Origin of the sequence: Domibacillus enclensis (assembly GCF_900156125.1) — a bacterium.
Classification (GTDB): Bacteria; Bacillota; Bacilli; order Bacillales; family Domibacillaceae; genus Domibacillus; species Domibacillus enclensis.
Map to the genome: position 1 here is coordinate 114205 of NZ_FTLX01000003.1, position 57671 is coordinate 171875.

A 57671-nucleotide genomic window follows, 5' to 3' on the forward strand; every position below is an offset into this window, starting at 1 on the left:
CATAAGTGGCGTCCCGTCGTTTTTTATACTCCTCACGCATGACAAGGGCATCATCTATTCCATCGGTCAGCGCCGCAATCGCTGCTTTTTGTGAAATAGAGGTAGCGCAGGATACGTTGTACTGATGAACCTTTAGCATATGCTGGGCAATGGCTTTTGGCGCGAACAGGAGCCCAATTCGCCATCCCGTCATGGCATGTGACTTGGACAAGCCATTGATGACAATCGTTTGCTCCTGCAAGAATGATGCGATCGAAGTGTGAGCACGTTCAAAAACGATTTCGCTGTATATTTCATCAGCTAAAATAAACAAGCTGTGCTTTTTCGCAAGATCCGCTATGTCCTTCAGCTCCTGCTCTGACAGGCTTACACCGGTTGGATTGGACGGATAAGGTAGAATGATGACTTTTGTTTTGGCTGTCAGCTGCTCCTCAATAAGCGCTGCGGTCATCCGAAAGGCATTGGCCGTTGTATCGACCATGACGGGCTTCGCTTCGCATAAATGAATGATTGGCTCGTAGCCCGGGTAAACAGGGCCCGGCAGGATCACTTCATCACCCGGCTCTAAAATGGTTCTAAGCGCAATATCAATTGCCTGGCTTGCTCCGACCGTCACAATCACTTCACTTGCTTCATCGTACTGTACGGCATATTTTTTTTCATAAAAAGCCGCCGCGGCTTTCTTCAGCTCGGGAAGACCGGCATTAGGGGTATAAACCGTTTCATTTTGTTCAATAGCTTGAATACCTGCTTGTTTAATATGTGACGGTGTGTGGAAGTCAGGCTGTCCGATTGTCAGGGAGATCATGTCTTTTTGCGCCCCAACCAGGTTGAAAAATTTTCGAATGCCAGAAATTTCAATGTCTTTTACACGACTATTTAAACGATGTTCCATTTGTAAACCACCTTTATGTATTCTAATGTTATTATAATGTAAATTTTTCGGTTATATATTAAAGAATTTTAAACTTTTCCATTATCGACAATTTTTTAATTCATGATATAGTAAAATAAAAAACGTAAGGGGACTAATGGCTTATGACAAATGATTACGGTGTGTTGCTTGAAACGGGAACGAATGAGCTTGAAATCGTAGAATTTGAAGTGCAGGGAAACAAATACGGCATTAACGTCATGAAAGTGAAAGAGATTATTCAGCCGATGGAGATTACCTTTGTGCCGCATGCTCATTCACATATCGAAGGGATCATTCAGCTCCGCGGTGAAGTGCTTCCGGTCATTGACATGGCAAAAGTACTGGGAATGGCACCTTCTGAAAATCAATCCGTTGATAAGTATATCGTAACGGAATTTAATCAGCAAAAAGTGGTTTTTCACGTTCAAAATGTGACAAGAATTCACCGGATCTCCTGGAATGATATTGAAAAGCCATCTGAAATGTACCAGGGCGGAAACAATCAAATTATTGGTGTCATTAAAATGGGCGAAAATATGATTCTTTTGATTGATTTTGAAAAAATTGTCGTGGATATAAACCCGCATTCCGGCATTCACATTGATCAAATTAAAAGCCTTGGCGAACGGGAACGCTCAGAGAAAAAGATCATCGTAGCAGAAGATTCACCGCTCCTTCGCAAACTGATTCATGATACGCTTCAGGAAGCGGGATATGACCGTGTCGAGTTTTTCGAAAACGGTCAGCTGGCCTATGACTATTTAGAAGCAGAGCTTGAGCGGGAAAACCCGTTTGAGAATGTCCAGCTGCTCGTGACAGATATCGAAATGCCAAAGATGGATGGCCATCATTTAACAAAGCGGATTAAAGAACATCCGGTGCTGAAACAGCTTCCCGTCATTATCTTTTCATCACTCATTACAGACGAGCTCCGTCATAAAGGAACAGGCGTCGGCGCAGATGCGCAAGTAAGCAAGCCTGAAATTGCCCGGCTCGTCCAGCATATCGACAAGCTTGCTTTGTAAAAAAAGAAAGGACGCTGGCTTGACGGCAGCGTCCTTTCTTTTTGAACTAATAGGATTGTCCGAGCGGTTTGAAAACAGGCTTTGTGTACTTTTTAGGTCCTGGAGGCTTTTTTTGTTTGGGCCGTTCCTCTTTCATGCCGGTATACGCTTCAAGAATCCCTTTTGCTTTGGATAAGCTCATGGAGCAGCGGGGGTTTCGAATGTGATCGTTTAACTGTCCCAGATGCGGCAGCTTCGCAAAGTCTTCTTTGCATGGGGGCATATGAAATGTGTATTCTCCGCATAAGACGAGAACATCAGACTGCTGTCGGCTGTTTTTTGGGTTTCGGGAAAAGTGGAGGCCTTTTTTGACGGCTTTGCCTTCTTTGATCATTTTCAAGAGAGCATTCTTTTTTAACGAGTATAGATATTTTGGATTCACCGCCGTTTTTGCGTGACGGTTCACGGTAAAAATCGCTTTGGCGAGGGTATCGTCTGGTGAAGGTCTGGTGAAGGGTTCTGATTGTGTGCTCAAAGTAGTGACTCCTTTCATCTTCATTTTTTCTTATTATATACTGTTTATACCCAATTTGGAAGCATCCATGCGGGTTTGCGTGGTATATTGAAAGGGGAAAATGAATAAAAAATGAAAGCGGGAACTACAATGAATCAAAGCAAAACAGCGATTATTGACATCGGATCCAATACGGTTCGGCTCGTTTTATATAAAGAACACGGCTCGGCCATTGAAGAATTTCGAAATGTAAAAGCGCCGCTCAGACTGCGCCGCTTTTTGGACGAAAGCAGTGAAATGAGTGAGGAAGGGGTAAGTCTCCTTCTCGAAGCCTTGAAAAACTTCCGCGAGGTGCTCGATTTCTACGAAGTGACAGAAGTGGAATGTACCGCGACTGCAGCTGTACGACAGGCAGCGAACCGGGAAGCCATTATTGAACGGGTGAAGAAGGAAACCGGGTTTCAAGTTCGGCTGCTGTCAGGCGAGGAAGAAGCCTATTACGGCCTTTCGGCGGTGTTGAAGACGATGCCGGCAGACAGTGGCCTGACGATTGATATCGGCGGCGGGAGTACAGAGATTACCTTATTTGAAAACAGAGTATTAAAACATTCCTTCAGCTTTCCATTTGGCGTTGTTTCATTGAAGGAGCAGTTTATCGCGGAAGACCGGATGAAGCCAAAAGAGCAAAAGAAAATGGCCGAATATATTCAAGCAGAGCTGCAGAAATTCGATTGGCTGGACCAGGCACCGGATGGCATCATCGCCGCGATCGGCGGAAGTGCCCGTAACCTGGCCAATGTGCAGCAGCTGAAAGAAAATTACCCACCACTTGGTGTCCACGGCTATGAGCTGACAGTGGACGCATTGGACCAGCTTCGATCAGAGCTGTCGCCGCTTTCTTATTCGGAATTTGAGAAAGTGGACGGACTTTCAAATGAGCGGGCTGATTTGATTTTGCCGGCTATTGAGGTTTTTTACCAGCTGGCTGTACATACAAAAGCAAAAGGGCTGCTCGTCAGCTCGCGGGGACTCCGGGACGGTATTGTGCTTGAACGGACCAAGTCCGGGTCATGGGACACGGCGGAGGATGTGAAACGAAACGGGGTCCAGCGGCTTTTAACTGTTTATGGGCATGATCGAGAGCATCATTACCAGATGATGAACTTGACGAAAAATATGCTGGCTGGATTCGAGGAAGAAGGTATTTTGTCGATCACTGATAAAGAGCGGTTTTTGATTGAACAAGCGGCAGCGCTCTTTTATTTAGGTGAATATATTTCGTCAAGCTCGAAAAGCCGCCATACGTTTTATTTATTAATTAATTCGCTGTTTGATGGCTTTACACACTGGGAAAAAGCGTATATCTCGCTAACAGCATCTTTTACAAATAATTCAACGCTAAAACAATATTTGGAAGAATTTGACGGCTGGTTTAAAAAAGAAGATGTGCAAAAGATGCGTGAGTACGGAGCACTGTTAAAGCTTTGCTTTAGCTTAAACAGCTCCAAGCGAAGTATTGTAAAGGATTTGAAAATCAATCAAAAAAATGACCGGACGCTTATTACTGTTTTTTGTGAAGGCAGCGAGCTGGCGGAACGGTACCAGAGTGACAAACAAAAGCGTCATTTGGAAAAAGCACTTCAAACGACCATAGGCTTTACGTTTAAACAAATAGAATAAATTGAATTGGGGGATTCCGATGAGTGGACAAGCGGCAGTTGATTTGGCAAATCCAATGTACTACAACAACCGGGAATTAAGCTGGCTTAATTTTAATAAACGTGTACTGGAAGAGTCGTCGGATTTGAATAATCCTCTTTTAGAGCGAATGAAGTTTCTGGCTATTTTCAGCTCGAATATGGATGAGTTTTTTATGGTGCGGGTTGCCGGCTTAAAGGACCAGGTGAAAGCCGGGTTTAACAAGCCGGAAAACAAGGCGGGACTAACGCCCAAGCAGCAGCTGAACCGAATCAGCATAAAAGCGCATGAACTGGTAAGCGTGCAGAACCGGGTGCTCATTGAAGAAATTCTTCCTTCGCTCGAGCAGGAAGGCTTTTATTTGAAAAAGCCGGAGGACATGACAAAGGATCAATTATTGTTCCTGAAGGACTATTTCGACAATGAAGTATTCCCTGTTTTAACGCCGATGGCCATCGATGCCTATCGTCCATTTCCAATGCTGTTAAACAAATCGCTGAACTTAGTGGTCATGCTTGAAAACGATGAACCGGATGCAGAAATGGATCGGGTCGCCATTGTTCAGGTGCCCGGTGTGCTGGACCGGGCAATTGAAGTTCCCTCTGAAAAAAACAACACGTTTGTCCTGCTTGAGGATGTGCTGGAATATTTTATCGACCGGGTGTTCCAAGGCTATACAGTCAAAAACGTTAATACATTCCGCATTACACGGAACGCGGATATGGAAATTCATGAGGAAGGCGCCCGTGACTTGCTGCTTGAGATTGAAAAGGAATTAAAAAAGCGCAAATGGGGAGCGGCTGTCCGTCTTGAAATTAAGTCACAGGATATGGACCAGCACGTGCTCGATTATTTGCTGGAAGAGCTGGAAATTCACTATAAAGATGTGTACGAAATTGATGGTCCGATTGATTTAACCTTTTTGTTTCCATTCACGAAAAAATTAAGCACGCTCCGTGAAGGCTTAACCTATGAAACGTTTATTCCTCAGCTGCCGGAGGATCTTGCTTCACGTGAAGATATTTTTGAAAAAACGCTGCAGCAGGATGTTCTTTTTTACCATCCGTATGAATCCTTCATGCCGGTCGTTGATTTTATCTCACAGGCGGCAGATGATCCTTCTGTTTTGGCCATTAAAATGACACTGTACCGGGTAAGCGGCGATTCGCCGATCATTGAATCGCTGACAAGGGCCGCTGAGAAAGGCAAGCAGGTCACGGTTCTAGTGGAACTGAAAGCGCGTTTTGATGAAGAAAACAACGTCCAGTGGGCAAAGGAGCTTGAAAAAGCGGGCTGCCACGTAATTTACGGCATGCATAATTTAAAAACACACAGTAAGATTACGCTCGTTGTCCGTAAAAGAGCCGGCCAGATTGAACGTTTTGTTCATCTCGGCACGGGCAACTATAATGATGCGACAGCCAAGCTTTACACGGACCACGGCTTGATCACATCCAAAAAAGAATTTGGTGTGGATGCTACGAATTTCTTTAATTATTTAAGCGGCTATATGAACAAGCCGAAGTATAACCATCTTGTTGTGGCACCTTTTGACATACAAGATGCCTTTATTAAACTAATTGATGAAGAAATCGACATTCATAAAAAGCACGGAAATGGCCGGATTATCGCCAAAATGAACTCGTTGACGGACAAGCGGTTGATTATGAAACTGTATGAGGCATCGAATGCAGGCGTTCAAATTGACTGCATTATCCGGGGGATTTGCTGCATGAGGCCGGGTATTCCGGGTGTAAGTGAAAACATTCGCGTCATCAGCATTGTCGGACGCTTCCTGGAACATAGCCGTATTTATTATTTCCATCATAATGGCGAGCGGAAAATCTATTTGTCCTCTGCCGACATGATGACTCGAAATATGATTAAGCGGGTAGAGATTTTATTCCCGATTGTTGATGATTCTTTAAAAGACCGTCTTATTGACTTTCTCCATTTACAAATGTCGGATAACGCAAAAGCGCGCTATCAGGATAACGAGGGGAACTATCATTATGTTGCACATGAGCAGGAGGACCTGTACATCGACAGCCAGCTCGAGTCATTAAACGCGGCATACCGCATACGTGAAGATGAAGAGTAACTAAAAGAAAACCCGCAAAAATCTTTGCGGGTTTTCTTTCGCTTTAATGTCTTTTATCGTGTTACAATAATGAGTGAATAATCATTCATTTATTAAGGAGGGAAAAGGATGAAAGGAAAAACAGTGATTGTTACAGGCGGATCAAGCGGCATGGGGAAATATATGACGAAGCGATTTTTCGATGAAGGAGCAAACGTGCTGATTTGTGGCAGAAACGAAGAAAAGCTGGCTGCAGCAAAAATAGAAATCGCACAGGACTCCGAGCGGTTTCTTACGCACGTGATGGATGTCCGGAAGCCAGAAGAAGCGGTCGGGCTCATTAATAAAGCGGCTGAGGTTTTTGGCGGAATAGACGTATTGATCAACAATGCAGCTGGGAATTTTATTTGTCCGGCTGAAAAGCTGACCCCCAATGGATGGAATGCTGTTATCGATATTGTACTGAATGGCACGTTTTACTGCTCCCAGGCAGCCGGCCATTACTGGATTGAGCATGAGAAAAAGGGCTCTATCATTAACATGGTGGCAACGTATGCCTGGAATGCGGGTGCCGGGGTAGCACATTCGGCTGCAGCAAAAGCAGGTGTGCTTTCCCTGACTCGTACACTAGCGGTAGAGTGGGGGCATCAATATGGAATTCGTGTGAACGCGATCGCACCAGGTCCAATTGAACGGACCGGGGGAGCGGACAAGCTGTGGGAATCAGATGAAGCAGCTCAAAGGACCATCAACAGCGTGCCGCTGCACCGGCTCGGTACACCAGAAGAAATTGCAGGCCTTGCTTTTTATTTGTCCTCAGATGAAGCGGCGTACATTAACGGAGAATGCATTACGATGGACGGAGGCCAGTGGCTGAACCGCTTTCCATTTTAATAGACTGTCAAAAAAAACAGTGGATTCCCGCTGTTTTTTTTGTTATCGCTTTCTTTTTCGTTGACACCCTGTATATACAAGTGATAAAGTGACATTAAGATGTATATACAAGTTTGGAGGGATCTTAAATGGGAGCGTATTCAAAGCAGGCTTCACAAATTGTTGAAGCGGTTGGAGGAAAAGAGAATATTGAAGCGGCTACACATTGTGTCACACGGCTCCGGTTTGCATTAAAGGATGAAAGCAAAGTAGATGAGAAAAAGCTGGAAGAAATTGATGTTGTCAAAGGGTCGTTTTCGGCCAACGGACAATATCAGGTTGTCATCGGACAGGGAACGGTTAACAAGGTGTATCAAGATCTTGTCGACGAAACTGGAATTGGAGAAGCGTCAAAAGATGATGTGAAAAAAGCGTCTGAATCCAATTTAAATCCACTGCAGCGTGCCATAAAAACGCTGGCTGATATTTTTATACCCATTTTGCCAGCCATTGTAACCGCGGGTTTGCTTTTAGGGCTCAATAATATTTTAACCGGACAAGGCATTTTCTTTGAGGAATCGTTAGTTGAACGGTATCCGCAATGGGCGGATATTGCGAGCATTATTAACTTGATCGCGAATACAGCCTTTACCTTCTTGCCGGCACTGATTGGCTGGTCAGCTGTAAAGCGCTTTGGAGGAAGCCCGCTGCTCGGCATCGTGCTCGGTTTGATTCTCGTTCACCCAGACTTATTAAATGCATGGTCGTATGGAGCTGCGGAGGAAGCAGGAGAAATTCCAACCTGGAATATTCTTGGCATCACCGTTGAAAAAATCGGCTATCAGGGACAGGTGCTGCCGGTCTTGTTTGCTTCTTACTTACTGGCCAAGATTGAAGTGTTTTTGACAAAGCGTGTTCCGGAAGGCATTCAGCTTTTGGTTGTTGCGCCTGTTGCTTTGCTGATCACAGGATTCGCTGCTTTTATTTTGATCGGCCCGGTTATGTTTATCGTCGGCAATGCCATCACAGACAGCGTTATTTACATTTTTGATACGGTGCCGGTTCTCGGCGGGCTCCTTTATGGCGGGCTGTACAGCCTGCTCGTTATTACAGGGATGCACCACACGTTCCTGGCTGTTGATTTACAGCTGGTCGGTTCACAGCTTGGCGGAACCTTTTTATGGCCGATGCTGGCACTTTCCAATATTGCACAGGGTGCGGCTGCGTTGACGATTGGCTTTTTGTCTAAGGAAGAGCGGCTGAAGGGCTTGTCCTACACATCTGCGCTTTCCGCCTTTCTCGGGGTGACGGAGCCGGCTATGTTCGGGGTTAACCTTCGCTTCCGGTACGCCTTTGCGGCTGCCATGATCAGTTCGGCCATTGCCGGTATGTTTATCTCCGTGAACGGTGTACTGGCAAGCACAATTGGAGTTGGCGGAATTCCTGGCTTCCTGGTCATTAGCGAGGGGATGACGTCATTCCTGATTGGCATGGTCATCGTTCTTGTACTGCCCGTTATACTGACATTTGTCTTTTCAAAATTTGCAAAACAAAAATAAAGGGCGCACTTTGCCCTTTTTTTCTTTTAGGAGGCGTAAACAATGAACGAACCATGGTGGAAAAAAAGTGTCGTCTATCAAATTTACCCAAAAAGCTTTAGTGATACGACGGGCAATGGAATGGGGGACATCCCCGGCATCATTGAGAAGCTTGATTACTTGAACGAGCTGGGAGTGGACGTGCTGTGGCTGACGCCTATTTACGCATCGCCTCAGCACGATAACGGCTACGACATAAGCGATTATTATGCGGTAAACCCTGATTACGGAACGATGGAGGATGTGGAGAGGCTTCTATCTGAAGTTCATGCACGTGGCATGAAGCTCGTGATGGATCTCGTTGTTAACCATACGTCAACTGACCACGAATGGTTTCAGCAGGCGAAAAACCCGGATTCCCCTTACCGGAATTATTACATTTGGAAAGATGGTGTCGACGGAGGGCCACCGAACAACTGGAAGTCAAAGTTTGGCGGCTCCGCCTGGGCGTATGACGAAGAAAGCGGTCAATATTATTTGCATTTGTTTGACCGGACGCAGGCAGACTTGAACTGGGAAAACGAGGAGATGCGGAAAGAGCTGTATAACATGATGCATTTCTGGCTGCAAAAAGGCATTGATGGATTTCGACTGGACGTTATCAATTTAATTTCAAAAGACCAGACGTTTCCAGATGATTTTAAAGGAGACGGACGCCGTTTTTACACGGACGGCCCCCGTGTGCACGAGTTTTTAAAGGAAATGAACGATGAAGTGTTTTCCAACTATGAATTATTAACGGTTGGCGAGATGTCTTCGACGAGCATCGAGCACTGCATCCGTTATTCGCATCCCGACTCTCATGAGCTGGCCATGACATTTAATTTTCATCATTTAAAAGCAGATTATCCTAACGGTGAAAAATGGACAGCGGCGCCATTTGATTTTTTATGGCTGAAGGACGTGATGGCCAGATGGCAGCAGGAAATGGATCAAGGCGGAGGCTGGAATGCGCTGTTCTGGTGCAACCACGATCAGCCTCGAATCGTCAGCCGGTACGGTCAGGACGTGGAGTACCGGGTAAAGTCAGCGAAAATGCTCGCCAACGTCATCCACTTTATGAAAGGAACGCCGTATATTTATCAAGGAGAAGAGTTTGGCATGACAAACCCGGATTTTAACCAGATTGATCAGTATCGTGATGTGGAATCACTCAATATGTACAGCGAATTTAAGGAGCGCGGTGTACCGGAGGCCGACATTCTGGCGATCTTAAAGCAGAAGTCACGGGATAACAGCCGGACGCCTGTTCAGTGGAATGCAGAGGAAAACGCCGGATTCACCACTGGAACACCTTGGATTCAACCGGCAGCGAATTACCGTGAAATCAATGCAGAAGCCGCTCGAAAAGAAAAAGAGTCGATTTTTAAGCATTATCAAAAGCTGATTCAGTTAAGAAAAAAGGAAATGGTTATGCGCGAAGGAAGCTTCCGCCTGCTGTTGGAGCAAGATCCTTCCTTGTTCATGTATGTCCGGGAGCTCGGGGAGGAAAAATGGCTCGCGATCCATAACTTTTTCGAGTCTCCTGCGGTTCTCAGCGTGCCAGCCGAATTCAAAGGAATGAATGCAGAGATTGTCCTGTCAAATGATGACAACACGCCGGAGCAGCTTGCTGACCGAATGATGGCGCCTTATGAAAGTGTTGTTTACCGCTTGTTCAATTAATGCATTCTTGCACATTTTAGGAACAGGCATGGCCTAACTTGTGGTATAGTGGAAAGAATGACATTTGCAGGTGAACTAGGATGAAAAAAAACAAGTATAAATACATTTACGAAGAATTGGCTGCTCAAATAAAGGATGGTTCGTTCCAGCCGGGTGAATTAATCCCTTCTGAGCACGATCTTTCAGCTCATTATGAAACGTCGCGTGAAACCATTCGAAAGGCATTGACGCTTCTTTCGCAAAACGGCTACATTCAAAAGCTGCGCGGCAAAGGATCCGTTGTACTGGATACGAACCGGGCAAGCTTTCCGATTTCAGGGCTCGTCAGCTTTAAAGAGTTAGCTGATCAAATGAGCAGCGACATTTGGACGCACGTTGTAGGGTTTGGCTTAATTCAACCGGAGCCATATTTGCAGCACCAGCTGCAGTGCAGTGCAAAGGAAGAGATTTGGAAAGTGATCCGGACGCGTACATTTGACGGTGAACGAGTCATATTAGACAAAGATTATTTATTGAAAAAACACATTCCGAATTTAACGGAAGCGATCTGTGAGCAGTCTATATATGCGTACATTGAGCAGGAGCTTGGGTTAATCATCAGCTTTGCCAAAAAAGAAATTACGGTTGAACCTTGTACAGAAGAAGATAAGAGCTTGCTGGATTTAAACGGATTTTCACATGTTGTTGTCGTTCGGAATTATGTGTATTTAGAGGATGCCAGTCTTTTTCAATATACAGAATCCCGGCATCGTCCTGATAAATTCCGTTTCGTCGATTTTGCCCGCCGTCACATGAAGTAGCCTGCCGCAACCCTGTGGCGGGCTTCTTCTAATTAAAAGCATTATGAGTCAAAGTTATGTATAATAAAGTGAAAGATCATCCGTTGCTGCAGGGGAAATGAGTTGACGGAACAGGAGGTTTATTCATGGATGCTTTAGAAATTATGAGCAATCTCGATCGTATCGTGCCCTATTATCAGCCGATTTTTAGTGCCGATGAACATAAAATTATAGGATATGAAGTACTAGGACGTTACATACAAGAGGAGAAAGCTGAAAGTCTCGGTCATTTTTTTCATGATCAGGATACGCCCGATGATTACCGTCGCGAAGTGGAAGATGTGATCGTCAGAAAAGCTTTAGACGCTTTTACAAAAGAGAAGCGTCCGGAACTGCTGTTTATCAATCGGAAAGCCGCCGGTTTGCTTGAAGATTACGGTGAATCATTTTTGGCGATCTTAGACGAATATGCGGATAAAGGGCTGAAGCTTGAGCAGATTGTACTGGAAATATCAGAAGCAGACTACAGCAAATCGCTTGAAAATGTCCTGCGGTATTACAAAACGCTTGGCATTCGTCTGGCGGTTGATCACATAGGAGAAGTAGATGGAGACATCCGGCATTTCGCCGGCTCGTCACCGGACATTTTAAAGATAAGCCTGCGGGCTCTCCGTAAGGATGCCAGTGACCAGTCTTATAAAAATATTGTCTATTCTCTTTCGATGTTTGCCCGTAAAATCGGTGCTTCCCTGCTGTTCGAAACGGTGGAGGCGGAGTACCAGCTTCAATACGCGTGGAAAAACGGCGGCCGGTATTACCAGGGATTTTATTTAGCCCAGCCGGAGCCGGAATTTGCGGACCCGGATGGCATGAAAGAGATGCTGCGCGAAAAGTGCAGCCGGTTTATTTCATATGAAAAAAAAGCGCTCAGCAGTGTATACGCCCTTGCAGGACAGCTTGAATCCGGTCTGGGAGCGATCATCGCCAAATCGAGATCCATTCCAAAAGAAAAGCTTTTGGAAGAGATTGCTAGGCAGTTTGATGAGATGTGCTTCCGGCTGTATATTTGTGATGAAAACGGCTTTGAATTAACGCCTAACTATTTTAAAAAAGAAGGCCAATGGATTTTTCAGCCGGAGTATTTGGATAAAAACTGGAGCTGGCGCCCATACTTTTTAGAAAACATCGTCCGTATGAATAAAAATGGCGGCGGCCTTATTTCTGATTTGTACAATGACATTGAAACAGGCGAAACCATTCGAACGTTTTCGTATCCGGTGAATGAGCGGGAATATCTGTTTTTTGATATTCCGTACGAGTATTTATATGACCAGGACAACCTGCTTTATTAATGTATGAAAATAGCGCATCCTGGTCATAATGACAGCATCCTGTATGGAAAAAAGGGGATGCTGTTACATGATGATGTGGATCACGGTAGCTGCTGTTATTTTAATTGGTGGAGCTGTATGGACGGCAGCCATTATGAAACGATCAGGTGCATATGGACAAAGGGACGGTGACAATTCCGGTCCTGTTCAGCATCATCCATATGCATTAAATCCGATCATTTGGGTGTACGTGGCGGCTTTTGTCGTTTTTTTAGGAGTGATTGCCGTCGTTTGGATGAGCGGACGCTGAATTCAGCGTCTTTTTTTTATCGTCTCTGAACAGAAAAAACGGGTGAAAATGTTGGATTATACAAGGGATGTGTGGTATATTTCTTGTGCTTACTTAAAGGATAATGAATTGGAAGGGGTCGACAATATATGTCACAGTTAGTTGGAATCGTACAGCGTTTAAAGTCATTGCAGGAGGGCGGAGAGCAGGGGGAAGTACAGCAGCGCCTTTTTGAATTGAATGGCAAAACGCTTTGCCAGGTAAAATATTTTCCGAACAAAGATACATTTGAATTAGAAGTGTACGACAAGGATGGTAAAGGCAGCAAATACCCTTTTGATGATATTGATATGACAGCGATTGAAATTTTTGAACTTCTCCAGGAAGCAAAGCAAGAAGCACTGGGTTAATAAGGCGGTGTGCTTGAGCCAGATCTTTTTTTGAAAGATCGGCTCGTCTTTCTGGCATAGAGAGTGAAGGCTTTGCTATAATGGATATGTGGTAAAGCGCTTACAAAAAGAAAAGGGAGATAATCAATGATTTCCTTTGAAAACAAAGATGTTCTGCAAACGAATATAATGGATTACATTATCCCAGGAGAAAAGGTTGCTTTTGTACAACGGGGAAACAGCCTGGAGCATGCCCTTCTCGTATTGACAAAAAGCGGTTACACAGCTATACCGGTACTTGATACAAAATACCGGCTGGAAGGGCTGATCAGCATACCGATGATTACCGAAGCCTTGCTGGGTCTTGAACGGGTGGAGTTTGAGCGGCTGGAAGAATTGAAAGTGGAAGATGTCATGGCTGTTGATAAACCGAGCCTGACGGTGAAGGATCACTTTCGCAAAGCACTCGGCTTGCTGATCAACCATCCGTTTTTATGTGTAACAGACCAGGAAGGCCACTTTGAAGGAATCCTGACGAGACGGGTTATTTTAAAGCAGCTGAATTATTACGTGGATCAGCTGAATGAGTAAAGATCCGCCAAGCGGCGGGTCTTTTTTTTATGAGAAAGGGGATGAATGAGGTGTCTTTTTCGGAATTTCAGCTGTTAACGGTGCTGGCAGAAGAAATGAATATGCGAAAAGCAGCGGAACGCCTTTTTGTTTCCCAGCCGGCTCTTTCTCAGCGTTTGCAGAGCATTGAAAAAGAGTGGGCAGTCAAGATTTTTAACCGCTCCACAAAAGGGCTTTCGCTGACGCCATCAGGTGAAATGATTGTGAACTATGCAAAGGAAACGCTTGAAAAAAAAGAGCGCCTGCTGGAAGAGCTGCAATTATTGGAGCCTCAAGTGCATGGTACATTAAAAATTGCCTGTGCGGCGATTGTTGGCCAAAACTGGCTGCCAAAGGTGCTGAAGCTGTTTATTGAACGATACCCTCATGCGAAAATTCAGCTGATTACTGGCTGGAGCAGTGAAATTGTCAAGGCTTTATATGAAGGAGAGGTTCATATCGGCATTATTCGGGGCACTCCTGAATGGAAAGGACGAAAAGTTCATTTATTTGAAGATCCTTTGTATTTAGTGGATAAAGACATTCAAAACATTGAAGACGTTCTTTCAACTGAAAAGCCTTTTATTCAATTTAAAAGCGATTCAAACTATGACCAGGAAATTCAGGAATGGTGGCATAACCGCTTTCAAATGGCACCGAAACGGTCGATTGTGGTCGATCAAATCGAAACATGCCGTCAATTGGCTTTGAACGGGCTCGGCTACGCCATCTTGCCGGCTATTACACTGACTGGCGAGGATCAGGAGCTGTTTAAAATTCCGCTGCTCGACCGCGACGGCCAGCCGATGCGGCGGGATACATGGCTCCTTGGCTATGACACGTCGTTTGAGCTGCGTCAGGTCCAGGCGTTTTTGGAAACCGTTCAGCTTTTTATGGACACAGCGAAAGAAAATCGCTTGTGAAAATGACGGCGCTTTGATAAAGTAAAGGCAGAAAATAGAGATTTTCAGGAGGAATACATAGTGACAAAAATGATGGATGCACACGAAATTATTGCTTTTATTAGCAACAGCACAAAATCAACACCTGTGAAAGTATACGTAAACGGAGACGTGAAAGGCATTAACTTTGGCGCTTCCGCAAAAGTATTTGGCGATGGCTCTTCAGTTGTCGTTTTTGGTGAATGGGCAGAAGTATCAGAAGCACTTGAGCAAAATAGCGATAAAATCACAGACTACGTAGTGGAAAACGACCGCCGCAATTCAGCGATTCCGCTGCTTGACTTGAAAAACATTAAAGCGCGCATCGAGCCGGGCGTTGTGATTCGCGACCAGGTTGAAATTGGCGACAACGCAGTGATCATGATGGGTGCCTCAATTAACATCGGCGCTGTAATCGGAGAAGGCACAATGATCGATATGAACGCGGTTCTTGGCGGCCGTGCAACAACAGGGAAGAACTGCCACGTAGGTGCGGGTGCTGTTCTGGCCGGCGTAATCGAGCCGCCATCTGCTTCACCGGTAGTGCTTGAAGATAACGTTCTGATCGGCGCGAATGCAGTGGTACTTGAAGGCTGCCGGATCGGTGAAGGATCTGTTATTGCAGCGGGTGCGATTGTCACAGAAGACATTCCTCCGTTCTCAGTAGCTGTCGGTGCACCGGCACGTGTGATCAAGCAGATTGATGACAAAACAAAATCAAAAACAGAAATCATGCAGGAACTCCGCAAGCTGTAAGAGCGGGAACCGCAGGGACGCGTGGGCAGCTGCTCGCGCGTCTTTTTTCGAAAGAGGAGGAGAATCATGAGCCAATTTACAGCAATCCGACGCGATCTGCATCAAATTCCGGAGCTCGGTTTTCAGGAATTTAAAACACAGGCTTATTTACTCGGGTATTTACAATCACTTCCGCAGGAGCGGATGGAAATCAAAACATGGCGGACCGGCATTCTTGTCAAAATAAACGGTCGGAATCCGTCCAAAACGATTGGATGGCGTACCGATATCGACGGGCTGCCGATCGCAGAACAAACAGGGCTCCCGTTTGCTTCGACTCATGAAGGACGGATGCATGCGTGTGGCCACGATTTGCATATGAGCATTGCGCTTGGCGTCGTGACTCATTTCGCCTCGAATCCAGCTGACGATCACTTCCTGTTTATCTTCCAGCCGGCAGAAGAAGGGCCTGGCGGTGCGGAGCCAATGATGGCATCGCCGGAGTTCCGTGAATGGATGCCGGATGAAATCTATGCGCTGCACATTGCCCCGGAGCACCCGGCGGGAACGATTGCCACAAAGCCGGGACTCTTGTTTGCCAATACGTCAGAGCTGTTTATTGATATTCGCGGCAAAGGCGGACATGCAGCGTATCCGCATGAAACAAAGGATATGGTGGTGGCGGCTTCATACTTTATCACACAGCTTCAGTCGATTGTGTCAAGAAACGTAGACCCGCTCGACAGTGCTGTCGTCACAGTGGGCAAAATGACAGCCGGCACCGTGCAAAACGTGATCGCGGACCATGCAAGGCTTGAAGGCACGATTCGCACTCTTTCTCCAGAGGCAATGGAAAAAGCGAAGGTGCGCGTTCAGGCGCTGCTCAAAGGCATTGAAACAGCGTTTGACTGTGAAACCGAAATTGATTGCGGCAGCGGTTATTATCAGGTTTTTAACGACCCGGAAGTAACCGGGCGCTTTGTTCAATTTGCGACGCAGCAGCCGGATATTCAGTTTGTTCAGTCCAGAGAAGCGATGACCGGAGAAGATTTCGGTTTTATGCTGAAAGAAATTCCAGGTCTCATGTTTTGGCTCGGAGTCGGATCAGACTACGGTCTTCACCACGCGAAATTAACGCCGGATGAGAAAGCAATCGAAACGGCAATTTCCTTTATCAACCGTTATTTCACTCATCTGGGCAGCAGATAGCATTCAAGAAGCGTATCATTTTGCGGGGACCTTGAAACGTGGTAAACTGAAGAGGCAGCTGAACGAGTATTGGTCGTTTTAAATAATGACTTCTTGTTTAAAATTATTATAATAAGAAGTTGACATATTGATGGGGAACGCCTATAATGATCACTGTGATAAGAAAGCAGCTGAGAATTTGAAGTGGCTTTCTCAATTAAAACAAAATTTTGGAGGTTTTTTATTCATGGCAGAACGTATGGTAGGCAAACAAGCACCACGCTTTGAAATGGAAGCAGTACTTGCAAACAAAGAATTCGGTAAAGTAAGTCTTGAAGAAAACATGAAAAACGACAAATGGACTGTTCTTTTCTTCTATCCAATGGACTTCACTTTCGTATGCCCGACAGAGATTACAGCTCTTTCTGACCGCTACGAAGAATTCGAAGATCTTGATGCGGAAGTAATCGGTGTATCAACAGATACAATCCATACTCACCTTGCTTGGATTAAAACAGACCGTAAAGATAACGGCCTTGGCGATTTGAACTACCCAATTGCTGCAGATACGAACCACATCGTATCACGCGACTACGGTGTTCTAATTGAAGAAGAAGGAGTAGCGCTTCGCGGCTTGTTCATTATCAACCCTGAAGGCGAGCTTCAATACCAGGTTGTCAACCATAACAACATCGGCCGTGATGTGGATGAAACACTACGTGTGCTTCAAGCCCTTCAAACAGGCGGACTTTGCCCGGCAAACTGGAAACCAGGCCAAACAACTCTTTAATTTTAATACATGACTTGATCATCGGGGCCTAACATCGCGTTAGGTCCTGATGCGTCTATATATAGAAAAAGGAGCGAATTCATTCATGAAGTTACGAGATCAAATGCCTGAACTTTCTGGCGCAACCGAATGGCTGAACGGAGAATTAGCAAAAAGTGATCTAGTGGGCGAGAAACCGACACTTGTTCATTTTTGGTCGGTGAGCTGCCACCTTTGTAAAGAAGCAATGCCGAGCGTAAATAAATTCCGTGATGAGTACAAAGATAAACTAAATGTTGTAGCTGTGCATATGCCGCGTTCAGAAGATGATTTAAATCTGGATCAAATCAAGTCTGTGGCAGCTGAGCATGAAATTACACAGCCGATTTTTGTCGACAGCGAGCATAAGCTGACAGAAGCGTTTGAAAATCAATATGTTCCTGCTTATTATGTATTTGATAAAGAAGGCCAGCTTCGCCATTTCCAGGCAGGCGGCAGCGGCATGAAAATGCTTGAAAAGCGTGTAAACCGCGTGCTGGATGAAACAGCAAAAGCGGAATAAGGAACCCGGCCGGCATTCGCCGGTTTTTCTTTGAAAAAGTTTGTGAAATTTGTCACAAAATCGTCATACACCCTTTATGGATTTGTGGCGGTAGAAGGTTTACAATACGGGTAACATATAAATAGTGAGAAGCGAAAAAAGGAGGTCGACAGAATGGAACTGGATGGTGTCATGCTCAGCCGTCTGCTGACAACAATGACGTTAATGTTTCATATTATTTTCGCCACAGTCGGTGTCGGTATTCCGATTATGATCGCGATTGCCGAGTTTATTGGCATAAAACGAAATGATCCTTATTATTTACTGCTTGCCAGACGATGGGCACGCGGCTATACAATTACTGTAGCGGTTGGTGTTGTAACCGGGACGGCTATTGGACTTCAGCTTTCTTTATTGTGGCCGAGCTTTATGGAAGTGGCCGGGCAGGTAATTGCCCTGCCGCTGTTCATGGAAACATTTGCTTTTTTCTTTGAAGCGATTTTTCTCGGCATTTACTTGTACACATGGGACCGGTTCAAAGGAAAATGGACACACTGGCTTTTGACGATTCCGGTCATGATCGGATCGTCTGCGTCCGCCCTGTTTATTACAACGGTGAACGCCTTCATGAATACGCCGCAAGGATTTGAGCTGAAAAATGGCGAAATGATCAATATTGATCCAATTGCTGCTATGCTGAATCCGGCAACCCCTTCAAAGGTGTTTCACGTTGTGACGACCTCTTACATGACATCTGCTGCCATTTTAGCTGCGATAGCGGCATTTGCGATTTTAAAAGGGCGCGGCGGTGAATATGAGAAAAAAGCGCTTCGCCTGACGGTTGCGTGTACCTTTATTTTCTCGATTTTAACTGCTGTCGCTGGTGACGTTTCCGCCAAATTTTTAGCAGAGGAACAGCCAGAAAAATTAGCGGCAGCAGAATGGCATTTTGAAACAGAAACGGAGGCAGATCTTATTTTCTTCGGGACTATTAATGAAGAAACCGGTGAGGTTGAAAATGAAATCCGTGTGCCTAAGCTGTTGAGCTTTTTAGCCGGCAACTCGTTTCAAACAGAAGTAATCGGTTTAAATGAAACACCGGAGGATGAGCGTCCGCCGTTGTGGATTCACTATATGTTCGACACAATGGTCAGCATCGGCATGTTCGTCATGGCGGTCACGATGCTTTTTGTTTTAATAGACAGAGTGAAAAAGTGGAATGCATTCAACAAGCCGCTGCTGCTTGCGATATTAGCGTCAGGTCCGTTGTCGATGGTCGCGATTGAAGCGGGCTGGATACTTGCTGAGGTAGGGCGTCAGCCATGGATTTTACGCGGTTATATGAAGGTGGCAGAAGCCGCCACGACCAGCAACAGTGTGGGACTTACGTTTGCCATGTTTGCGGTGCTTTACCTCGTACTCGGAGTCATGGCTGTCATTGTGCTGATTAGAATGTTTAAAAATTCACCAGCAGAAGCAGAGCTTGAAAAACGGTTTCCAAACCGGGGATAAGGGGGAGAGTGAATCATGAGCTATGAATTGATTGGCATAACCGTTCTATGGACGTTCTTGTACGGGTATTTGATTGTTGCGTCCATTGATTTTGGTGCTGGATTCTTTGCTTTTTATGCACGAATCAAAAAAAAGGACCATCTCATCAATGATCTCATTTCCCGCTATCTGTCACCGGTATGGGAAGTGACGAATGTCTTTTTCGTTTTCTTTTTCGTTGGAATTGTTGGGTTCTTTCCAGCGACTGCGTACTACTATGGTACAGCGCTGCTGGTTCCTGGCAGCGTAGCCATCATTTTAATTGCGATTCGAGGCTCATTTTATGCCTTTAACAATTATGGTTCTCGTGAAAATACCTTTTACTTGTTTTTATACGGAGCCACGGGTCTTCTCATTCCTGCGTCATTGTCAACGGCACTGACGATTTCTGAGGGGGGCTTCCTCGATGAAGTAGACGGGAATGTCGTTTTCCTGGCGAAGGAGCTTTTCACGAGTCCTTATTCCTGGAGCGTTGTATTTTTATCAATCGTCTCCGTTTTGTTTATTAGTGCAACATTTTTAACGTATTACGCTGACCGTGCCGATGACCAGCAAGCGCGAAAAACGCTTCGTCAATTTGCTCTTTTTTGGAGCATGCCGACGATTGTCGCCAGCCTGCTCGTCTTTATGTCACTTCAGATGCACAATCCGCAGCATTATGATAAAGCGGTCACGGACTACTGGTGGATGTTTGGTTTATCTCTTGTCTGCTTCGGATTTGCTTCCTGGTTTATTTATATCGAGAAGCGGTACGGAACTGCTTTTATTATGGTCATGCTTCAATTTTTCTTTGCCTTTTTCGGTTATGGGGCCTCGCATTTGCCGTACATTCTGTATCCGTATATTACCTTGCACGAGAATGTGACAAATGAAACGATGGCTTTTGCGCTGGTGGTTGTCTTTATTCTTGGGCTGCTGCTGCTCATCCCGTCACTGTTCCTGCTGATGCGATTGTTTTTGTTTGATGCAGATTATGTTAAAGGAAAAAAGAAATAACAGCATAACGGTCCTTTTCGTGATAAACTGTCAGAGCAGAACCATCTATTACAAGCTGGCAGCGGAGGAATGAACATGAAAAAGGAATTTGTCGTGATTGGGCTGGGACGATTCGGCAGCAGTATTTGCCGCGAACTGAGTGAGCAGGGCATGGAGGTCATGGCGATCGATATGGACGAAGATCGTGTAAATGAGTTTGCTTCGATTGCCTCGCACGCTGTTGTGGCGGATACCACCGACGAATCTGTGCTGAAAAGCCTCGGTATCCGTAACTTCGACCACGTCATTGTTGCGATCGGAGACGATATTCAATCAAGCATTTTAACGACACTCATGTTAAAAGAAGTAGGCGTGAAAAAAGTAACGGCAAAAGCACAAAATGACTATCATGAAAAAGTGCTGTTGAAAATCGGAGCAGACCAGGTTGTCCATCCTGAAAGGGATATGGGACGGCGGATTGCGAACAATATCGTTTCGAATAACGTACTGGATTATTTGGAATTATCCGATGAGCATTCGATCATGGAAATTATCGCAAATGATACGCTTGCCGGTAATACGCTCATTGACCTGGACATCCGGGCCCGGTACGGCATTAATATCGTCGCCATTAAGCGCGGGAAAGAAATCATCGTGTCACCGCAGGCGGATGAGCCCATTTTATTAAATGACATATTAATTATTATCGGTGCGGATCAGGATATTGACCGCTTTGAAAAGAAAATGAACGATTAAAAACCCGCCTCCACCCGAGGTGGGTTTTTTCGTCTGGCTGTCTGTTTGAGTGCAGCGACGGCGCAATAAACTTATTTAGCGCGCAATTCTGTGGAGAACGGCGCAATTATGCATGAATTGCGCTTTATTCTCAATAATTGCGCCGTAAAAGGCGGTAAATTCGTTTTGCAGCCCACCTTCTCTGCGATAAATGATGATCATGAAGCAGGGGGATATTTTCGAGACAAAAGCAAAAAGCGGAGAAAGGGTGCTTGATCTTCAAATGAAACACGCTGGATGCTGCTTTTGCGTCCGGGTGCTCCGTTGTCGTGATAGTACAGGTAAAGGGTGCCGTCTTTTATTTCATACCCGATAAGTACAACCCAGTGATAGTTATAGCGGGGCTTTGAAAAGAAACGAAGGGTAAAATACCGGTCAAACTTGGCAGCTACCGGATGACCGGAATCCAGTTCGTTAAGCACTTCGTCGATCCGATTAGAGGGCTTGACCGTCCAGTCGCTGCCTAGCAGTTTTTTTAACTTGCGGCTCATCCAAAAGCGGAAGGAACCGATTTTGGTCGTGCCCAACTGTTTGTAAAGGTCGTTTGCGTCAAGCGGCTTGTTCCAGAAGTGTAATATGACAGAGATGGTCACAGGGCCACAGGCGGAGCGGCGGTAGCGCTCATCGACGGTTTCGGCGTATTGTGACTGTCCTTTAACCTTGATCATCCATATCGCCTCCGTGAAAAAAAGCGCTCCCTGTGATCAAGGAGCGCTCATTGATTTTATACTTCCATAATGATAGGTAAAATCATCGGACGACGTTTTGTCCGCTCGTACAAGAATGGAGAAAGCGTGTCGGTAATTTCGTTTTTAATATCCGACCATTGTGTTGAATTGTTGTTTAACAGCTGCTTAATATGACGATTCAGCATCGACTGTGCTTCATAAATCAGGTCGCCGGACTCGCGCATGTAAACAAAGCCGCGTGAAATAATATCCGGGCCAGCCTCAATTTTGTTTTTCTCTTTATTGATGCTGACTACAACGATGACAAGGCCTTCCTCAGAAAGGATACGGCGGTCGCGCAACACGATGTTGCCGATGTCTCCAATACCGCTGCCGTCAATATAAACAGAGCCGGACTGAATGCGTCCTGCTACGTGTGCCTCGTCCTTTGAAAGAGCAAGCACATCGCCATTGTCCATAATAAAGCAATTTTCGGCAGGTACACCGCAGTCAATCGCATGCTGGCAATGCGTTTTTTGCATCCGGTATTCACCATGAATCGGCATGAAGAATTTCGGCTTGATCAAACGCAGCATTAGCTTCTGTTCTTCCTGGCTGCCGTGTCCGGATGTATGGATGTCATTTAGCGGACCGTGAATAACGTCTGCACCCGCACGTGACAATGAGTCAATAATCCGGTTGACACTAACGGTGTTTCCAGGAATCGGTGATGATGAGAAAACAACTGTATCGTGAGGCTGGATTTGGATCTGACGATGCGAACCGTTCGCGATACGGGAAAGAGCAGCCATGGGCTCTCCTTGACTTCCTGTACAAAGAATCGTCACTTTATTGGCAGGAAGCTTGTTTAGCTGGTGCGTATCCACAAACGTATCTTTCGGGCAGCGAATGTAGCCAAGCTGCTGGCCGATATTAATCGCATTTTCCATACTGCGTCCGAATACGCCCACTTTGCGTCCATCCTCGACAGCAGCTTCAACCACTTGCTGAAGACGGTGAATGTTAGAGGCAAACGTAGCGAAAATGATTCGGCCCTTTACTTTGCGGAATACATTATGAATGCTTTCACCGACTTTGCGTTCAGACATCGTGAAATTCGGAACTTCACTGTTCGTGCTGTCTGAAAGTAGGCAGAGAACGCCTTCTTTGCCGATTTCGGCCATTTTTGTTAAGTTAGCCGGTTCACCGACTGGCGTAAAGTCAAATTTAAAATCGCCTGTATGGACAATGCTGCCCTGCGGTGTCTTGACGACAACGCCGTAAGAATCCGGAATACTGTGTGTTGTTCTGAAAAAAGAAACGGATGTTTTACGGAACTTGATGACGTCATCTTCACCAATTTCATGAAGTCTTGTGCGGCGAAGCAATCCGTGTTCGTCAAGCTTATTGCGCAAAAGACCAAGGGCAAGCTTTCCGCCGTAAACAGGGACGTTAACAACTCTTAGTAAATAAGGGATGCCTCCGATGTGATCTTCGTGGCCGTGTGTGACAAAAAGGCCTTTAATTTTGTCTGCATTTTTTTGAAGGTACGAATAGTCCGGGATAACATAATCAATCCCGAGCAGTTCATCTTCGGGAAATTTAATACCCGCATCAATTAAAATAATTTCATCTTGGAATTGGACTGCGTAAGTGTTTTTGCCGATTTCACCCAAACCGCCGAGGGCGAAAACTGCTGTTTGATCATTTTTTACGAATTTCATTTCTTACAGCTGCTCCACTTTAAAGTCCGGAGACTTTTTCTCATATTCAAGGTGGGCATCGTTTACCTTTTGCACAAATTCAATGTTGTATGGGCGGCTTTTTAACGCGTGGCGGACTTCACGCTCAGTTTGTGCTTCCGCATATAAAGATTTTGTTTTTTCACGGACAGGCACCTCTGAACGGCTTTCCTGATAGTACACTTTATAAATCATTACGTTCTCTCCTTTTAAAGGTTTAATATATACAAACCGCTTATAGGCGGTTCTTCTAAAGGGTTGGGTAAAGAAACAAAACCGTTTCAATGGGTATCATGGTTTTTATTATATAGAAAGAAAGAAGATTTGACACGGAAGAACATCTATTGTCTCTTACATAAAGACAGCCCTTCGCATTGGAAGGGCTTAACCATTTAATATTAAGCGATTGATTTTCTTCTAAGCAGATCTTTCCACTGTTTTACGAGCTTTTTTTTCAGCTTCTTCAACATCGTGGATCACTCCTTACAGCCATTTTATCATATGGCTGATTGAATGAAAAGGATATGGGCAATTCTATTATGAGCAGGCAGAGCGGTGATTATGCGTCCTACCGTTCAACGGCCTGGGCGTTTTCTTCCACTTGAAAAGGATCCTGTTTATTAATGTAATCATAAAACATGATGCCGTTTAAATGATCGATTTCATGCTGGATGCAAATAGCCGGAAGTCCTTTTAATCGAAACTTCACTTCCTCGCCTTCAAGCGTCGTGGCTTTCACGGTAACACGCGCAAAACGATGCACGTAGCCGGGAACGTCGCGGTCAACAGACAAGCAGCCTTCACCAGCCGTTAAATAGGCTTTTTCAACCGAGTGGCTGACAATTTTCGGATTAAAAAGAGCGCGGCTGATCTGGCTGCCTTTTTCATCCTTTACATGAATGGCAATCATGCGTTTGGAGATGCCGATTTGAGGGGCAGCAAGACCGATGCCGGGGCGCAAATCATATTTTTCCGCAAGTTCAGGGTCCTGGCTGTTTTTTACATACTCCATTAAAGAAGCAAGGATCTTTTGGTCAGCTTCAGATGCGGGCATTGTAACCTCGGCGGCTTTTTCCCGAAGGATGGGGTTGCCTTCCCGGATAATGTCGTTCATTTTGATCATGAAGTTCCCTTCCTTTTTCACATTTAGTGTATTTATCTTATCAAAAAGTGCGCAAAATGTTAATGAGGGGGATTGATTGTTTCAGGATGGAAGAAACGGGAATAAGGAGAAAGGGTCATTCTTGTAATGTATAACAGATCAGAAAAGCGCTTTCATTATTATAGTACAGAAATGCATTTCTGACTAATACAGAAAGAAATGAAGGGTGATTTCAATGGTTTTTTACAAATAATCTTTTTGAATTGACGTAAGGAGACGGTTATTATACACTATTAGTCGTAGCTTTATATTGTATTAGTGAATTTGAGAAAATAACTGGTACAGCTAATTTATAAATAAAATCAGCCACATGGCCCAAATGACCAATACAGAAAGGAAAGGTGACGACCATGAGTGCAAAGAAAACTCAGTTCGATCCGCAAAAAACGCTTGAATCCATCGAAACGCAATTTGAAATGGTTCAAGTATTGAACGAAGAAGGAAAAGTTGTAAACGAAAGTGCAATGCCAAAGCTTTCAGATGAAGAGCTTCAGGAATTAATGACACGCATGGTTTACACACGCGTTCTTGATCAGCGCTCGATTTCATTAAACCGTCAGGGCCGTCTTGGCTTCTACGCGCCAACAGCTGGACAGGAAGCATCTCAAATTGCTTCACATTATGCGCTTGAAAAAGCAGACTGGATTTTACCAGGCTACCGTGATGTTCCGCAAATCGTTTGGCACGGACTTCCACTATGGCAGGCATTCTTATTCTCCCGCGGTCATTACGTAGGCAACCAGGCACCAGAAGGCGTTAATGTACTGTCTCCACAAATCATCATTGGGGCACAATATGTACAAAACGCAGGCGTTGCTCTTGGTCTTAAAAAACGCGGCAAAAAAGCAGTAGCTGTTACATACACAGGTGACGGCGGTTCATCACAAGGTGATTTCTACGAAGGAATCAACTTTGCTGGTGCATTCAACGCGCCGGCTATCTTTATTGTTCAAAACAACCAATTCGCGATTTCAACGCCGCGCGAAAAGCAAACAGCGGCTAAAACAATCGCACAAAAAGGGATTGCAGCAGGCATTCCATCTGTTCTTGTTGACGGCATGGATCCACTCGCTGTATACGCAGTGGTGAAGGAAGCTCGTGAGCGTGCCATTAATGGCGAAGGCCCAACATTGATCGAAACAATGTGCTACCGTTACGGTCCGCATACAATGGCTGGTGATGACCCGACTCGCTACCGTACAACGGATCTTGATACAGAGTGGGAAAAGAAAGATCCGCTAGTCCGCTTCCGTACGTATCTTGAAGGCAAAGGCCTTTGGAGCGAAGAAAAAGAAACAGAAGTGATCGATCGTGCTAAAGAAGAAATTAAAGACGCGATCAAAAAAGCAGATGATACACCTAAACAAAAAGTAACAGACTTGATGGCGAACATGTACGAAGAAATGCCAGCAAATCTGAAAGAACAATATGAAATCTACACTGCAAAGGAGTCGAAGTAAGCCATGGCACAAATGACAATGATTCAAGCAATTACAGATGCCTTGCGCGTGGAGCTTAAAAACGACGAAAACGTTCTTGTATTCGGAGAAGACGTCGGCGTAAACGGCGGGGTATTCCGTGCAACGGAAGGCCTTCAAAAAGAGTTTGGAGAAGAGCGTGTATTTGATACACCGCTTGCGGAATCAGGAATCGGCGGTCTTGCAGTTGGTCTTGCCCTTGAAGGCTTCCGTCCCGTACCGGAAATCCAGTTCTTCGGATTTGTGTTCGAGGTAATGGACTCGGTCAGCGGACAATTGGCTCGTATGCGCTACCGTTCTGGCGGGGTGTATTCAGCACCGGTCACAATCCGTTCTCCGTTTGGCGGCGGCGTGCACACACCTGAGCTTCATGCGGACAGCTTAGAAGGTCTTATGGCGCAGCAGCCAGGCTTGAAGGTCGTTATTCCTTCAACGCCATATGAAGCAAAAGGTTTATTAATTTCAGCTATTCGTGACAACGATCCAGTCATCTTCCTTGAGCACATGAAGCTGTACCGTTCGTTCCGTGAAGAGGTTCCGGAAGAAGAATACACAATTCCACTTGGCAAAGCAGCTGTGAAGCGTGAAGGTGCAGACCTTTCGATCATCACATACGGTGCAATGGTACATGAGTCGCTTAAAGCAGCAGAAGCACTTGAAAAAGAAGGGCATTCTGTAGAAGTCATCGATCTTCGTACAATTCAGCCGCTTGATATCGAAACAATCATTGCCTCTGTTGAAAAAACAGGCCGTGCGATTGTCGTGCAGGAAGCACAAAAGCAAGCAGGCATCGCAGCCAATGTAGTGGCTGAAATCAACGACCGGGCCATCTTGAGCCTTGAAGCACCGGTTCTTCGTGTAGCAGCGCCGGATACAGTCTTCCCATTCTCACAAGCAGAGGGTGTATGGCTTCCAAACCATAAAGACATCGTTGAAACAGCGAAAAAAGTACTCGAATTTTAATTGATAAGTAAATAGAAGATATTTGTTGAAAAGGAGGCTATGCCTCCTTTTCAAAATTCAACTATTAGGAGGCTGAATGCATTGGCATTTGAATTTAAATTACCAGATATCGGTGAAGGTATTCATGAAGGTGAAATCGTTAAGTGGTTCGTTAAGCCAGGCGATCAAGTAGCAGAAGATGATGTGCTTTGCGAAGTGCAAAATGATAAAGCGGTTGTAGAAATCCCATCACCTGTTGCAGGAACAGTAGAAGAAGTTCTTGTTGATGAAGGCGCAACAGCAATCGTTGGCGATACACTAATTAAATTTGACGCACCAGGGTACGAAGACTTGAAATTCAAAGGCGACGATCACGGTGACGGTGAAGAAAAAACAGAAGAGCAGGTTCAAGCGACAGCAGAAGCTGGACAGAACGTGGACAAAGCACCAGCTGACGCACCAGCAAAAGAAGAAGCACCAGCTCAATCAACAGGTGCAGGAAGCCAGCCTCAAGCTGAAGTCGATCCTAACCGCCGCATCATTGCGATGCCATCTGTGCGCAAATACGCACGTGAAAAAGATGTGAACATTGGTCTTGTTGAAGGAAGCGGCAAAAACGGCCGAATTACTAAAGACGATATTGATTCATTCCTAAGCGGCGGCCAGACTTCTGCAGCACCTGCGCAGGAAGATGCAGCTGTTCAGCAGGATGCACCAGCAGCGAAGGAAGAGTCTAAACCGGCAGCAGCATCGATTCCGGAAGGCGAATACCCGGAAACACGCGAAAAAATGAGCGGTATCCGCAAAGCGATTGCCAAAGCAATGGTCAACTCAAAGCATACTGCTCCGCACGTTACCTTAATGGACGAAGTGGAAGTAACCGAGCTTTGGGCACACCGCAAAAAGTTCAAAGACATTGCAGCGGAAAAAGGCGTCAAGCTGACATTCCTTCCGTACGTTGTCAAAGCTTTAACAAGTGCGCTTAAAGAATATCCAGCATTCAACACATCGATCGACGATGCAACGAATGAAATTGTTCATAAGCATTATTACAACATCGGAATTGCAGCCGATACAGAAAAAGGCTTGATGGTTCCTGTCGTGAAAAATGCAGACCGTAAGTCAATGTTCGCGATCTCAGACGAAATCAATGAACTTGCCGGCAAAGCTCGTGACGGTAAGTTGGCTCCGGCTGAAATGAAAGGCGCTTCATGCACAATTACGAATATCGGTTCAGCAGGCGGACAATGGTTTACGCCAGTAATCAACCATCCTGAAGTAGCGATTTTGGGAATTGGCCGCATTGCAGAAAAAGCAATTGTAAAAAATGGTGAAATTGTAGCCGCACCTGTGTTAGCATTATCATTGAGCTTTGACCATCGTATGATCGATGGTGCAACAGCACAAAATGCGTTGAATCACATTAAACGGTTGTTGAATAACCCAGAACTTTTACTAATGGAGGCGTAAAAACATGGTAGTAGGAGATTTCCCGATCGAAACAGACACTATAGTAATTGGCTCCGGTCCTGGAGGGTACGTGGCGGCGATCCGCGCGGCTCAGCTTGGACAAAAAGTAACCATTGTGGAAAAAGAATTCATTGGCGGCGTTTGCTTGAACGTAGGCTGCATTCCGTCAAAAGCGCTTCTAACAGCAGGCCACCGTTATGAGCAGGCGAAACATTCCGATGATATCGGGATTATTGCTGAAAATGTTACGGTGAACTTTGATAAAGTGCAGGAATGGAAGGCTGGCGTTGTAAACAAGCTGACGGGCGGCGTTTCTGGCTTGCTGAAAGGCAATAAAGTAGAAGTCGTTCGCGGCGAAGCGTATTTCAACGATGCCAATACATTGCGCGTGATGGGCGAAGATTCTGCTCAAACGTATACATTTAAAAATGCGATTATCGCGACAGGATCACGTCCGATTGAAATTCCAAACTTTAAATTTTCTAAGCGTGTCATTGATTCATCAGGCGCTCTTGCATTAAAAGAAATTCCGAAGAAAATGGTCGTTGTAGGCGGCGGCTACATCGGCTCCGAGCTTTCAACAGCCTTTGCAAACTTCGGAACTGAAGTAACCATTCTTGAAGGTGCGCCGGAAATTCTTGGCGGCTTTGAAAAGCAAATGTCGGCTCTTGTCAAACGCGGCATGAAGAAAAAAGGCATTAACATTGTGACAAAAGCAATGGCAAAATCGGCTGAAGAAACAGATACGGGCGTAAAAGTAACATATGAAGCGGGCGGCAAAGAAGAAACGCTTGAAGCAGATTATGTTCTTGTAACGGTAGGCCGTCGTCCAAATACAGACGAAATGGGTCTTGAAGGTGCTGGCGTAAAAATGTCAGACCGTGGTGTCGTTGAAATTGATAAGCAGTGCCGCACAAGTGTTGAAAACATTTATGCGATCGGTGATATCGTTTCGGGTCCTCCTTTAGCCCACAAAGCTTCATACGAAGGTAAAATTGCGGCAGAAGCGATTTCTGGTGAAAAATCAGAAGTGGATTACCTGGCTATTCCAGCTGTCTGCTTTACTGAGCCAGAGCTTGCAACAGTCGGATACACAGAAACACAAGCAAAAGAAGAAAAAATCGAAGTGGTTTCTGCGAAATTCCCATTTGCTGCAAACGGACGTGCTCTTGCACTAAACAGCACAGATGGTTTCGTGAAAGTCGTATCTCGTAAAGAAGATGGCCTTATCATCGGTGCACAAATTGCCGGATCAGGCGCGTCTGATATGGTCGCAGAGCTTGGTCTTGCGATTGAAGCGGGCATGACGCTTGAAGATGTAGCGATGACAATCCACGCTCACCCAACGCTTGCTGAAATGACAATGGAAGCAGCAGAAGTAGCGCTTGGTACACCGATTCACATCGTAAAATAATCATAGCCTCCTCCAACCCCCGATTTCCTTATTGTAGGAAATCGGGGGTTTTTTGTCCCGTTTTTAAATATGTTATACAAATTAGCTTGATTTTTTTAATGTGATATACTATTATGAAATCAAGGAACATTAATCGCTTTCAAAATACAAAACGGGAGGTAATGAAACATGGGAACAATCATCTGCAAGTCTTGCCGGTCAACAATGGAGCACTTTGAAGAGGAAAAGGTAACTGTTTTATACTCTCACTGTGGCTGTGATCATGAAACAGAAAACGAAGAGTAATCACTACATAAAAAGCTGCTCCGAATTAATCGGAGCAGCTTTTTTTAATAAATAGGTTTCCGTTCTTTAATGACACGAAGCGTTTTTAATTCCTCATCTTCCGGTCCTTGCACCGGCAAGCCGGCGGCCACGTTTTCTTTCACATAGCGCAAGTTCTCTTCTGTAATGATCTCGCCTGGAATAAAGATCGGTATGCCGGGCGGATACACCATCATAAATTCAGCCATGATTCTTCCTGTGGATTCATCAATTGGGACTGTTTCTGTCTCGGCGTAAAAAGCTTCTCTTGGGGACAGCGCCAGAAGAGGGATATCCGGAAGCATAACATGCGCATATTTAGACTGAACAGTGCCATTAAACGCATTGGCCATTTCCTTCAAAGCGGTAATTAAAAGATCACCGTTTTCCTCGGTATCCCCTGGTGTAATAATACAAAGGATATTGTAGAGGTCACTCAGCTCCACTTCGATATTGTAGTGCTTCCGAAGCCATTCTTCCGCATCATGCCCGGTCATGCCGAGGTTTTTCACGGAGATAATGAGCTTGGTCGGGTCGTAATCATAAGCTGCTTTGGAGCTTAGCATTTCTTCGCCCGGACAATACAAATGATTGATTTTATTAATTTCTGACCGTAATCGGTTTGCGAGCTTTAACGTTTGCTCGATGATCTGGTGGCCGTTTACAACCAAATGTCGCCGTGCAGTATCAAGCGAAGCAAGTAAAATATACGATGTGGACGTTGTCGTCAGCATGCTTAAAATAGTTTGAACGCGATTGACGGAAACAAGGCCTTCTTTTACATTTAAAATGGAACTCTGGGTCATAGAACCGCCCAGTTTGTGAACGCTGGTTGCTGCCATATCCGCTCCGGCTTGCATCGCTGAAACCGGCAGCTCTTCATGGAAATGAATATGCACTCCGTGCGCTTCATCAACAAGAACAGGCACATGGAAGGAGTGAGCAATATCGACTATTTGCTTTAAATCACCTGCAATGCCGAAATACGTTGGATTGATCACAAGGAGACCTTTCGCATCAGGATGAGCGGTCAAGGCTCTTGTAACAGAATCTGTTGTGATTCCGTGTGAAATGCCCAGGTCCTTATCAATTTCCGGATGAATAAATATGGGAACAGCACCCGAAAATACGATGGCGGTCATAATCGATTTATGCACATTTCGTGGAACAATAATTTTTTCACCGGGACCACAAACAGCCATGATCATGGTCATGATCGCGCCGCTTGTTCCCTGTACAGAAAAAAATGTATGATCAGCGCCAAATGCTTCGGCAGCCAGCTGCTGTGCTTCTTTAATAATGCCGTGCGGCTGATGCAAATCATCAAGCGGTGCGATGTTAATTAAATCAATGGATAAGGCATTCTCACCTATGAATTGTTTGAATGTCGGATCCATTCCGCTGCCTTTTTTATGGCCGGGAATATGAAATTGCACCGGGTTCTTTTCCGCGTGGCGCAAAAGCCCGTCAAATAATGGAGTTTCGTTTTGTGACAACGCCATTTCCACCTCTTTTCTCAATCATGTGAAGCAAAAGAATTATAGCATTTTGCTCTTTTGTTGCATAGAAATTTTTCGGATTTAACAGGACTTGAGGGACAAAAAACGAATAAGTAAGGTGAGGTGATTTTAATGGAATATTCGTATCCGTTTTCAACAGACTGGTCAACGGAAGAGGTCATTGATGTGGTCGCCTTTTTTGAGGCCATTGAGCAGGCCTATGAAAAAGGAGTGACAAAAGAAGCGATCATGTCCAAATACCGCCGCTTCAAAGAAATCGTGCCGGGGAAAGCAGATGAAAAACGAATCTGCAACGAATTTGAAGAAGCAAGCGGCTACTCCTCCTACCGCGTCATTCAAAAAATGAAGCAGGCAGACGAGCAAACAAAAATACGTATGTAAAAACAGCCCGCCTGCTAATGAGGCGGGCTGTTATGTTTACCTATACGCCAATTGGTATACAGGCAGCAGTGTTTCGAATGTTTCTTTTACAAGCTGGTAAAAAGCATCGCCATCCTTCAAAACGGGGTCATCGGCTTGAATGTGGCGGCCGATGAGAAATTCCGCTTTTTTCACATCGCGAAAACGCTCCAGTGCGGCCTCAAGGTCCAGGCTGTCCCAGGACTCCGCTGCTTTTTTCAGATGATCGAGCGAAACAACGTAATGATCGGGAACAGAAGCGTTCAGCTGATCCGTCTGTTTTAAAAAGGTTTGCGCGATTTCTTTTTTGCCGGGCAGTTCATATATGAAAGCAAGCCAGATAAAAACGTGATCATCAAACAAGCCTACTTGAAAATGGGGGTGCTGTTTATAGCCGCGCTTGTTGTTGGCAATCGCCAGCCATGTATCATTCGGCGGGTTTACTTTGCGCCGTGCATGCCGGGCAATGTGCAAAAACATTTCCTGGCCAAGCATAGCTGACAGGTCGTCTTTAAGTTCACTGCCAAGAGCGCTGAATTTTGGCTGTATCCGGTTCTGGATGGCGGTCATGCGCTCATCTAGGCCATCAAGGCGAAAGGTGTCGAAATCGTGTTTCGTAAATCCGGTAAAAGTCATGTTCAAAAAACCCTCTCTTGCGAATTATTTCTTTATTATAATGATTATTATAACATAAACCGATCAGTTGGAAAAACTTGATAACGCATGCTGATTCGGGTAATGTGAAAGATAATGCATTTGATGCGGGATGGGGGATACAGATGGAAAATTGGTCTGGGATTGATGAAACAGTAAAGCGCTGGATTGGAGAAGCAGGGGAGAATATACGGGCTTCCTTTACTCACTCTTTGAGTATACAGTCAAAGTCGAACCCGAATGATTTAGTGACGAATGTTGATGAAGAAACAGAACGCTTTTTTATTGAACGCATTCGCACATCGTTTCCGTCCCATCGTATTTTGGGAGAGGAAGGCCAGGGAGACGATGTACAGTCGCTGGATGGCGTGATTTGGATTATTGACCCTATTGACGGAACGATGAACTTTGTACACCAGCAGCGCAATTTTGCTATTTCAATCGGCATTTACGAGGATGGCATTGGCCAGCTTGGTTACATATATGATATTGTGCACGATGAGCTGTATCATGCCAAAAAGGGGCAAGGGGCGTGGATGAATGATGTTAAGCTTGATCCGCTTGATCCGGTACCGGTGGAACAAGCGATTGTCGGCATCAATTCAACATGGCTGATCCAAAACCGGCATTTTGATCAAGAAAAGCTTATTCAGCTTGCCAACGATGTGCGGGGAACAAGATCATACGGATCTGCGGCACTTGAACTTGCTTATGTAGCGTCTGGCCGTCTGAGCGCCTATATTACGATGCGAAATGCACCGTGGGACTTTGCAGGTGGGAAAATGATCGTAGAAGAAGCAGGAGGCGTAGTCAGCAAAATAACCGGTGACGACATTGACATGCTGTCAGTCAACCCTGTTTTTGCTGCTGCACCCGGTTTGCATGAAGATATTTTAAATAACTATTTAAAATAAAAAGAACAGGGCCTAAAAACGCCCTGTTCTTTTTTACAGTTTTCCAGCTCGGCGCATTTTTGCTTTGAACGAAAAGCCGAAGCCCATTACAGCGAGTAATAAAACGATTGAAAGCACAGCCCCGATGATGCTTTGTTCACCGATTGCGATGCCGATGCCGATCATGCAGGCGGCAGCCAAAACAGCGAACCCTAAAAAAGGCCATTGAATTGAAGGCAAAAGACAGTCCCCCTTTTGTTCTATTGTATTACATGGCTCTCTTTATTTGCAATGTCCGCTTTTTCAAATAGGCAGCATGCAAAGTGTGTGATATAATAGTTCAGTTAATGGAAACCGATCATGATGGAGTTCCAAGAAAAGGCAGGAGGAAATAGTTTGAAAACAAGAAACGATTTACGTAACATCGCGATTATCGCCCACGTTGACCATGGGAAAACGACGCTCGTCGATCAGCTATTAAAACAGTCAGGTATTTTCCGTTCAAATGAGCACGTGGAAGAGCGCGCGATGGATTCGAATGACCTCGAACGTGAGCGCGGCATCACTATTCTTGCGAAAAATACGGCGATTCAATATAAAGACACAAAAATCAACATTCTGGATACACCGGGACATGCTGATTTCGGCGGAGAAGTAGAACGGATCATGAAAATGGTTGATGGGGTTCTTCTTGTTGTTGATGCATACGAAGGCTGTATGCCGCAAACGCGGTTTGTTTTGAAAAAAGCACTGGAGCAAAACCTTCGTCCAATCGTTGTTGTCAATAAAATTGACCGTGATTTTGCCCGTCCGACAGAAGTAGTGGATGAAGTGCTTGAATTGTTCATCGAGCTTGATGCGAACGATGATCAGCTTGAGTTCCCGGTTATTTATGCTTCAGGTATGAATGGAACAGCAAGCACAGACGTAGACAAGCAGGATGAAAACATGGAAGCTCTTTATGAAGCGATTGTGGAACACATTCCAGCACCATTGGATAACAGTGACGAGCCGCTTCAATTCCAGGTAGCGCTTCTGGATTACAATGACTATTTAGGCCGTATCGGAATCGGCCGTATTTTCCGCGGGGAAATGTCAGTCGGCCAATCTGTTGCTTTGATGAAGCTGGATGGCAAGGTAAAACAATTCCGCGTAACGAAAATGTTCGGTTTCCTTGGGTTGAAACGGGTTGAAATTGAAACGGCTAAAGCCGGTGACCTTGTGGCTGTTTCTGGAATGGAAGACATCAACGTTGGGGAAACCGTAACACCGATGGAGCATCAGGAAGCATTACCGGTTCTTCGTATCGATGAGCCGACGCTTCAAATGAATTTCCTTGTGAATAACAGCCCGTTTGCAGGCCGTGAAGGAAAGTTTGTGACATCACGTAAAATTGAAGAGCGTCTTCATGCGCAGCTGGAAACAGACGTCAGTCTTCGTGTTGAAAACACGGCTTCTCCGGATGAGTGGATCGTTTCAGGACGCGGCGAGCTTCACTTGTCGATCTTGATTGAAAACCTGCGCCGTGAAGGTTTTGAACTGCAAGTATCAAAACCACAGGTAATTGTGCGTGAAATTGACGGTGTCCAATGTGAGCCGGTGGAACGTGTTCAAATTGACGTTCCGGAAGAATATACAGGCTCGATCATTGAATCCATGGGTGAGCGCAAAGGCGAAATGCTGGATATGGTGAACAATGGAAACGGCCAGGTCCGGTTGATTTTCATGGTACCGGCACGCGGATTGATCGGCTACACAACAGAATTTTTAACGATGACGCGCGGCTACGGGATCATCAATCATACTTTTGACAGCTATCAGCCAATGCAAAAAGGGCGCATCGGCGGCCGCCGCCAGGGTGTTCTCGTTTCTCAGGAAACAGGCAAAGCGTCTACGTACGGCATTATGGGCGTTGAAGACCGCGGCATCATCTTTGTTGAAGCTGGAACAGAAATCTATGCAGGTATGATTGTCGGTGAGCATACGCGTGATAACGATTTGACTGTAAACATTGCGAAAACAAAACAAGCGACAAACGTTCGTTCTGCCAATAAAGATCAAACGGCTACAATGAAAAAACCACGTATCATGTCGCTTGAAGAAGCGCTTGAATATTTGAACGATGATGAATACTGTGAGCTTACGCCGGAGTCCATTCGTCTTCGTAAAAAAATTCTTGATAAAAACGAACGCGAGCGCGCAGCGAAAAAGAAACAAGTGTAAGTACACAAATCAGGAGGGATGATTGTGGAGAATATAGAAGGGCTGGAGCACGTCAGCCCGCTCCTCGGTTTTCTGATCCGGTTGACGAGCGTGGATACAGCCGTAACGATTTACTGGGTGATCTTGATCGCTCTGTCCATTCTTGTTTATAATCTCGGGTTTGCGAAAAAGCTGAAGCTGTGGCAGAACGTCATCATTTACCTGTCACTTGCCATTGGATCGCTGCTGCTGCTTATTTTATCGTACCAGCTTCCGGTTGTGGAAAGCTTGGTTGTGGCAGCACTTGTGCTTGGAACGTATAAATTCAGGCTGAAAAAGCACCAAAAAGAAGAAAATTCGGTTTAAAAAAAGCGGAAGGCTCATGCCTTCCGCTTCATTTTTTTGCCGCACAAACCGAGCAGGGCAGCGTATAAAAGGTGCCCGGCTGTCCACCAGGCGATCGCGCTTAGATCGTCTACAGCGGGGACGGTTTTGCGGGCAAGAACAGACAGTGGAAAATAAAGAAAAACAGCGGGAATGGTCACTAAAAACGCCAGCAGAACGGGGTGATCCCACCGCTTCAGCAGGAGGAAATAGCCAGCTGCAATGAAAAAAGATACAATAAGGTGGAACAAAAACTCCATCCATTCGGGCCATACCACCTGATTAATGACCGGGATAAAGTCGACGTTCAGGAGCAGCGTGTAAACGAGGTCGCCGAAGCTGTATTCAACGGCTTTCAGAAAAAAGCCGAGGGCCAGCCCGGAGACAGCGCCGCTGATCAGAATAAAGGTTAGTGGAGCCATTCTTTTTTATTCCCGGAACGGAAAACGAAAAACTTTCCGGTTTCCACTCGCTTACCCGTTTTCTCTGTAATCCGGCTCCGGCATTCCGGGCACATATACGTATGAATCGGCCGGTTTCGCAGTTTCTTTGCTTGTGGGGAATAATCATCAATCGATTCAATTTTATCGCAAATGACACATTTCACTCTCATAAACAGCTCTCCCATTTTTCTTTTTAGTATACCATGGATGCATGGTGTTCATAGAAATGAGATCGGAATATCGGTATAATAATCTAAAAAACAAAAAGGAGCGGTCATGGTGGCGAATCGAAACGAACCTTGCTTAATACCTGAACTGTTTGAAGCGCTTCAAAAGGAGCAGCTTGCTTTTTTTTCAACGGTTGATGCGGAAACGGGTGCACCGTTTATGAATGCGGTCTCCTGGGTGTATGCATTAAATGACGAAACACTGCGGATAGCAGTAGACAGCCGTTCGAAAATCATTGATAATATTGTTGAAAACCCGCTTGTATCGCTTGCTGTTTTCGCTGCTCAATCTACCTATACCATTAGTGGAACGGCCAGGCTTGTTTCAAGCCAGCTGAAAGATGTTCCATTAAAGGCATCCGTGATCGAAATGACAATTGCAGGCGTACGGGATGTGATGTTTTACGGGTCGAAAATAGCCGTAGAACCATCCTATGAAAAAACATATGATTTGCAGGCGGCTCAAAAGCTTGATGCCCAAATCATGGAAGCCCTGAAACGAGAAAAGATCTAAAAGAGTCATAATGGCCGTGTAAGGAGATTGTAATTTTGAGATTAGTCGCTGTGTCATCCATTCAAGAAAGTGCCGTTCTTGCAGAAAATGTATTGAACAGCAACGGGCAAGTGCTATTGCGGGCTGGCGTGAGTCTGACGGCTCCTATTGTAAATAGGCTTCAGTCTCTTGGCATTTCTTATATCTACATTGAAGACAGCCGAACCGATGATATTTTTATTCGCCCTCCCCTTACAGAAGGGACAAGAAGAGAAGCGATAGCTGTCATGTCCGACGCATTTACGCAAGTGAAAAATGACTTGCTGATGGGATCAAGAAAGTTTAATTTTTATAAAATGGAAAAACAATTTTCATCCGTCGTGCGGGATATTATTAGCCAGATTCGAGACCATAAAGAAGCAATCGATTTATTAACGCATTTATATGCCCATGATGATTACATTTTCACTCATTCTTTAAATGTGACTGTCTATACGCTGGCATTAAGCATGAAGCTGAAAAACCTTACACCGAAGCAAACAGAAGAAATCGGTCTCGGCGCAATGCTTCATGACATTGGCAAAATGATGATTCCGGCTTCTGTATTGAAAAAAGCAGCAAAGCTGACGAATGAAGAATTTGACCTTGTTAAAAAGCATACGGAGTTCGGCTTCGAGCTGCTGCGGAGAGAGCATGGGTTTCCGCTCACTGCTGCCCATTGCGCTCTTCAGCACCATGAACGGCTCAACGGATCGGGTTATCCAAGAGGGCTGAAGGGTGACGATATTCATTTGTTCGGAAAGATGATCGGCATCGCTGACGTATACGATGCTGTGACGTCGAACCGGGTATACCGAAAAGCGATGCTGCCGCATGAAGGAATGGAAATCTTGTATACAGGGTCTGGAACAGAATTCGATACAGCTTTTATTGAAATGTTCCGAAAAGCCATTGTTATGTATCCAACCGGTTTGACTGTCTGGCTGAATGATGGGCGGAAAGGCATTGTTTTCGGGCAAAATGAGCATGTAAGTGACCGCCCGATTATCCTTATATTAGAAGAAGAAGGGGAAAACTTGACCGTTCCATATAAAGTGAATATGGCCGACGAAACGACCGCTTTCATTACAGAAACCGATACGACGCTATCCGGCAAGTAAAAAACCTTCCGCTCGAAGCGGAAGGTTTATTCGATGATGATAGCTGTAACGTCCGTGACAGGCTGCGTTCGATTCGAGCCGTCTTTTAAGAGAACATGTACAGGGCCGTTTTCGAGGAGCGGCTTTCCTTTCAGTGAAAACTGGAGAAGAAGAGAATCTGCTTCTGATAAAGGAAAAGAAACGTTTCCATTTTTCGACTCGATCAAAATGGACGCGGCATCTTCAAGAGGCGACGCGTTTTTTAAAAAAGGAGAAAGCGGAATGCCGAATGTGCTGGTCAGCACCTTTTCTTTTTCGTATTTTTTTTCGGATTGAATGGTTGGCGGAAAAACAGCGCCTTCACGAATTTCTTTTTCCCAAAACTTAGACGTGCTTTTAATATACTCTTCCTGTTCATTCCGTTCTGCCTGTTCCGGTTTTGAAAAAAATTCATCTAAATCGATGCGCCGATCGTCAAAGATCCACACACCAGGATCCAGAGTGACGGGATAAGCGACGCAGCCTTTGATCGGAATAATTTGCTCCATTATGAAAAACCACCTTTTATAAAGCGCTATGTATAAAAATAGTATACCGTTTAAAAAGATCAATGTCAGTCTCCGTATTAAAATTCCTTGCAAATTCGTTGTATTAACGATAAAATCTTTTAATATACAGTGATTCCATTCTTGGAACAGGGGGAGAAAAAATGGCGTCTGAAATGAAAATAGACCATCGGGAAAAAGCCTACTCTCTGTTGCAGGCGGATGCGGAAAAAATTTTGCGTCTCATTAAAGTTCAGATGGACAATTTAACGATGCCGCAATGTCCTTTATACGAGGAAGTGCTTGACACTCAAATGTTCGGCTTATCCCGTGAAATAGATTTCGCTATACGTCTCGGACTGGTGGATGAAGTGGACGGCAAACAATTGATTGATTCTCTTGAACAAGAATTGTCAGCGTTGCATGAAGCATCAACCAATCAGTAAACAGACAGAAAACTCAAACAGCTGTTTGAGTTTTTTTAACTTAAATTGAGTACCGCTTACCGGTATGCTTACGAATGGAAGGTATTTATGTGGAAAAGAAAGCTAAAATCATATGACTATCCGTTAGCAGCCGTCTTTGTTTTATTGTGCTTGTTCGGACTAATGATGATTTTCAGTGCCAGCTCGGTTATGGCTGTGCAACGGTGGGGCTACGAAAGCGGCTTTTTTTATGACAAGCAGAAATTACATATTGCCGCTGCTTTTATCGCCTTTGGTGTCATGTCTTTTTTTCCTTATCAGCGGTTAAAAGCCAGACGCTTTTTGCTCCTTCTTACCGGGGGGATGGTGGCGACGCTGCTGATGCTCTTTTTGTTCGGGAGCGTTGCGGGAAACGCACAAAGCTGGTTTAAGGTTGGGGCAAGATCCATCCAGCCATCGGAATTTTCTAAGCTAGTCATTATTATTTACATGGCGGCTGTTTTCTCTAAAAAACAGAAAAATATTAATTCGCTTAACTACAGCATCGCACCGCCAATGATTCTTTTATTTGGTGTTTGTTTTCTTGTTGCTGTGCAGCCGGATTTTGGAACCGCTGCGATTATTTTCGCAATTGGGTTGACAATTGTTTTAGCTTCCGGTATAAAAATGAAAAAGCTTGCAAAGTTTGCGCTGCTCATTGGGATTGTGCTAGTGCTGATGTCGCCGCTCTTCATTTGGCAAAAGGACAATATATTGTCAGAAGAGCAAATGAGCCGGCTGACGAGCTATCTGGATCCGTTTAAGTATGAAGAAGGAGACGGATACCATCTCGTCAATTCTTACCTGGCGATCGGCTCCGGCGGACTGACTGGTCGGGGATTGGGCCAAAGCATACAAAAGCTTGGCTACCTTCCAGAGCCTCATACCGATTTTATTATGGCTGTTATCGCTGAAGAACTCGGAGTGATCGGTGTTTTCCTGGTGATCGGAGGCTTGTCCTTCATTATCCTGCATGGCTTAAAAGTGGCCATGCGGTGCAAGGATTCATTTGGCTCAATGCTGGCCGTGGGCATTTCGTCCATGCTCGGCATTCAAGCGTTTATTAATTTAGGCGGTGTATCGGGCGTCATTCCGATTACGGGCGTTCCGCTGCCCTTCATCAGCTACGGAGGGTCATCGCTTCTGCTTTTATCGATTTCGTTAGGCATTTTAGCGAATGTGTCCATGCAAACGAAACACGACAAAACAGTAAAACTATAAAAATAGAAAGGTTCAATTCGTTGAACCTTTTTATATATATTTTATCAACAGATCAGGGGAGAGATGAAGATGAATAAAATCAGCAAAGTGCTGGTGGCGAACAGGGGAGAAATCGCTATTCGCGTATTTCGCGCCTGCACAGAACTACATATCCGGACAGTAGCAGTTTACTCGAAGGAAGATTCAGGTTCCTACCATCGTTATAAAGCCGATGAAGCTTACCTTGTCGGTGAAGGGAAAAAGCCAATTGACGCGTATTTGGATATTGAAGGGATCATTGAAATTGCCAAACAGGCAGATGTTGATGCGATTCACCCAGGCTATGGTTTTTTATCTGAAAATATCGAATTTGCAAAACGTTGTGAAGAAGAGGGCATTATTTTTATCGGCCCTAAATCAGCGCACCTTGATATGTTCGGCGATAAAGTAAAAGCGCGTACACAGGCGATCAATGCCAACATTCCTGTTATTCCAGGAACAGACGGCCCGGTCAGCAGCCTGGATGAAGTACGGGCATTCGGTGATAAACACGGCTATCCGATTATCATTAAAGCGTCACTTGGCGGCGGCGGACGCGGCATGCGGATCGTTCAAAGCAGTGAAGAAGTGAATGAGTCATACGACCGGGCGAAATCCGAAGCCAAAGCGGCATTCGGAAACGACGAAGTATATGTAGAGAAATTTGTTCAAAACCCGAAGCATATCGAAGTTCAAATTATCGGGGATCACGATGGAAACGTCATTCACCTGTTCGAACGTGACTGTTCCGTTCAGCGCCGCCATCAAAAAGTAGTGGAAGTGGCACCAGCTGTTTCCATTTCGGAAGATTTGCGCGACCGTGTTTGTGACGCAGCTGTTAAATTAATGAAAAATGTCGACTACTTAAACGCTGGAACGGTTGAATTTTTAACAGCAGGTGAAGAGTTTTATTTTATCGAGGTTAATCCGCGTGTTCAGGTTGAGCATACGATTACCGAACTCATTACTGGAATCGATATTGTGCAGACGCAGATTTTGGTGGCTGAAGGGCATAATCTGCACGGAGATAAAATTGGTATTCCACAGCAAGCGGACATTCGTACGATGGGCTATGCCATCCAGTCCCGTGTGACGACAGAAGATCCGCAAAACGGATTTATGCCGGATACAGGCCGTATTATGGCCTACCGTTCTGGCGGCGGCTTTGGTGTTCGTCTCGATGCAGGAAACAGCTTCCAGGGAGCGGTTATCACACCTTATTACGATTCACTTCTGGTGAAAGTGTCCACACATGCTATGACGTTCGAGCAGGCCGCTTCTAAAATGACGCGCAATTTGCAGGAATTCCGTATTCGCGGGATCAAAACAAACATCCCGTTTCTTGAAAATGTCATGAAGCACGAAGACTTCATTTCCGGAAACTACGATACATCCTTTATTGATACAACACCTGAGCTGTTTGTATTCCCGAAAAAGAAAGACCGCGGAACCAAAATGCTCAATTATATCGGTACGGTGACAGTGAACGGCTTCCCTGGAGTTGAGCAAAAGAAAAAACCTGTTTTTGATGCTCCGCGTATCCCGAAAGTGAAGCTGTCTGAAAAGCCAGCACGCGGCACAAAACAAATTCTTGATGAACAGGGCGCTGACGGTCTTGTCTCATGGATCAAGGATCAAAAAGAAGTGCTTCTAACGGATACAACCATGCGTGATGCCCATCAGTCCCTTTTGGCGACGCGGATCCGGACAACCGACTTGACTCATATTGCTCCGGCAACAGCCCGTCTTCTTCCAGAACTGTTTTCGATGGAAATGTGGGGCGGCGCGACATTTGACGTAGCATACCGTTTCTTGAAGGAAGATCCATGGAAGCGTCTTGAAACATTGCGCAAGCAGGTGCCAAACGTGCTGTTCCAAATGCTTCTTCGCGCATCCAATGCAGTTGGGTACAAAAACTATCCGGACAATGTCATTCAAGAGTTTGTCAAGCAGTCAGCGGAGTCAGGTGTTGATGTGTTCCGTATTTTCGACAGCTTAAACTGGGTACAGGGCATGGAAACCGCTATTGATGCTGTTCGCCAGACGGGCAAAATTGCCGAAGCAGCGATTTGCTATACGGGCGACATTGACGATCCATCACGTGCGAAATATAACGTAGAGTATTACAAAAACATGGCGAAAGAATTGGAAGCACAAGGTGCACATATACTGGCGATTAAAGACATGGCTGGTCTTCTTAAGCCACAGGCTGCGTACCGCTTGATTTCCGAGCTGAAGGCGTCTGTTGATATTCCGATCCATCTTCATACACATGACACGAGCGGAAATGGAATTTTCATGTACACGAAAGCGATTGAAGCAGGTGTGGATATCGTCGATACGGCACTTAGCACAATGGCCGGCTTAACGTCACAGCCAAGTGCGAATACGCTCCGCTATGCGCTTGAAGGCACTGACCGTGCGCCATCTGTCAGCATTGAGTCGCTGGAAAAGGTTTCTTATTACTGGGAAGATGTCCGCAAGTTCTACGCGCCGTTTGAAAGCGGAATGCTCGCTCCTCATACCGAGATTTATGAGCACGAAATGCCGGGCGGCCAGTATTCGAATCTTCAGCAGCAGGCAAAAGGAGTTGGGCTTGGCGATCGCTGGGATGAAGTGAAAGCCATGTACAGCCGCGTTAACTTAATGTTCGGCGATATCGTAAAAGTAACGCCATCGTCTAAAGTCGTTGGAGATATGGCACTGTTTATGGTCCAGAATGAGTTAACAGAAGAAGATGTGATGCTTCGCGGCGAAAACATCGACTTCCCGGATTCTGTGATCGAATTGTTTGAAGGCTACCTTGGCCAGCCGACTGGAGGCTTCCCGCAGGAGCTTCAAAAAGTCATCTTAAAAGGCAAGCAGCCAATTACGGTCCGTCCTGGCGAGCTGCTCGAGCCGGTTGACTTTGACGCGCTCCGTGCAGAGCTGAAGGAAGAAGTGGGCGAAGAGCCGACGGATCATGACGTGATTGCGTACGCTCTTTATCCGAAAGTATTTACAGACTATGCGAAAGTAAAAGCGCAGTTCGGTGATATTTCAGTACTGGATACGCCTACTTTCCTGTATGGTATGCGTCTTGGCGAGGAAAAGGAAATTGAAATTGAAACAGGCAAAACGCTCATCGTGAAGCTTGTCTCCATCGGTCATCCGCAGGCGGACGGGACACGTATTTTAAGCTTTGAGCTAAACGGACAGCCGCGTGATGTTGTCATTAAAGACGAAAGCGTCAAGTCAGCAGTCAACGCCAAGGTGAAGGCTGATCCGAAAAACGAAGGCCACATTGCTGCGACAATGCCGGGCACCGTGATTAAAGTGATTCTTGAAAAAGGCGATAAAGTGAAGCGCGGAGATCACTTGATGATTACTGAAGCAATGAAAATGGAAACGACTGTCCAGGCACCATTTGACGGCACAGTCAAAGCCGTTCATGTTCAAAACGGTGAAGCCATCGCAACAGGCGATTTGCTGGTTGAGCTGGATAAATAAAACCAAATCAAAGCCCTGCCTCTTAATTGGAGGCAGGGCTTTTTGTCAGTTTATTTTGTTGATTTTGCTGCGTGAGATGAGCAGAATGAAGTAGCATAACAAGCCGAACAAGCAGGAAATAAACAAAGCGTGTGCAAGTGCTACATATAAATTTAAATTCGTCCAAATAATAAAGGCACCGGCAATGACCTGGAGCAAAACGAGTGTGAATGCGATAAGCCAGCCGTAATATAAGACGCGTTCGTGCTTATAGTGCTTGATGGTTATGTAGGTAATATACGCAATCCAGATAAAAATCAAGCCTGCCGCTGCTCTGTGGCCCATTTGAATCCACTGATACAGGTTAGATGGGAGCCATTCATTATTGCCGCACATTGGCCATGAGCTGCACACCATGCTTGATTTCGTATGGCGGACAAGAGCACCTGTATACACAACAATATAGCTGTACAGTGTGACACCAATTGTATGCCACTTCATCCGGCTGTCAATGACGATCGATGACGCATCGAACCGCTGGTCAACTTCGAAAATGAGCAGTGTCAGCAGAAGGACAGCAGAAAAAGAGATGAGTGAAATTCCGAAGTGAAGCGCCAAAACAAAATCGTTTTGTCCCCATAAAACGGCAGCTGCACCAATCAGTGCCTGAGCTAATAAAAAGAAAAAAGCGAGAACAGCCAGGAATTTTGTTTCTCTTTTATGACCGATCAGTCTCCAGGATGCAATGGATAGAGCAAGCACAAGCAGCCCGGCCAATCCGGAAACAACCCGGTGAGAAAGCTCGATAATTGTTTCTATTTTAATATCTTCTGGAATGATTTGCCCGTGGCAAAGCGGCCATTCATTTCCGCAGCCAAGACCAGAATCCGTTTTTGTCACAAGCGCGCCGCCTAATAAGACAACAAGCATGACAAGTGTTGTTAAAACACCAAGCCATTTCAGCCAACCTTGCAAATTATTCACCTTCTTCTTTCTATCTATATACGCGCACTATTCGTACATGATCATACAGCCGCCGTGTTCTTTTCGCAACCTCTCTATGTACATCGTTTTCTATTATCTAATAAAAAGGAGCGTCTGAAAACAGAACGCTTTCACGAGTCACAAATTTGACAAAATTAGTTCATGATCCGTTCACATAAAAAAGAATGGATATGATTTAATATGGAAGAGAGCGCCCATCGTTTTTGAAATGTTTTCAAATAGTGTAGAAAAGCGCGTCTATATCCTTTATAGTAAGAACAGAGAGTGGTTATAAGGAAAGGGGGAGAAAAGGTGTCGCGTGCCGCAACAACAATGAATAAAACGGATGTGCCGGAAACATCAGCGATGAAGGATTTCCTGGCGCTGATCAAAATCGGCATCGTGAACTCCAACTTGATAACGGTGTTCACGGGAATGTGGCTGGCATTTATTTTAAATGATATCCCATTTTTGTCTAATCTCGACACAATGGCTTTTACATTGATCGGTTCTGCCCTTATTATTGCAGGATCTGCTAGCTTAAACAATTATATCGACCGGGATATTGATCCTCTAATGGAACGGACGAAAACAAGGCCGACAGTGACAGGGAAAATCAGCTATTCAAAAGTATTAATACTCGGACTTGCGCTCGTCTTTGCCGGCTCAGCGCTTTTATTTATGACAACGTTCACAGCCGGGGTCATTGGCGTAATCGGCATTGTCAGCTACGTTGTCATTTATACGATGTGGTCGAAAAGACGCCATGTGAGCAATACGATTGTAGGCAGTGTTTCAGGTGCAGTTCCTCCACTGATTGGATGGGCGGCAGTAGATCCGACGCTTGACGTGCTAGCCTGGATGCTGTTTTTAATTATGTTTATCTGGCAGCCGCCGCATTTTTACGCACTGGCAATGAAGCGTGCGGATGAATACGGAAAAGCGGGCATTCCAATGCTTCCAACTGTGAAAGGGTTTGCTGTCACAAAACGGCATATGTTCGTTTGGACACTTTTTCTTTTGCCGCTGCCGTTTTTCATGACGGAGCTCGGTACAGCTTTTATCATTCTGGCAACCGTGCTGAATATTGGCTGGGTCGTGCTTGCTGCTACCGGATTTAAGGCGAAAGATGATTTAAAATGGGCTAAATATATGTTTATTTATTCACTTCAGTATTTAACCATCATCTTTGTTTCAATGGTGATTGTCGCCGTTATTTAACAAGGGAATTCTTTCTTTTGAAGAAATCCACATATACGTACTGTTTTAGTTTACATTTTACACGAAAGAGGGGTAGTAATACGCTATGAAACAGAAGCTAACAAAATGGCGTCTTTTTACAGTTGTCGGCTTGATGGCGCTTGTTCTGTCTGGCTGTGGCGAACCATTTCTTTCAACGTTGATTCCTGCTGGTGAAGCAGGCCAGACGGCTTATGATCTTATGATGCTCAGCACATGGATCATGGTCGGAGTAGTCATCGTTGTATCGATTTTGTTTGCTGTCGCCGTCATTAAGTTCCGCCGTAAAAAGGGCGATACGAGCATTCCAAAACAGGTAGAAGGAAGTCACATTTTGGAGATCGTCTGGACGGTTATTCCGATTCTTTTGCTTATCATTTTGGCAATTCCAACAGTCATTGCCACATTTGACCTGGCTGACACGAAGGCAATGGATAAGAAAAATGAAGACGGTACAACAGACGCGCTTGTCATTAATGTACGTGCGAACTTGTACTGGTGGGAATTTGAATATCCTAACCAAAAGATTATGACCAGTCAGGATCTTGTCGTTCCAACCGATCAAAAGGTGTATTTCAACGTTAAAGCATCAGATGTAAAGCATTCCTTCTGGATTCCGGCTGCAGGCGGGAAGATCGATACGAATGTGGAAAACGTGAATCAAATTTGGCTTGAATTTGATAACGAAAAAGCAGCCGATGCCGATAACTTGTTTTACGGGAAATGTGCGGAGCTTTGTGGTCCTTCCCATGCATTAATGGACTTTAAAGTACAGGCACTTCCACAGGATGAGTTTGACCAATGGGTAGCTTCAATGCAGGCCATTGATGCAGCAGCAGCAGAAGCGGCACCAACAGATCCAACGGCAGCCGCAGGACAAGAAGTGTTCAACCAAAAATGCTTGAGCTGCCACGCTGTTACAACAGCTGATGCTCGTCCGGAGCCGGCACGTACAGCACCGAACCTTGCTGGATTTGGGGATCGGGAAATGGTTGCCGGGATTTTAGAACATAACGAAGAAGAATTGAAAAACTGGATTGAAGATCCTGAGCAGTACAAGCCAGGGAACAAGATGACTGGTACATACGGTGAATTATCTGATGAAGAACTGGATCAGCTTGCTGCTTATTTAATGGGTCTGAAAGTAGAACAATAATAATGACGGAATTAGGGTAAAGGAGGTAAAACCTTGAGTACCATTGCACACACGCAAAAAAAGGGATTTGCCGGTACAGTTTGGGAATACTTAACGACAGTTGACCATAAAAAAATCGCAATCCTTTATTTACTTGCTGGCGGCTTTTTCTTTATCGTCGGCGGTATTGAAGCGATGATGATTCGGATTCAGCTGGCTGTACCGAATAATGACTTTGTCAGTGCCGGTTTGTTTAATGAAATTATTACGATGCACGGTACAACTATGATTTTCCTGGCAGCCATGCCATTGCTATTTGCTTTTATGAACGCGGTGATGCCGCTTCAAATCGGCGCTCGTGACGTTGCCTTCCCATTCATTAATGCGCTTGGGTTTTGGCTGTTCTTTTTCGGCGGCTTGTTCCTGAACCTATCTTGGTTTTTGGGCGGCGCTCCGGATGCAGGATGGACGTCTTACGCATCACTTTCTCTCGCGTCAGAAGGGCACGGAATTGACTTTTACGCTCTCGGACTGCAAATTTCCGGTTTCGGGACATTAATGGGCGGAATCAACTTTTTGGTTACGATCATCAATATGCGCGCACCGGGTATGACGTACATGAGAATGCCGTTGTTCACTTGGACAACATTTGTGGCATCTGCCCTTATCTTGTTTGCGTTTCCTCCACTAACGGTCGGCTTGTTTATGCTTATATTTGACCGTATGTTTGGATCAGGCTTTTTTGATGTTTCAATGGGCGGCAACACGATTATCTGGGAGCATTTTTTCTGGATTTTTGGTCACCCTGAGGTGTACATTCTTGTATTGCCGGCGTTTGGTATTTTCTCTGAAATCTTCCCAACGTTTGCACGCAAGCGACTGTTTGGGTACTCATCTATGGTATTCGCAACAGTTTTAATCGGTTTCCTTGGCTTCATGGTATGGGCTCATCATATGTTTACAACCGGTCTTGGCCCGATTGCCAATGCGATCTTTGCGGTTGCGACAATGGCCATCGCCGTTCCGACGGGAATCAAAATATTCAACTGGATCTTAACCATCTGGGGCGGAAGCATTGAATTTACCGTGCCGATGCTTTACGCGGTGGCGTTCATCCCATCATTCGTTATGGGTGGCGTGACAGGCGTTATGCAGGCTGCTGCACCAGCGGACTATCAGTTCCATGACAGCTACTTTATCGTAGCCCATTTCCACTACGTAATCGTTGGTGGAATCGTGCTTGGGCTTTTAGGCGGCGCGCACTTCTACTGGCCGCTTATGTTCGGAACGATGCTCAGTGAAAAGCTGGGGAAAATCACATTTGTGTTGTTCCTTGTCGGCTTCCACTTAACGTTCTTCATCCAGCATTTCCTTGGCTTAATGGGAATGCCGCGCCGTGTTTGGACGTTCCTTGAAGGACAGGGACTTGAAACCGGGAACTTAATCAGTTCGATCGGTGCCGCTTTTATGGCGCTCGGGATCATTGTTTTGCTCGTTAATGTTGTCATTACACAGAAAAACAATGTACAAGTAGGAAGAGATCCGTGGAAAGACGGCCGTACGCTTGAGTGGGCGTTGCCGTCACCAACACCGTATTACAATTTTAAACAGCTTCCGCTCGTGCGCGGACTGGATGCGTTCTGGATTGAAAAGCTGGAAGGCAAAACCGAAATGACACCGGCTGAGCCAATTGGCGATATTCACATGCCGAACAACTCGTTTATGCCGTTTGTTATTTCACTTGGTCTTTTCATTGCTGCATTCGGGGCCATGTACCATGCAGATGAAGGCAAGGGCTGGGCCATTCCGGTACTCATTATCGGAATGCTGATTACATTTGGTGCGATGCTGTATCGTTCCATTAAGGATGATCACGGCTATCATATCCATAAAGAAGAGCTGCTTGATGATGCAGGCAAAGGAGGGACCCATTAATGGCAGCTGAACAAAAATTCACGCCGCAAACGTGGCCCGAATCACCTGAACAGGCAACGCTCGAAGGCAAAAATAAGTTTTTAGGGTTCTGGTTTTTCCTTGGCGGCGAAACCGTGCTCTTCGCTTCTTTATTCGCTACGTATTTAGCGCTGAAAGACAGTGTACCGAGCGACACGCACGCAAAAGCAGCAGACTTGTTTGAATTGCCGCTCGTGTTCTTAATGACGATGCTTCTTTTAACAAGTTCATTAACATCTGTTTTTGCGATGTACCATATGAAAAATTACAACTTCAAGAAAATGCAGCAATGGCTTTTTATCACAGTTGTACTTGGCCTTGCGTTTCTTGGGTGCGAAATTTACGAGTTCAATCATTACTATCATGAGTATGAGCATAAGTTTACAAGCAGTGCATTCGGGTCAGCGTTCTACACATTAGTCGGCTTTCATGGTGGACACGTTGTGTTCGGTCTTTCCTGGATCATTGCGTTAATGATTCGAAATGCAAAGCGCGGCTTGAATCTGTACAATGCACCGAAATTTTATTTAGCCAGCCTTTACTGGCATTTCATTGACGTTGTATGGGTATTTATCTTTACGGTCGTATACTTAATGGGAATGGTGGGATAACGAATGGCGAATTTACATCCGAATTCAGGTGATCCTAAAGTTACGTATGAATACCGCCGGAAAAAGCATGCAGAAGAAATGAGAATGCAGGTTATCACATTCACAATGATGATTTTCTTTACGGTCATTGCCTTTGCTGCAGTGGGCGCTGGGTTTTCAAAGTGGTTTATCGTTCCCTTTGTTTTATTGCTTGCTGTTGTGCAGGTGATTTTCCAGCTTTACTACTTCATGCATATGAGCCATAAAGGACACGAAGCACCCCAGCTGTTTATGTATTCTGGCGTGATCGTGGCATTCGTCACCATTCTTGCGTTCGTCACCATCATTTGGTGGTAAAAAAGGAAAGTGTTCTCCGGTTAACGGAGAACACTTTTTTTATTTTTCAATCCTCTGTTGTCATGAACTTGTCAATTGATGGCGTTGTCACAAGGATTTTCACGCGCTATAATGAAAGAAGCATCGAATACAATTGAGGTGAAAAGGATGCCAATCAGTATATTTGGATTTCCTGCACTTTGGAGTCCGTACTTTATTGTTGTTTTGCTTTTTATAACGGTTTTATACTTTCTCGTTACAATTAAATGGCGGAAAGATTTCCAGCAAAGTGAACCGCTTACAAAGCGTCAGGCGCTTCTTTTTATAAGTGCCATGCTCATTTTATATGCAGTGAAGGGCTCACCGCTTGACTTGATGGGGCATATTATGATGACGTATCATATGGTTCAGATGGGTGTGCTTTACCTGGTTGTGCCACCGATGCTGATCAAAGCCATTCCATGGTGGGTATGGAAGCCGGTCATTGAGCTTCCAGTCGTCAAGCAGCTGTTTTCATTTTCGACACGCCCGCTTATCGCGCTTATTTTGTTTAACGGCATGTTTTCGTTTTATCACATTCCGCTCATTTTCGATTTTATTAAAATGAGTGAAACCTTGCACAGCCTGTACACCGTTGTCCTGTTTTTCCTGGCAGTTTGCATGTGGTGGCCGCTTGTGAATGAGCAGCCGGAGAGCAGAGGGCTTGATGGATTAAAGAAAGTCGGCTATATATTTGCTAACGGGGTACTGCTCACACCAGCCTGTGCGCTGATCATTTTTGCTTCCGCACCTCTTTATGCGACCTATTCGGACGGATCAGCCTGGTTAAAGGCAATGGAGCTTTGTGTACCCGCCTCTACACTGTCAGGCTTAAATTTAAGCGGACCTGAACTGTTTTCCAATATGGCTGTTGTAGAAGACCAGAAAACAGGCGGCATTGTCATGAAAATTATTCAAGAAATCGTATACGGTGTGGTGCTGGCCCAGGTCTTTTATGAGTGGGTGAGAAAAGAAGAAAAAGATGCAGATCAAATAACGGAGGCGGCACTTGCCCGTCATCGTAATATGCAATAAAAAAAGGGAATGGTGCGCCATTTCCTTTCCTTACATACGGAAGCGAGGAATTATTTTATTATGTCACTACCACTATTACCGACAATCAGCACATTTTTTATTGCGTTGAGTGCCATTTTTGTAGCGATCGGATGGGCACAGATTAAACAGCGGAAAATCGAACAGCATAAAAAAACGATGCTGCTTGCGGGCGTTTTTGCGCTCACCTTTTTTATTATTTACGTAAGCCGGACGTTATTTATCGGCAACACCGCATTTGGCGGTCCGGATGATATTAAAGTGTATTACACAATCTTTTTGATATTCCATATATGCCTGGCAACAACAGGTGCTGTTTTTGGTCTTGTTTCGATTATCAGCGGTTTGAAAACGAACTTGAAGCTTCACCGAAAAATCGGACCGTATACGAGTGTCATCTGGTTTTTCACAGCCATTACCGGCATAGCGGTTTACTTGCTGCTTTACGTATTTTACAAAGGCGGCCCGACAACATCTGTCTTTAAAGCCATTCTAGGTGGAGAATAAAAAAAGCTTTCCTCTGTTTCGAGAGGAAAGCTTTTTCTATGCTGCGTTAACAGACTTTTTATGTTAGACGTAATGAAGAGTGGACGCTTTAATATCAGCCAGCAGCTTTTCGCATGTCTTGACTAACGACTCGGGGAAATATTCATCTTCACTGTATTCTACGCCATGCGGATAATAATGCTTGCCGAGCATCGGTGTCATGATTTCAATGATGGCATCTTCCGCACCAACGTCGCCTTTGGCCGCAAAGCCGAAAACACGCAAATAATACACGCCTTCTTTAAGTTCAAATTTCCGGTCGTATGTAACCCGTTCATAATCCCATTGTCCAGCGAGAACCATTCCATGTTCTTCCATGATATGAGTCAGCTGGTTTAAGTCGATTTGTGTGCCTTCAAGGCTTGTGTTTTCAAATTTCATAATCGTACTCCTTCCTGCCTGTTCGTTTTTTTGCTTCATCTTCCATGATAGTCGAAATGGCGCTTTCATGCAATGCGCTTCAATGGCTTGACGTGACAAATTTTTAAACGATCAATCAGGAAAGTTTTTTTCAATCAATGATGTGGAATGATATACTGATGAAAGACAGGTAGTTGAAGGAGATGATCATCTGCGTTCCGTTTTTAAAATATTAGTGATTTTTTTAATTTTAATGCTGATCGGCATCTACACCGATAAAGCGATAGATGAAAGCAGCAATGAGCCCCCGTCGCTGCCGCCTGTAAACAGCGGACAAGTGGATCCGGCTATGCCATCAGAAGTGGATCCCGCTCCGGCTGAAGGGGCTGGTGCTCTGATTGGGAAATCGGCTGAAGTACTCGTTGAAAAATACGGAAGTCCTGTTCGGAAGGAGCCATCTGCGTATGGCTACGAATGGTGGATTTACAAAGCGGACCAATATTATATGATGGCGGGCATTGAAAAAAGCCAGGTCGTCACCATTTTTGCCAAAGGGGAAATCAATACTGAGCCGTTTTCTTTAAACCGTTCGTCAAATGAGATTTTCAGCTCAAGGTATCCTGAAACAGAAATTGTCGTCGGGGCCAATGACAGCTATTACCGTTTTGAATTGTCCGAAGAAGAGCTGAATGTGCGGCCATTGATTCCTATTGGTGATTTTTATGCACAGCTCTACATTGACCAGCAGTCAGGCACGCTTTCAGGCATTCGGTTTATGACAACAGATGTCCTGCTTAAAATGAAGCCGTATGAGCTTGTGTATGAAGGGACATTGCCGGAAGTGCCTTATCCAGGCCGTTCTTTATGGACACATATTGAAACTGGCAGTGCCGCACAGCTTGCTGACCTGACCAGTCTTGTCAGAAGACAGGAGGGCGTAAACCCGATTGTTTGGTCGCCCACATTAAATGAATTGGCGAAATCGCACAGCAAGGATATGTTCGAATCCGATTTTTTTGACCATGAATCGCCACGCTTCGGCAATATAGAAGAACGACTGGCCGCTGCGGGAATTACCGGCCTGCCGGCTGAAGAGCTCATCAGTGCAAACTACATGGATGCACCTGCAGCAATGGAAGCCTGGCTTCATTCACAGGAGGAAAGAGAGCTGCTTTTAAACGACTCGTTTTCTTCTTATGGCACGGGTGCTTATCGAACTCATTTCACGCAAATTTTCACCGGATCGCCGTAAGTTGTGTTAAAATAAGCCGATGGAGGTGTCTCATCATGATCGCAACAACGATTGATATTATAAATGTTGCTGATGCAGCGGAAGAACTTGGAGACATGATTCTTCACTCAGAGCAAGCAAGAAACTATCAGGAGTGCTACCGAAAGCTTTATACGGTCGAAACCGTTAAACATAAAATTGATGCCTTTAGCCGTTTGAAAGATCACTACGAGGATGTTCAGCGCTTCGGACGTTATCATCCGGATTACAAGAAAATTATGCTGGAAACGAGAACGGCCAAGCGTGAGATGGATATGGATGAACATGTCGCTGCTTTCCGAAGAGCTGAAACCGATCTTCAGCAGCTGCTGGATGACATCAGCCTTTTAGTTGCCCGCTCCGTTTCCGAGCAAGTAAAGGTACCAGGAGCAGGTTCTGTGTTCTCAAGCGGCTGCGGCAGCTGTGGAACCGGCGGATCATGCGGATGTTCTGCATAAAAGCTACAACATTTAAGCCGACGGATAAAAGGAGGAATGGGATATGCTGACTGAACGTCAGGCACTGATCGTATGGCTTCACTCGCTGAAGCCGGCTAAATCGTTGCGGAAATACGGAAATATCCATTACGTATCCAAAAAAATGAAATACGCCGTTCTTTATTGCAACCATTCAGAAGCGGAAGAGCTGGCTCAAAAAATCGGAAATTTTTCCTTTGTGAAAAAAGTCGATTTTTCAGAAAAACCCTTTCTCAAGGTGGATTATGAAAACTCACGGCCGGATAAAGCAAAAGAATACGATTATAAAATAGGTGTATAACGAAAAGAGCTCTGTCATTATCGACAGGGCTCTTTTTCGGTCACTGCAGCGGGGCCAGGTAATGGTTTAAGCGCAGAATGCCGATTAAGTATTGATAATAAAGATCTTTTTCCGCGAATTGACTTGAAGGCTTTACGTCCAATTCGATCACGGGCTTTCCGGCTGAGGCTGCCGCTTCTTTAAATAACTGGAATCGGCCGTTTTCTTTTTTGTGTGGATTGGGAATGCCTTCTCTGCACAAGTAAATAGGCTGGAAGCTGCCGGTAATCGTTGGCGATAAAATGATCGCACAGGAGGACCCATTTTCAGTATGCAGTGCTAAAAAGTGTTGAACTCTATCAGCTGAGCGCTCTGCAATGGCCAGCAGCTCGTATAAATCAGAATAGCCTTCTCCAAGCTCGATAAATCGTTGAATCATGTAATATAACCCTCCATTTCATTCCTTTCTATTATACGCATTTGCAGCCGCTTTTTCGGTTAAATTTCATCGTCAATCTCATTTTTTTTTGGTATGATACAAATATAAGTCATCTTTCCTAATGGAGGCGGAGAATGCATGAAAAAAGTCCTTTTATTTTCACTGTTTTTGTTCGTCGTTTGTGGGGTTTTACTAACCGTTCAATGGATTGGCTATGAAAAATTATCCAGTGCATCCGGGAATATTGTCGCCACTCAGCTGCTGGAATTAGACATAAAAAAGAACGAGATTGAAGTAAAGCAAACGCTTTACTCCATTCCTGATGGTACCACGGTTAAAGTCATCTTTCCGGCAGATGCCCGGGAAATATCTTGTGCGGATGGAACAGACTGTGAAGTGGGAGGGCAATCTGCTTCGTTGACGGCGTCAGGCGGCGTCAGCACCGTCCAATATAAGCTGCCGGCTTTACCAGGTGGTCAAGCCTTCGTGTTACCCAACTGGCAGGCAGTGCTTGAAAACGTTGATGTCATCAAAACGGAGCTGCTCGTCACCGATCATTCAAAAAAAGGCGGACAATGGATTTCTTCATTAGCTCAAACCGCCAATGAACAGTTGTCAATGATTGATTTTTATTCTTTTAAAGGAGAGGGGCATCAAGCGCCGCTGTTCTGGCAAAAAAGTCCCTTGGAGAAAACCGAATTCGCCGGAATGACGGTTTATTCAGCTGAACCAGTCAGCATACCGAAAGAGTCGATTTCTTTCCCATTTTCAAAGGATGAAATGGACGCTCAAACGGTAATTATTACTGGAAGCGTGAAGCCAAGGCAACTGGACGGGTTAACGATTATCGGAAAAGAAAGCGAGTTAAGAGGAATTCGAACGGCAGTCGTCACGCAATATGCGGAAAAGCATTTTATCTTTCCGGAGGAAGAAAAGTGGCTTGCTTCCTTTGTGGCGGTGGCGTTATATGATGCACAGCCGATGTATATGAAAGCGGCACGGTTGGATGAACGCATGATGAGTGCTCTAACCGAATCCGAGCAAGAAAAATGGAAGCAGGCGCTATTCAGTTTCAAAGGAAAAGAAGTGACGGCAGAAAAGCTTGATGAAGCTCTTTCTGCTGTAAAAGGGGAACAGACCGATTTCTTTCAACGTAATAAGCAGGTGAATACACCAGACGCACCGCTTGTGTTCTTCGACGAGCGTCCGGTAACGGTGGAAGGAGAGCCTGTGTCCTTTCATTTAAAGAAAAAAGATGGCTTGCTGTACGTTCCGTTAAAAGAAGCAGTCTCATCACTCGGGTATACGGCGAGCACTGTATCCGGCGGAGAGTTGCTGCTGAAAAAGGAATTTGAAACCTTCCGCGTAAACGTAAATGAAAAACGTGTTCTTTTAAATGAACACCAGTATGCTCTTTATGAAACCGCGCTTCAAGAAATAGACGGTACACTTTATATTGATAAGATCTGGTTTCAAAAGCTGTTTCTCGTCGAAGTGGTTGAACGTGACGAGGCTATTGACCTCGCTTCATACGGAATTTAAAAGCAAGCATGCCGGCGCCGGTATGCTTGTATGGAAGAAGTCTAGATTTTGCCTGGCTGTTTATGATACCATAAACGGAGAAAAACGATGGGCAGGTTGAAAATCATGAGAATTATATCAGGTGATAAAAAGGGGCTGCCCTTAAAAGCGGTTCCGGGAAAAGATACGCGTCCTACAACAGATAAAGTGAAAGAATCGATTTTTAATATGATCGGGCCTTATTTCGAGGGGGGCAAAGGCCTTGATTTGTTCGCTGGCTCCGGCGGGCTCGGCATTGAAGCGCTAAGCCGTGGATTTAATGAGATGATCTTTGTTGATCGTGATATGAAAGCGATTCAAACGGTAAAAGAAAATCTTCGCTCAGCGGGACTCTCAGAACAGGCCGAGGTGTACCGAAATGAAGCGGATCGGGCACTGAAGGCCATCGTAAAAAGAGATCTTTCATTTGACGGCATCTTTCTGGATCCGCCTTATAAAAAGCAAAAGCTTGAATCGATGCTGCTTTTCATTGCCGAGCAGGGCTTGCTCGCTAACGGTGGATTTATTATGTGTGAGCACGGTTCCGATGTTCGGCTTCCTGAACAAATCGGACCCTTTTCTTGTGCACGGAATGAGACGTACGGCATGATTTCCGTGTCTATTTATAAAGCAGCGGACGATGAGGGGGGAACGGAATGACCAGTATTGCGGTATGCCCGGGGAGTTTTGACCCCATTACGAATGGACATCTGGACATCATTCAGCGCGGGGCAAAAGTATTTGATAAAGTCTATGTCGTCATTTTAAGCAATTCATCCAAAAAGCCGCTTTTCTCGGCAGAGGAGCGGGCAGAGCTGATTCGGAAGGTGACCGCTCACATTCCAAATGTGGAAGTGGACCATTATCAGGGGCTTCTCGTTGATTACGCAAAACAAATCAAGGCAAAAGCGATTTTAAGGGG

General features: G+C 45.1%; 61 protein-coding genes (2 of these 61 only partly in view). 46 read left to right on the forward strand and 15 right to left on the reverse strand.

All coding sequences use genetic code 11. The features are described 5' to 3' along the window. Positions 1-895 carry the 5' portion of an aminotransferase A gene (locus BW952_RS07315; protein WP_045851514.1) on the reverse strand. The gene continues 257 nt to the left of window position 1, outside the view, so the window shows 895 of its 1152 coding nt (coding positions 1-895); its start codon is at positions 893-895; its stop codon lies beyond the left edge, outside the window. Between the two features lie 143 nt (positions 896-1038). Here BW952_RS07315 and BW952_RS07320 point away from each other — a divergent pair, with 143 nt between their 5' ends. Then, positions 1039-1941, forward strand: coding sequence for a chemotaxis protein (locus BW952_RS07320; protein WP_045851513.1), 903 nt, complete (start codon positions 1039-1041; stop codon positions 1939-1941). Between the two features lie 46 nt (positions 1942-1987). On the opposite strand, the gene BW952_RS07325 is transcribed toward BW952_RS07320, so the two are convergent. Continuing rightward, on the reverse strand, positions 1988-2473 hold the full coding sequence (locus tag BW952_RS07325; protein ID WP_045851512.1) for a YkyB family protein: 486 nt from the start codon (positions 2471-2473) through the stop codon (positions 1988-1990). 111 nt (positions 2474-2584) lie between these two features. On the opposite strand from BW952_RS07325, the gene BW952_RS07330 reads away from it, so the two are divergent. From BW952_RS07330 to BW952_RS07415, 18 genes are all read left to right on the forward strand, one after another. Next, on the forward strand, positions 2585-4114 hold the full coding sequence (locus tag BW952_RS07330; RefSeq protein ID WP_045851511.1) for a Ppx/GppA phosphatase family protein: 1530 nt from the start codon (positions 2585-2587) through the stop codon (positions 4112-4114). A gap of 19 nt (positions 4115-4133) precedes the next feature. Further along, positions 4134-6233 carry an RNA degradosome polyphosphate kinase gene (locus tag BW952_RS07335; protein ID WP_045851510.1) on the forward strand — a complete coding sequence of 700 codons (2100 nt, stop codon included), beginning with the start codon at positions 4134-4136 and terminating at the stop codon, positions 6231-6233. A gap of 108 nt (positions 6234-6341) precedes the next feature. Beyond that, a complete protein-coding gene (gene fadH, locus BW952_RS07340) occupies positions 6342-7106 on the forward strand; it encodes a 2,4-dienoyl-CoA reductase (protein ID WP_045851509.1) in 765 nt (254 codons plus the stop codon). A 128-nt stretch (positions 7107-7234) separates the two neighbouring features. Next, positions 7235-8644, forward strand: coding sequence for a PTS system trehalose-specific EIIBC component (treP, locus tag BW952_RS07345; RefSeq protein ID WP_045851508.1), 1410 nt, complete (start codon positions 7235-7237; stop codon positions 8642-8644). A 42-nt stretch (positions 8645-8686) separates the two neighbouring features. Further along, positions 8687-10348, forward strand: coding sequence for an alpha,alpha-phosphotrehalase (gene treC / locus BW952_RS07350; RefSeq protein ID WP_045851507.1), 1662 nt, complete (start codon positions 8687-8689; stop codon positions 10346-10348). A gap of 80 nt (positions 10349-10428) precedes the next feature. After that, complete coding sequence (gene treR, locus BW952_RS07355) at positions 10429-11148, forward strand: trehalose operon repressor (RefSeq protein WP_045851506.1); 720 nt, start codon at positions 10429-10431, stop codon at positions 11146-11148. 125 nt (positions 11149-11273) lie between these two features. After that, a complete protein-coding gene (locus BW952_RS07360; RefSeq protein WP_045851505.1) occupies positions 11274-12479 on the forward strand; it encodes an EAL domain-containing protein in 1206 nt (401 codons plus the stop codon). Between the two features lie 67 nt (positions 12480-12546). Continuing rightward, positions 12547-12768, forward strand: coding sequence for a hypothetical protein (locus BW952_RS07365; RefSeq protein ID WP_045851504.1), 222 nt, complete (start codon positions 12547-12549; stop codon positions 12766-12768). A gap of 128 nt (positions 12769-12896) precedes the next feature. Next, the gene (locus tag BW952_RS07370) at positions 12897-13157 is read left to right on the forward strand and encodes a YkuJ family protein (RefSeq protein WP_045851503.1); all 261 of its coding nucleotides are present in this window, start codon (positions 12897-12899) and stop codon (positions 13155-13157) included. Positions 13158-13283: 126 nt separating this feature from the next. Next, positions 13284-13727, forward strand: coding sequence for a cyclic-di-AMP-binding protein CbpB (gene cbpB / locus BW952_RS07375; RefSeq protein WP_045851502.1), 444 nt, complete (start codon positions 13284-13286; stop codon positions 13725-13727). A gap of 50 nt (positions 13728-13777) precedes the next feature. Continuing rightward, positions 13778-14668 carry a transcriptional regulator CcpC gene (locus BW952_RS07380; RefSeq protein ID WP_045851501.1) on the forward strand — a complete coding sequence of 297 codons (891 nt, stop codon included), beginning with the start codon at positions 13778-13780 and terminating at the stop codon, positions 14666-14668. Between the two features lie 69 nt (positions 14669-14737). Next, entirely contained in the window at positions 14738-15442 is a 705-nt protein-coding gene (gene dapD / locus BW952_RS07385) for a 2,3,4,5-tetrahydropyridine-2,6-dicarboxylate N-acetyltransferase (RefSeq protein WP_045851552.1), read from the forward strand. Positions 15443-15508: 66 nt separating this feature from the next. Continuing rightward, complete coding sequence (locus tag BW952_RS07390; protein ID WP_045851500.1) at positions 15509-16630, forward strand: N-acetyldiaminopimelate deacetylase; 1122 nt, start codon at positions 15509-15511, stop codon at positions 16628-16630. Positions 16631-16856: 226 nt separating this feature from the next. Then, on the forward strand, positions 16857-17399 hold the full coding sequence (locus BW952_RS07395) for a peroxiredoxin (protein WP_045851551.1): 543 nt from the start codon (positions 16857-16859) through the stop codon (positions 17397-17399). Between the two features lie 85 nt (positions 17400-17484). Then, a complete protein-coding gene (locus BW952_RS07400) occupies positions 17485-17940 on the forward strand; it encodes a TlpA family protein disulfide reductase (protein WP_045851499.1) in 456 nt (151 codons plus the stop codon). Positions 17941-18093: 153 nt separating this feature from the next. After that, positions 18094-19431 carry a cytochrome ubiquinol oxidase subunit I gene (locus BW952_RS07405; protein ID WP_045851498.1) on the forward strand — a complete coding sequence of 446 codons (1338 nt, stop codon included), beginning with the start codon at positions 18094-18096 and terminating at the stop codon, positions 19429-19431. A 15-nt stretch (positions 19432-19446) separates the two neighbouring features. Then, positions 19447-20466 (forward strand): cytochrome d ubiquinol oxidase subunit II, encoded by a 1020-nt coding sequence (locus BW952_RS07410; protein WP_045851497.1) that lies wholly within the window; start codon positions 19447-19449, stop codon positions 20464-20466. 75 nt (positions 20467-20541) lie between these two features. Next, positions 20542-21201 (forward strand): potassium channel family protein, encoded by a 660-nt coding sequence (locus BW952_RS07415; RefSeq protein WP_045851496.1) that lies wholly within the window; start codon positions 20542-20544, stop codon positions 21199-21201. A 197-nt stretch (positions 21202-21398) separates the two neighbouring features. On the opposite strand, the gene BW952_RS07420 is transcribed toward BW952_RS07415, so the two are convergent. The 4 genes from BW952_RS07420 to def all read right to left on the reverse strand — a co-directional run bounded on the left by BW952_RS07420 (position 21399) and on the right by def (position 24773). Beyond that, on the reverse strand, positions 21399-21908 hold the full coding sequence (locus BW952_RS07420; protein ID WP_045851495.1) for a C39 family peptidase: 510 nt from the start codon (positions 21906-21908) through the stop codon (positions 21399-21401). Between the two features lie 56 nt (positions 21909-21964). Then, positions 21965-23632 (reverse strand): ribonuclease J1, encoded by a 1668-nt coding sequence (rnjA, locus tag BW952_RS07425; protein WP_045851494.1) that lies wholly within the window; start codon positions 23630-23632, stop codon positions 21965-21967. Positions 23633-23635: 3 nt separating this feature from the next. Further along, complete coding sequence (locus BW952_RS07430; RefSeq protein ID WP_045851493.1) at positions 23636-23845, reverse strand: DNA-dependent RNA polymerase subunit epsilon; 210 nt, start codon at positions 23843-23845, stop codon at positions 23636-23638. 373 nt (positions 23846-24218) lie between these two features. Continuing rightward, positions 24219-24773 carry a peptide deformylase gene (gene def, locus BW952_RS07435; protein ID WP_045851492.1) on the reverse strand — a complete coding sequence of 185 codons (555 nt, stop codon included), beginning with the start codon at positions 24771-24773 and terminating at the stop codon, positions 24219-24221. 389 nt (positions 24774-25162) lie between these two features. Here def and pdhA point away from each other — a divergent pair, with 389 nt between their 5' ends. The 5 genes from pdhA to BW952_RS07460 all read left to right on the forward strand — a co-directional run bounded on the left by pdhA (position 25163) and on the right by BW952_RS07460 (position 30401). After that, on the forward strand, positions 25163-26272 hold the full coding sequence (pdhA, locus tag BW952_RS07440; RefSeq protein WP_045851491.1) for a pyruvate dehydrogenase (acetyl-transferring) E1 component subunit alpha: 1110 nt from the start codon (positions 25163-25165) through the stop codon (positions 26270-26272). A gap of 3 nt (positions 26273-26275) precedes the next feature. Further along, positions 26276-27253, forward strand: a complete 978-nt coding sequence (locus tag BW952_RS07445) for an alpha-ketoacid dehydrogenase subunit beta (RefSeq protein WP_045851490.1) — start codon at positions 26276-26278, stop codon at positions 27251-27253. Positions 27254-27334: 81 nt separating this feature from the next. Further along, the gene (locus tag BW952_RS07450) at positions 27335-28702 is read left to right on the forward strand and encodes a dihydrolipoamide acetyltransferase family protein (RefSeq protein ID WP_045851489.1); all 1368 of its coding nucleotides are present in this window, start codon (positions 27335-27337) and stop codon (positions 28700-28702) included. 4 nt (positions 28703-28706) lie between these two features. Beyond that, positions 28707-30116 (forward strand): dihydrolipoyl dehydrogenase, encoded by a 1410-nt coding sequence (gene lpdA / locus BW952_RS07455; protein WP_045851488.1) that lies wholly within the window; start codon positions 28707-28709, stop codon positions 30114-30116. A gap of 168 nt (positions 30117-30284) precedes the next feature. Then, the gene (locus BW952_RS07460) at positions 30285-30401 is read left to right on the forward strand and encodes a GapA-binding peptide SR1P (protein WP_045851487.1); all 117 of its coding nucleotides are present in this window, start codon (positions 30285-30287) and stop codon (positions 30399-30401) included. 44 nt (positions 30402-30445) lie between these two features. On the opposite strand, the gene BW952_RS07465 is transcribed toward BW952_RS07460, so the two are convergent. Next, positions 30446-31915: an aminotransferase class I/II-fold pyridoxal phosphate-dependent enzyme gene (locus BW952_RS07465; protein ID WP_045851550.1), complete on the reverse strand. Its 1470-nt coding sequence runs from the start codon at positions 31913-31915 to the stop codon at positions 30446-30448. A 135-nt stretch (positions 31916-32050) separates the two neighbouring features. Here BW952_RS07465 and BW952_RS07470 point away from each other — a divergent pair, with 135 nt between their 5' ends. Next, on the forward strand, positions 32051-32320 hold the full coding sequence (locus BW952_RS07470; protein WP_045851486.1) for a UPF0223 family protein: 270 nt from the start codon (positions 32051-32053) through the stop codon (positions 32318-32320). A gap of 36 nt (positions 32321-32356) precedes the next feature. Here BW952_RS07470 and BW952_RS07475 read toward each other — a convergent pair whose 3' ends face one another. Beyond that, on the reverse strand, positions 32357-32974 hold the full coding sequence (locus tag BW952_RS07475; protein ID WP_045851549.1) for a YktB family protein: 618 nt from the start codon (positions 32972-32974) through the stop codon (positions 32357-32359). A 143-nt stretch (positions 32975-33117) separates the two neighbouring features. Between BW952_RS07475 and BW952_RS07480 the strand changes: the two genes are divergently transcribed. Beyond that, the gene (locus BW952_RS07480; RefSeq protein WP_045851485.1) at positions 33118-33906 is read left to right on the forward strand and encodes an inositol monophosphatase family protein; all 789 of its coding nucleotides are present in this window, start codon (positions 33118-33120) and stop codon (positions 33904-33906) included. Between the two features lie 33 nt (positions 33907-33939). Here BW952_RS07480 and BW952_RS07485 read toward each other — a convergent pair whose 3' ends face one another. Then, positions 33940-34125: a YlaF family protein gene (locus BW952_RS07485; protein ID WP_045851484.1), complete on the reverse strand. Its 186-nt coding sequence runs from the start codon at positions 34123-34125 to the stop codon at positions 33940-33942. Positions 34126-34281: 156 nt separating this feature from the next. Here BW952_RS07485 and typA point away from each other — a divergent pair, with 156 nt between their 5' ends. After that, positions 34282-36108 (forward strand): translational GTPase TypA, encoded by a 1827-nt coding sequence (gene typA, locus BW952_RS07490; protein WP_094031957.1) that lies wholly within the window; start codon positions 34282-34284, stop codon positions 36106-36108. A 24-nt stretch (positions 36109-36132) separates the two neighbouring features. Then, positions 36133-36453 carry a YlaH-like family protein gene (locus BW952_RS07495; RefSeq protein ID WP_231581433.1) on the forward strand — a complete coding sequence of 107 codons (321 nt, stop codon included), beginning with the start codon at positions 36133-36135 and terminating at the stop codon, positions 36451-36453. 14 nt (positions 36454-36467) lie between these two features. Here BW952_RS07495 and BW952_RS07500 read toward each other — a convergent pair whose 3' ends face one another. Continuing rightward, the gene (locus tag BW952_RS07500; protein ID WP_045851482.1) at positions 36468-36893 is read right to left on the reverse strand and encodes a hypothetical protein; all 426 of its coding nucleotides are present in this window, start codon (positions 36891-36893) and stop codon (positions 36468-36470) included. Beyond that, the gene (locus BW952_RS07505) at positions 36881-37084 is read right to left on the reverse strand and encodes a YlaI family protein (protein WP_045851481.1); all 204 of its coding nucleotides are present in this window, start codon (positions 37082-37084) and stop codon (positions 36881-36883) included. Before BW952_RS07505 ends, BW952_RS07500 begins: the two co-directional genes overlap by 13 nt. A 106-nt stretch (positions 37085-37190) precedes the next feature. Between BW952_RS07505 and BW952_RS07510 the strand changes: the two genes are divergently transcribed. Next, positions 37191-37655, forward strand: coding sequence for a pyridoxamine 5'-phosphate oxidase family protein (locus BW952_RS07510; protein WP_414735818.1), 465 nt, complete (start codon positions 37191-37193; stop codon positions 37653-37655). A 35-nt stretch (positions 37656-37690) separates the two neighbouring features. Continuing rightward, positions 37691-38794 carry an HD-GYP domain-containing protein gene (locus BW952_RS07515; RefSeq protein WP_045851480.1) on the forward strand — a complete coding sequence of 368 codons (1104 nt, stop codon included), beginning with the start codon at positions 37691-37693 and terminating at the stop codon, positions 38792-38794. Positions 38795-38820: 26 nt separating this feature from the next. On the opposite strand, the gene BW952_RS07520 is transcribed toward BW952_RS07515, so the two are convergent. After that, positions 38821-39321 carry a hypothetical protein gene (locus BW952_RS07520; RefSeq protein WP_045851479.1) on the reverse strand — a complete coding sequence of 167 codons (501 nt, stop codon included), beginning with the start codon at positions 39319-39321 and terminating at the stop codon, positions 38821-38823. 161 nt (positions 39322-39482) lie between these two features. On the opposite strand from BW952_RS07520, the gene BW952_RS07525 reads away from it, so the two are divergent. The 3 genes from BW952_RS07525 (at position 39483) to pyc (ending at position 44510) form a co-directional block, all read left to right on the forward strand. Continuing rightward, positions 39483-39764: an Fpa/YlaN family protein gene (locus BW952_RS07525; protein ID WP_045851478.1), complete on the forward strand. Its 282-nt coding sequence runs from the start codon at positions 39483-39485 to the stop codon at positions 39762-39764. Positions 39765-39851: 87 nt separating this feature from the next. Beyond that, a complete protein-coding gene (locus tag BW952_RS07530) occupies positions 39852-41003 on the forward strand; it encodes an FtsW/RodA/SpoVE family cell cycle protein (protein ID WP_045851477.1) in 1152 nt (383 codons plus the stop codon). 69 nt (positions 41004-41072) lie between these two features. Continuing rightward, the gene (gene pyc, locus BW952_RS07535) at positions 41073-44510 is read left to right on the forward strand and encodes a pyruvate carboxylase (protein WP_175607568.1); all 3438 of its coding nucleotides are present in this window, start codon (positions 41073-41075) and stop codon (positions 44508-44510) included. Positions 44511-44555: 45 nt separating this feature from the next. On the opposite strand, the gene BW952_RS07540 is transcribed toward pyc, so the two are convergent. Continuing rightward, a complete protein-coding gene (locus tag BW952_RS07540) occupies positions 44556-45464 on the reverse strand; it encodes a COX15/CtaA family protein (protein ID WP_045851475.1) in 909 nt (302 codons plus the stop codon). A 342-nt stretch (positions 45465-45806) separates the two neighbouring features. Between BW952_RS07540 and cyoE the strand changes: the two genes are divergently transcribed. The 7 genes from cyoE to BW952_RS07575 all read left to right on the forward strand — a co-directional run bounded on the left by cyoE (position 45807) and on the right by BW952_RS07575 (position 52325). Then, positions 45807-46694, forward strand: coding sequence for a heme o synthase (cyoE, locus tag BW952_RS07545; RefSeq protein ID WP_045851546.1), 888 nt, complete (start codon positions 45807-45809; stop codon positions 46692-46694). 85 nt (positions 46695-46779) lie between these two features. After that, complete coding sequence (coxB, locus tag BW952_RS07550) at positions 46780-47868, forward strand: cytochrome c oxidase subunit II (RefSeq protein WP_045851474.1); 1089 nt, start codon at positions 46780-46782, stop codon at positions 47866-47868. Positions 47869-47901: 33 nt separating this feature from the next. Continuing rightward, on the forward strand, positions 47902-49782 hold the full coding sequence (locus BW952_RS07555; RefSeq protein WP_045851473.1) for a cbb3-type cytochrome c oxidase subunit I: 1881 nt from the start codon (positions 47902-47904) through the stop codon (positions 49780-49782). Next, entirely contained in the window at positions 49782-50411 is a 630-nt protein-coding gene (locus BW952_RS07560; RefSeq protein WP_045851472.1) for a cytochrome (ubi)quinol oxidase subunit III, read from the forward strand. Before BW952_RS07555 ends, BW952_RS07560 begins: the two co-directional genes overlap by 1 nt. 3 nt (positions 50412-50414) lie before the next feature. Beyond that, positions 50415-50747 (forward strand): cytochrome c oxidase subunit IVB, encoded by a 333-nt coding sequence (gene ctaF, locus BW952_RS07565; RefSeq protein WP_045851471.1) that lies wholly within the window; start codon positions 50415-50417, stop codon positions 50745-50747. 147 nt (positions 50748-50894) lie between these two features. Next, positions 50895-51800 (forward strand): cytochrome c oxidase assembly factor CtaG, encoded by a 906-nt coding sequence (gene ctaG, locus BW952_RS07570; RefSeq protein WP_045851545.1) that lies wholly within the window; start codon positions 50895-50897, stop codon positions 51798-51800. 60 nt (positions 51801-51860) lie between these two features. Next, positions 51861-52325, forward strand: a complete 465-nt coding sequence (locus BW952_RS07575) for a DUF420 domain-containing protein (protein ID WP_045851470.1) — start codon at positions 51861-51863, stop codon at positions 52323-52325. A gap of 63 nt (positions 52326-52388) precedes the next feature. Here BW952_RS07575 and BW952_RS07580 read toward each other — a convergent pair whose 3' ends face one another. Next, entirely contained in the window at positions 52389-52745 is a 357-nt protein-coding gene (locus BW952_RS07580) for a YugN family protein (RefSeq protein ID WP_045851469.1), read from the reverse strand. Between the two features lie 232 nt (positions 52746-52977). Between BW952_RS07580 and BW952_RS07585 the strand changes: the two genes are divergently transcribed. Genes BW952_RS07585 through BW952_RS07595 form a run of 3 tightly spaced genes read left to right on the forward strand, consistent with a single transcriptional unit; the run spans position 52978 to position 54771 of the window. Then, positions 52978-53976 (forward strand): CAP domain-containing protein, encoded by a 999-nt coding sequence (locus BW952_RS07585; RefSeq protein WP_045851544.1) that lies wholly within the window; start codon positions 52978-52980, stop codon positions 53974-53976. Between the two features lie 35 nt (positions 53977-54011). Next, positions 54012-54452: a YlbF/YmcA family competence regulator gene (locus BW952_RS07590; protein ID WP_045851468.1), complete on the forward strand. Its 441-nt coding sequence runs from the start codon at positions 54012-54014 to the stop codon at positions 54450-54452. 43 nt (positions 54453-54495) lie between these two features. Further along, on the forward strand, positions 54496-54771 hold the full coding sequence (locus BW952_RS07595; RefSeq protein WP_045851467.1) for a YlbG family protein: 276 nt from the start codon (positions 54496-54498) through the stop codon (positions 54769-54771). 40 nt (positions 54772-54811) lie between these two features. Here the strand turns inward: BW952_RS07595 and BW952_RS07600 are convergent, their stop codons facing one another. Beyond that, the gene (locus tag BW952_RS07600) at positions 54812-55189 is read right to left on the reverse strand and encodes a DUF7147 family protein (RefSeq protein WP_045851466.1); all 378 of its coding nucleotides are present in this window, start codon (positions 55187-55189) and stop codon (positions 54812-54814) included. A 138-nt stretch (positions 55190-55327) separates the two neighbouring features. Between BW952_RS07600 and BW952_RS07605 the strand changes: the two genes are divergently transcribed. The 3 genes from BW952_RS07605 to coaD all read left to right on the forward strand — a co-directional run. Continuing rightward, positions 55328-56731, forward strand: coding sequence for a hypothetical protein (locus BW952_RS07605; protein WP_045851465.1), 1404 nt, complete (start codon positions 55328-55330; stop codon positions 56729-56731). A gap of 105 nt (positions 56732-56836) precedes the next feature. Further along, positions 56837-57409 carry a 16S rRNA (guanine(966)-N(2))-methyltransferase RsmD gene (gene rsmD, locus BW952_RS07610; RefSeq protein WP_045851543.1) on the forward strand — a complete coding sequence of 191 codons (573 nt, stop codon included), beginning with the start codon at positions 56837-56839 and terminating at the stop codon, positions 57407-57409. Beyond that, on the forward strand, positions 57406-57671 hold the 5' portion of the coding sequence (gene coaD / locus BW952_RS07615; protein WP_045851464.1) for a pantetheine-phosphate adenylyltransferase. 226 nt of this gene lie beyond the right edge of the window; the window shows 266 of its 492 coding nt (coding positions 1-266); its start codon is at positions 57406-57408; the stop codon falls past the right edge of the window. The genes rsmD and coaD overlap by 4 nt, the downstream gene beginning before the upstream one ends.

Bases quoted from the DNA above. Each gene is read 5' to 3' on its own strand.
- BW952_RS07580 (WP_045851469.1), bottom strand. From the start codon at position 52,745: ATGAAATTTGAAAACACAAGCCTTGAAGGCACACAAATCGACTTAAAC.
- BW952_RS07415 (WP_045851496.1), top strand. From the start codon at position 20,542: ATGAAAAAGGAATTTGTCGTGATTGGGCTGGGACGATTCGGCAGCAGT.
- BW952_RS07330 (WP_045851511.1), top strand. From the start codon at position 2,585: ATGAATCAAAGCAAAACAGCGATTATTGACATCGGATCCAATACGGTT.
- dapD (WP_045851552.1), top strand. From the start codon at position 14,738: ATGATGGATGCACACGAAATTATTGCTTTTATTAGCAACAGCACAAAA.
- BW952_RS07600 (WP_045851466.1), bottom strand. From the start codon at position 55,189: ATGATTCAACGATTTATCGAGCTTGGAGAAGGCTATTCTGATTTATAC.
- BW952_RS07370 (WP_045851503.1), top strand. From the start codon at position 12,897: ATGTCACAGTTAGTTGGAATCGTACAGCGTTTAAAGTCATTGCAGGAG.
- coxB (WP_045851474.1), top strand. From the start codon at position 46,780: ATGAAACAGAAGCTAACAAAATGGCGTCTTTTTACAGTTGTCGGCTTG.
- BW952_RS07605 (WP_045851465.1), top strand. From the start codon at position 55,328: ATGAAAAAAGTCCTTTTATTTTCACTGTTTTTGTTCGTCGTTTGTGGG.
- pyc (WP_175607568.1), top strand. From the start codon at position 41,073: ATGAATAAAATCAGCAAAGTGCTGGTGGCGAACAGGGGAGAAATCGCT.
- BW952_RS07510 (WP_414735818.1), top strand. From the start codon at position 37,191: ATGGTGGCGAATCGAAACGAACCTTGCTTAATACCTGAACTGTTTGAA.
- BW952_RS07590 (WP_045851468.1), top strand. From the start codon at position 54,012: ATGATCGCAACAACGATTGATATTATAAATGTTGCTGATGCAGCGGAA.
- rsmD (WP_045851543.1), top strand. From the start codon at position 56,837: ATGAGAATTATATCAGGTGATAAAAAGGGGCTGCCCTTAAAAGCGGTT.
- BW952_RS07505 (WP_045851481.1), bottom strand. From the start codon at position 37,084: ATGAGAGTGAAATGTGTCATTTGCGATAAAATTGAATCGATTGATGAT.
- fadH (WP_045851509.1), top strand. From the start codon at position 6,342: ATGAAAGGAAAAACAGTGATTGTTACAGGCGGATCAAGCGGCATGGGG.
- cbpB (WP_045851502.1), top strand. From the start codon at position 13,284: ATGATTTCCTTTGAAAACAAAGATGTTCTGCAAACGAATATAATGGAT.
- BW952_RS07530 (WP_045851477.1), top strand. From the start codon at position 39,852: ATGTGGAAAAGAAAGCTAAAATCATATGACTATCCGTTAGCAGCCGTC.
- BW952_RS07410 (WP_045851497.1), top strand. From the start codon at position 19,447: ATGAGCTATGAATTGATTGGCATAACCGTTCTATGGACGTTCTTGTAC.
- BW952_RS07585 (WP_045851544.1), top strand. From the start codon at position 52,978: ATGCTGATCGGCATCTACACCGATAAAGCGATAGATGAAAGCAGCAAT.
- BW952_RS07445 (WP_045851490.1), top strand. From the start codon at position 26,276: ATGGCACAAATGACAATGATTCAAGCAATTACAGATGCCTTGCGCGTG.
- BW952_RS07400 (WP_045851499.1), top strand. From the start codon at position 17,485: ATGAAGTTACGAGATCAAATGCCTGAACTTTCTGGCGCAACCGAATGG.
- BW952_RS07525 (WP_045851478.1), top strand. From the start codon at position 39,483: ATGGCGTCTGAAATGAAAATAGACCATCGGGAAAAAGCCTACTCTCTG.
- BW952_RS07520 (WP_045851479.1), bottom strand. From the start codon at position 39,321: ATGGAGCAAATTATTCCGATCAAAGGCTGCGTCGCTTATCCCGTCACT.
- BW952_RS07460 (WP_045851487.1), top strand. From the start codon at position 30,285: ATGGGAACAATCATCTGCAAGTCTTGCCGGTCAACAATGGAGCACTTT.
- BW952_RS07395 (WP_045851551.1), top strand. From the start codon at position 16,857: ATGGCAGAACGTATGGTAGGCAAACAAGCACCACGCTTTGAAATGGAA.
- BW952_RS07480 (WP_045851485.1), top strand. From the start codon at position 33,118: ATGGAAAATTGGTCTGGGATTGATGAAACAGTAAAGCGCTGGATTGGA.
- BW952_RS07595 (WP_045851467.1), top strand. From the start codon at position 54,496: ATGCTGACTGAACGTCAGGCACTGATCGTATGGCTTCACTCGCTGAAG.
- BW952_RS07475 (WP_045851549.1), bottom strand. From the start codon at position 32,974: ATGACTTTTACCGGATTTACGAAACACGATTTCGACACCTTTCGCCTT.
- BW952_RS07430 (WP_045851493.1), bottom strand. From the start codon at position 23,845: ATGATTTATAAAGTGTACTATCAGGAAAGCCGTTCAGAGGTGCCTGTC.
- lpdA (WP_045851488.1), top strand. From the start codon at position 28,707: ATGGTAGTAGGAGATTTCCCGATCGAAACAGACACTATAGTAATTGGC.
- BW952_RS07560 (WP_045851472.1), top strand. From the start codon at position 49,782: ATGGCAGCTGAACAAAAATTCACGCCGCAAACGTGGCCCGAATCACCT.
- BW952_RS07470 (WP_045851486.1), top strand. From the start codon at position 32,051: ATGGAATATTCGTATCCGTTTTCAACAGACTGGTCAACGGAAGAGGTC.
- def (WP_045851492.1), bottom strand. From the start codon at position 24,773: ATGATCAAAATGAACGACATTATCCGGGAAGGCAACCCCATCCTTCGG.
- rnjA (WP_045851494.1), bottom strand. From the start codon at position 23,632: ATGAAATTCGTAAAAAATGATCAAACAGCAGTTTTCGCCCTCGGCGGT.
- ctaG (WP_045851545.1), top strand. From the start codon at position 50,895: ATGCCAATCAGTATATTTGGATTTCCTGCACTTTGGAGTCCGTACTTT.
- BW952_RS07360 (WP_045851505.1), top strand. From the start codon at position 11,274: ATGGATGCTTTAGAAATTATGAGCAATCTCGATCGTATCGTGCCCTAT.
- BW952_RS07390 (WP_045851500.1), top strand. From the start codon at position 15,509: ATGAGCCAATTTACAGCAATCCGACGCGATCTGCATCAAATTCCGGAG.
- BW952_RS07405 (WP_045851498.1), top strand. From the start codon at position 18,094: ATGGAACTGGATGGTGTCATGCTCAGCCGTCTGCTGACAACAATGACG.
- pdhA (WP_045851491.1), top strand. From the start codon at position 25,163: ATGAGTGCAAAGAAAACTCAGTTCGATCCGCAAAAAACGCTTGAATCC.
- BW952_RS07500 (WP_045851482.1), bottom strand. From the start codon at position 36,893: ATGGCTCCACTAACCTTTATTCTGATCAGCGGCGCTGTCTCCGGGCTG.
- treR (WP_045851506.1), top strand. From the start codon at position 10,429: ATGAAAAAAAACAAGTATAAATACATTTACGAAGAATTGGCTGCTCAA.
- BW952_RS07320 (WP_045851513.1), top strand. From the start codon at position 1,039: ATGACAAATGATTACGGTGTGTTGCTTGAAACGGGAACGAATGAGCTT.
- BW952_RS07335 (WP_045851510.1), top strand. From the start codon at position 4,134: ATGAGTGGACAAGCGGCAGTTGATTTGGCAAATCCAATGTACTACAAC.
- BW952_RS07420 (WP_045851495.1), bottom strand. From the start codon at position 21,908: ATGATCAAGGTTAAAGGACAGTCACAATACGCCGAAACCGTCGATGAG.
- BW952_RS07325 (WP_045851512.1), bottom strand. From the start codon at position 2,473: ATGAAAGGAGTCACTACTTTGAGCACACAATCAGAACCCTTCACCAGA.
- cyoE (WP_045851546.1), top strand. From the start codon at position 45,807: ATGAATAAAACGGATGTGCCGGAAACATCAGCGATGAAGGATTTCCTG.
- treC (WP_045851507.1), top strand. From the start codon at position 8,687: ATGAACGAACCATGGTGGAAAAAAAGTGTCGTCTATCAAATTTACCCA.
- BW952_RS07575 (WP_045851470.1), top strand. From the start codon at position 51,861: ATGTCACTACCACTATTACCGACAATCAGCACATTTTTTATTGCGTTG.
- BW952_RS07365 (WP_045851504.1), top strand. From the start codon at position 12,547: ATGATGATGTGGATCACGGTAGCTGCTGTTATTTTAATTGGTGGAGCT.
- treP (WP_045851508.1), top strand. From the start codon at position 7,235: ATGGGAGCGTATTCAAAGCAGGCTTCACAAATTGTTGAAGCGGTTGGA.
- ctaF (WP_045851471.1), top strand. From the start codon at position 50,415: ATGGCGAATTTACATCCGAATTCAGGTGATCCTAAAGTTACGTATGAA.